Source organism: Corynebacterium pyruviciproducens ATCC BAA-1742 (assembly GCF_000411375.1).
In the GTDB taxonomy this organism is placed as follows: domain Bacteria; phylum Actinomycetota; class Actinomycetes; order Mycobacteriales; family Mycobacteriaceae; genus Corynebacterium; species Corynebacterium pyruviciproducens.
The window spans coordinates 614,254-671,924 of the sequence record NZ_KE150447.1 but is presented as its reverse complement, the minus strand read 5'-3'; the positions used below and the strand labels follow the sequence as shown (position 1 = coordinate 671,924).

The following is a 57,671-nucleotide window of genomic DNA, read 5'->3' as shown; positions in this document are numbered from 1 at the left end:
GGCATCGCCATCGGGTTTTACAACCTCACCATCAACATCGCCATCCCCGCCGGGATCGCCTACGCCTCCGGGCTCATGGACTCGAACCTGAGCTACTCGGGGATCCTGTGGATCCTCTTCGCCGTCGCCGTCGCGGGCCTCGTGGTGTACGTGGTCTCCGATGCCATCATGAGGCGGAAGGAAGCCGCATAGGAGGGTTTTTCGGTGGGGTTTTCCTGGGTTTTCCTGGGTTTTCCTGGACTTTCCTGCGAAACCTGGAAAAAGTTGACACAACCGGTTGTAGCATATCTGACCACCTGCTCTTTTGCAGGTGGTCAGACCATATCGGTGTGCAGTTTTGCCTACGCGCTACCAGGCGGGGCCACCACCCCGGAGTTGAGACTGTGGGAAGGGCACCCCACGATTCCACATGGCTTTCAGCTCGTCCAGCCACACCCCCGACGCGTAGGTGTCTTTTGTTATACGAATGAGGTTGATCCCCTCGCTGACAAGCCGGCGTTCGCGGGCGCGCTCCAGGTTGATGGCCCTATCTGCGGTGTTGCCGTAATAGCCGTGGGTTTTGTTCCACCCGTCGTACTCGAGAGCCAACGAGCGTTCCGGGTAGAGGAAGTCGGGGCGACCGATGAATACCATGCGCACGTCATAGATCTCCGTCTGCTGCTGTGGCGGCGGGAAGCCGCCGCGGGACAAGGCTACTTTGACATCGCTTTCCCGCGGACTCTCGGATAGACCGTTGATGAGGCGAAGGGCCTGACGCATCTTAGGCGATCCGTGCTTCCTGTGACGGCGTTTTTCTTCCTCATGAAGCTGCTCAACCGTTGCCAACCCCCGCTTGACCGCGGAGTCGCCAACCCGTACGGCCTCCAGCATCTGGTACCACCTGGCAATATCAGCAACGGTAGCGGCTGGCGATGTGAGCTCCACCTCATAGCCCCTGATAACCCTGTTAATCATGCAGCCTGGTGGCACCGCTCGCCTCAGAAAGTGCGGCGGAACCTGTGGTCTGCCACGCACATCTACGCAGGAGTAGTTGTAACGCAGCGGAAGCTCATACAGCGCCGCAGCGGACACTCCCACCAGCTCGTACCCCGCAATTCCAGCCGCCAGGCAGCGCAGACGGTACTGCTCCGATGGCGGGAGGAGACGAAACTCCGCCGCGTCGTAGTACACGCCGCGGTTCAGCATAACAAGCGTGCCCTGGTTTTTCAGGCGAGTGATCCGCGCGCGCTGCGCGGACGAGAACCCCCGTGTGTGAATTAATCCCCCATGTTCCACGGCTTGATTGTGACACGCGGGGTGTGCCTGCGCAACACCTGGATGGAAAAAGTTGCCTCATCACTTTGTAGCGGGTTTGACCACCTGGGAATATTCAGGTGGTCTGACCATATAAGTGTGGAGTTGTTCCTACGCGCCCTGCCACACGGTGTCGAAGGGGGTCTCGGCGGAGACGCGGGCGACGATGCCGCGGTAGACGAGGTCCTTGGCGGTGGCTACGGCGTCGTAAATTGAGTCGCCCTTGGCCAGCTCGGCGGCGACGGCGGCGGCGAGGGTGCAGCCGGCACCGGATACGCGCTGCTCGCCTACCTTGGGCTTTTCGTAGCGGGTGATCTTCTCGCCGTCCCACAAGACGTCGACGGCGTTCGGGCCGGGAAGCTCGACGCCACCCTTGGCCAGCACGTACTTGACACCCTGGGAACCGATCCTGCGGGCGGCCTCCTCGAGGTCCTCCACGGTTTCGATGGAGTCCATGCCGGAGAGGGTCTTGGACTCGAACACGTTGGGGGTGACGACGGTGGCCAGCGGGAGGATCTTCTCGCACAGGGCGTTGTCGGTGTCGAGGGCGGCGCCCGGTTCTTGGCCCTTGCAGATGAGCACCGGATCAACAAGCACGTTGTCCCACTCGCGCTCGCGCAGGCCGCGGGAGACCACGTCGATGGTGTCGGGGGTGCCAAGCATGCCCACCTTGACCGTCTTCATGGACGGGTGGGCGGCAAGGGCCGCCTCCATCTGCTCTGCGATGATGTCCGCCGACACCGGGTGGAAGCGGTGGCCCCAGTTGTTCTTGGGGTCGAAGCAGACGATGCAGCTGAGCGTGCCGACGCCGTACACGCCGAGCTGCTGGAAGGTTTTCAGGTCTACTTGGAAGCCGGCGCCACCGGTTGCTTCACTACCGGCGACGACGTAGGCGAGTTGTGGTGAAGTCATATATGCAACACTAGATGGGTGAAACTTTTCCGTAAGCAACCCCACCCCGTCTGGCTCGTCGTCGGGCTGGGCAATCCCGGGCCCAGGTACGAGGCCACCCGCCACAACGTGGGCTACATGGTGATCGACGCGCTCGTGGGCGATGCTGCCTGGGAGCCGATCCGCGGGATCCCGGCCCGCTACATTCTTTCAGGCGACGTGGCGTACGTGCGGTCGAACACGTACATGAACGAGTCCGGTGACGCGGTGGGCCCGGTTGCGAAAAAGTGGGGGGTGGATCCGGGCCATGTTGTGGTGATCCACGATGAGCTGGACCTACCCGTCGGAAAGCTCAAACTGAAGGTGGGGGGAAACGAGAACGGTCACAACGGCCTCAAATCCGTGAGTGAGTGGCTCGGGCGAGAGTACGTGCGGGTCAAGGTGGGCGTGGGGCGACCGCAGGGGGTGAGCGTGGTGGAGCACGTTCTCGGCCCGGTGGATGAGGGGACCGACATTGCCGGTGCCGCGGAGGCGGTGCGGGAGATTTGCGCGGAGGGCGTGGTGAAGGCGCAGAATTCCGTCAACGCGAGGAAATGACACGCCCGCGCAGGTACGCGTTTACACTTGAATAAAAACCCCGAGGAAAGGACACCCCCATGGCAGGCTTCTCCGAGGCAGAGCTGGAGGCAATGAAACAGCGGGCCGCAGAGCTCAGGGCGGACGCGGACAGCGGTGTCAAGGGCGCCAAGAAGTACGCGCGGGACGAGCAAGCCCTGGTAGAGGCCATCGACGAGCTGGAGGGGATGGATAAGACCATCGCCGAGCGGATCCACAGCATCGTCATCTCCGAGGCCCCCGAGCTGCACGCGCGCACGTGGTACGGGTTCCCTGCCTACGCCGACGACGAGGGCAACGTCATCCTCTTCTTGCAGCCAACCGCCAAGTTTGGGGCCCGGTACTGCACGCTCGGCTTCAACGACCACGCGCAGCTCGACCAGACCCATATGTGGCCCACCTCGTACGCCATCATCGACGTGAACGACAAGGTGGAGGCCACCGTCCGCGGACTCGTCCGGCGCGCCGTAGGCAAGTAGCCATGGTCGCCGCGCCCGTCGCCCTCGCAGCCCTGGTGGTTGTGCTTTCTTTCGCTTTCCGACGCTCCTTTGGTCGCCGTAGCTCGGCCATCCTCGGTGGGCTCACCGGCGGTGGGTGCATGGCGTGGATCGGCAATACCGGGCCCACTGTGGAACAGACCCGGGACATGCTCATCGCCGCCGTCGCCGTCACCGCGGTATTCCTCGTGGTGGCGGCGGTGACGCACAGGCGCGGCTAGCTCAGCTTGAGCAGCACCTTGGACGACCCGGTGGAGCGGTCGGCGGCCGTGGCGAAGGCGGCGGGCGCCTCGCCAATGGGGAACTCGTGGGTGAGCAGGGGCTCCACGTCGAGCCCGGAGGCCATCGCCTCGAGGGCGTCGGTGACCTCGTCAATGAAGCGGTAGGAGCCGATGTAGGTGATCTCGCGGGTCACAAGTTGGCCCAGTCCGATCGGTGCCGGCTGACCGGGGAGGTTACCCACCTGCACGAGCGTGCCGCCGCGGCGGGTGGCGCGCAGCAGGCCATCGATGGCGGCCGGGGCACCGGAGCAATCGAACACGAGGGGGACATCGTGGGGCAGCTCATCGCGGGTGGGGTTGATGAGGTGATCGGCACCCATGTCGCGGGCGTGGCCGAGGGAGAGATCGGCCAGGTCGCAGGCGTACACCTCGGCGGCCCCGAAGTGCTTGGCGGCACCGATGAGGAACGCGCCGATGGGCCCGCACCCGTTGACAAGAATCGTCTGGCCGGCGATGGGCCCGGTGACGCTCTCCGCGCGGCGGATGCCATGGATGGCAACGCCCAGGGGCTCGGCGGCGGCGGCCGTGCGGGTGGTCACGCCCGCGGCACCGATGACGCCCGCCTGGCCGGTGACGAACTGGAAGAACATAATGAGGACGATGTAACTGGGCCAACCATGGCCCGCAATTGTGGGCTTCACCTCGTCGTAGCCGAAGATCGCCGGCTTGCCCGTGGAGATCGACCAGCGCGCGAGCTCTACCTGGATGAACACCTTGACAAAGGTGGACACGAAGATGAGCCACAACAGCATCATTCCCACCCTTGAGCCGAGCGTGGTGGCGGTGATGAGCTCCCCGGAGCCGACGACCGCGGCCGAGGTGATCATGCCCGGGCCGAGAAACTTGAGCGACTGCTTGAGGCCCGTCGGCGGCTCCTGGATTTTCTCCTTGGTGAGGACGTACGGGTCGTGGCGTACGTCGTCGATGGTGGTCTGCGCGTGCTGCGTGTCCTGCGTATCGGATGCCACAATCGATCCTTTCTGTCTTTCCGCTTCGCGGCGAAGTTGGTATCCCCTCGAAACTAAAAATGATGCTATCAATAGAAATGAGCGGCACGGCCCGTTTTTACTTTGCAAGTTGTGGCAACCGCGGGATGTGTGGCTCGACCGCGGCTTTTATTGTTTGTTCAATACCCGGCTCACCCCCTTCCTACACCCCCGAAACGTAGCTTGGGACGGTTCCCGGCCCGGCCCGTGCCAGGCAAGCAGCCAGCGGCAAGCCGGCGGGAATGCGAGAGCTCACGCGAAGCCCTCAACCGCCACAAAAGCTGCGGTATTTTCTCGCCTTTTGTACACTTGGGGTGACCACGTTGGACTACCCAAGGAGGAGGAAGCAATGCTCCTCGATCTCACCGTTTCCAATTTTCGCTCCATTAACCAGCCGGTTTCTTTCAACCTCGTGCCGGGACGCGAACAGAAAGGCTCGGCGCAACTGCCCTACCTAAAGAAATATCGCCGTAAGGTAAACCCGGTCGCTGCACTTTTTGGCGCGAACGGATCGGGAAAATCAAACATTCTCGCGGCGCTGACTGCTTTTAGAGAGCTCCTCCACCCCTCCTCGCTTCCGGGTACACCACTGAACTACCAACCGTTTCTGCTCGACGACGATTCACGCACCAAGCCGACGGTTTTCGAGGTGTTGTTCTGCTGGAACGAGACGCTGTACGAATACATCATCTCCTACACCAGGGAAGCGATTCACAGTGAACATCTCACGCGGTTAACAAGCCGCAGCGAAGTAACCATTTTCAGCCGCGACGAGTCCCATCTCTTCTTCCATGGGCACCGTATCGACCCCGCTCACCCCTCGGGAATCATCGAGACTCTTCTCGCAACTGCCCCGGCAGCAACGCCGATCCCCACCTACTTTGCCGCCTCATCACCTCGGCTGACCGACGAGGAATCCCGCCGCAAAATCAAGGATCTCACCGCAGTTTTCACGTGGGCCGGCAAAGTGCTCGTGGTGGATACTCGCGCGTCGCGTCGCCTGGACTTCTACCCTTACCGCGAGAACTGGAAGCACATTATTCCGGACATCGATGCCGGCATCGTGGGTGTCATTGAGACGGAGGTCGCCCCCTCGTCGCTACGCCTTTCCCCCGGGCTCTTGACGAAAATCGAGGACGAGCTGCACTCCCGCGACGCTCGGCACGATCTGCCGACCATGGAGATCGAAAATGCCGGTGAACGCTACAAGTTCAGTCTCCACGATGGGCGTATTTCGATACACAGGATCGCCATGGTGCATGAAGGGCACGATGACTTCAACGCACCCCTTAGCTGGGAGAATGAATCCGATGGCACGAAGTCGGCAGCTCGGCTCATCAGCCAAGTCTCGGCACTCGTGCATTCCCGCGAGCCCTTTGTCCTCGCCATTGACGAGTTGGACAAGAGCTTCCATACCGAGCTTTCGCGGGCGCTTCTCGACGGATTCCTCGAAGCGTGCAACCCTGGGCTTCGGTCGCAACTTATTTTCACCACTCACGATCTCATGCTCATGGACCCGCAGCGCCTCCGCAAGGACCAAATCTGGCTGGTGGAAAAGCGCGCGGGTGCCACAACGCTGACGGTCCTCTCCGAATTCGACGGTTTGCGCAGTGACAAGGACATCCGCAAGGCGTACCTCCAAGGTCGGCTCGGCGCGGTTCCCGCGATCTCACCGCTGCCGTTCCAAGCAAAGGGGTGACGAAGTGAACGCACGCCAAAAACTCAACCGGAATCGGAAGCGAGCCAATACCCGCGCCTTGAAGGCACTCTTTGGGATAATCGTCGAGGGCGACACCGAAAAGCGTTATTTCGACCGCTTTCGAGGCGCCAATGTAAAGGTAAAGGTGGTTCCCGGGCGCAGCGCCCCCGATCCTGAGTCGCTCACGGAGCTTGCGGATGACGTGCTGGACGAGTTTAAGCGCAAGGGCGAGATCCGCTCGGGCGACCAAATGTGGATAGTGTCCGACAAGGACACGTACACCGCCGAACAGATCGAGGTGCTATTTTCCTGGGCGGCGAAGCGCAAGGATCGCGGGCTGGGGCTCTCGCTTCCCCAGTTTGAGTACTGGTTGCTTCTTCACTACGAGGACGGCGTAGGCGTACTCACCCAACGAGAATGCTTAAGCCGCCTCCACCACCACAACCCCCATTACCGCAAGAACGACCTCTCTTCTGTGAGCTTCAGTGAGGCCGACATCAACCGGGCCGTACAGCGCGCGCGGCGTTTTCCACCGCTGCCACCCACGTTTAGAGAATTCCTGAATAGTGGGCTAGACAGAAGCGCCTACACGTCGGTTCACGTTCTCGTCGAACGCCTCCTCAAGGAGACTGCTGTAGCCAGCTAAATTTATACTTAGTTTGGTCAGACTTTGCCGATGAAGGGAAGGGCACATGCGCACGGATCTGGTTACGCAAGGCGTCAACCGCCTACTGGATGCCATCATTGCTGGCGAATTCGCGCCCGGCGAAGCCCTTCCCAACGAATCAAACCTGGCCCAGTACCTCGAGGTCTCTCGCCCGACGATGCGCGAGGTAGTACGCACGCTTGCCGAGCGCGGGGTGGTACAGGTTGTCCACGGGCGCGGGACCTTCGTGTGCCCGCAATCCGAGTGGATCGACGTGCAAACCCTCATCTACGCGATTTCGCAGCAGCTGGATAAGCGACAGGTGGGCGCGTACCTCACCCAGCTGCGACGGATGCTCGAGGTGGGCTCGGCGGGAATCGCGGCGGAAAAGATCACCTACGCTGAGCTCGCCGAGGTACAAGAGACGGTGGACACGTACCGCCAGGCCACGGACCCCGAAGAGGTGACGCGGTCCGACGTCGCCTTCCACACGAAGATCCTCGAGGCGACGGGCAACCCCTTCATCAAGGCCGTCATCTTGCCGCTGCAGGACGCGCTGAGCAACTCGCGGCTCATCACCAACTCCTACCCGGACATTCGGGCCCGCGCACTGCACCACCACGAGACCATCCTCCAGGCGCTCTACGATCACGATCCGCAGGCGGCAAAGGACGCGATGCGGGCCCACATGACGCAAACCCTGGAAGACATCAATTCGCACATCCCGGGCTCCCCTACCCCCGTTTCCCCCAACGAGGACTAATTATCTCTCACTAACCCCGGATTTCACCCCCGGGGAAGTGAATTAACCCACTTTTCTTTACTGCAGGTTTATCCATCGCTACGCTCAGACATAAGTCCTCTGAGGTCTGTGGTCTTAGGAATTTTAGGAGGAAAACACATGCCTTACACTCTCGACCAACTCACGGCCGGGTTCCACGAGCCGGTCGCGTTCCCAGCGGCCAAGGTGCCAGCACGCAGCGACGTCCTCATCGTCTTGGATGACGACCCAACCGGCACCCAGTCCGTCGCCGATCTGCCCGTCCTCACCCGGTGGACACCCGATGATCTGGCCTGGGCCTTCGACCAGAACGCGCCTGCGATCTACGTCATGACCAACTCGCGGTCCCTCGCGCCCGCCGATGCCAAGGCGATCAACGAGGAGGTCGCCCACGCTGCGCTCGCCGCCGCCGGGGACAGGAAGCTCACCTTCGTTTCCCGCTCCGATTCAACCCTGCGCGGTCACTTCCCGCTCGAGCCCGACACGCTTGCCGACGTCAGCGGCGCGGCCATCGACGGGTACCTCATCGTCCCAGCATTCGGCGATGCGGGCCGGATCACCGTCGGCGGGATCCACTACGCGGGCAACGCCACCGACGGGTTCGTCCCCACCGCCGAAACCGAGTTCGCTCAGGATGCCACGTTTGGGTACGCCCACTCCAAGCTCTCCGAATGGGTGGAGGAAAAGACCGGCGGCGCCAAGAAGGCTTCCGACGTCATCGTCATCGATTTGAACGACCTGCGCGGCGGCACCGCGCACGAGAAGCTGGAGCAGGCCCACGATAGGCAGGCCATCGCCGTGGACATCGTCACCGAGGATGACCTCCGCCTCCTCGCCGTCGCTTTGAAGAAGGCTGAAGACGCCGGGAAGAAGTTCATCTACCGCGTCGGGCCGCCGTTTGTGCGCGCCGTCATCGGGCAGGACATCCCTGCCGTCGTCACAGCGGACACGCTCGCCGAGGCCGGAGTCACCGACGATCACGTCCAAGGCGGCCTCATCGTTGTCGGTTCGCACGTTCCAACCACCACCCGTCAGCTCAACGCACTCATCCGAGCCGATCAAGCGGTGGTGAAAGAACTCAACGTGCGAACCGTGTTGGACAACCCGGAGGGGTACACGAACCAGCTCGCCGCCGAGATTTCCGAGGCGCTGAAATCCGGCAACGTCATCCTCCACACCTCGCGCGAACTCGTCACAGGCAAGGACAAGGACGATTCGCTGCGGATCGCCCGCACCGTTTCGGAGGCGCTGGTGGGAACCGTGAACAAGGTGGTGCACACCGTCACACCCAAGTTCGTCATCGCCAAGGGTGGCATCACCTCCTCCGACACCGCGTCCAAGGGCCTGGAGATGACCCGCGCCACCGTCGTCGGTCCCATGCAACCCGGCATCATCAGCCTGTGGAAGGCCGAAGACGGCCCGGCCGCAGGCATCCCATACATCGTCTTTGCAGGAAACGTAGGAAACGACGAGTCGCTCGTCGATGTCGTCACCCGCCTGAGCAACAAGTAGCAACAACAAAGGAGAAACATCCATCATGACTAGCACCATTACCGTCATCGGCCTCGGCGCCATGGGGCTACCCATGGCCGAAAACCTCGCCGAGGATTTCACCGTCAACGGCGTGGACATCAACCCCGCACGCCTCGACCTGGCAACGAAGGCGGGCATCACCACCTTCACTGATTCCCGCGCGGCGGTGGCGCAGGCCGACGTGGTCCTCCTCGCCGTGCGCAACCAGGCCCAGCTGGAAGAGGCCCTGTTCGGGCTCAACGGGATCGTCGAAGCGATGAAGGAGGGCGCCACCATCCTGCTCACCTCCACCGTGGGCATCGCCGGCGTGGAAAAGGCCGCCGGCGACCTCGCCGAGCACGGCATCGACATCATCGACGCACCCGTGTCCGGTGGCCCGGTTCGGGCGGGCGAAGGCGACTTGCTCGTTGTCGTGGGCGCGCACCCCGAGGTTGTGGACAAGCGCCGCGACGTGTTGGAGAAGATGGCCGGCAACCTCGTCATCGTGGGCAATAAGCCCGGCGCGGGGCAGGCCATGAAGACCGTCAACCAGCTGCTGTGTGGCGTGCACATCGCCGCCGCCGGTGAGGCCATGGCCCTGGCAGGAAAGCTCGGCCTGGATCAGAAGGCCGCCCTCGATGCGCTCATGAGTGGCGCGGCGGCGAGCTTCATGCTCGGCGATCGTGGGCCGAGAATGCTCCAGGCGTACACCGAGGAGGGGGCCGAGGTGAAGTCGCGTGAGGACATCTTTGTTAAGGACATGGGGATCGTCACCGCGGCGGCCAAGTCTGTCGGTATCGCCGTTCCGGTTGCCGCAGCCGCTGAGCAGCAGTACCTGCAGGGGCTCGCCCGTGGGCTGGCTGCCAAGGATGACTCCACCATCATCACCGTCGTCTCCCCCGACGACCCTAGCGGGGCATAACCATGACAGGTATGGCACTCCTCGGGCTGGGCGTGGCGGCCGTCGCCGTCCTCCTCGTCCTCGTCATCTGGGTGCGGATGCCCGCGTTTGTAGCCCTCCTACTCGTCGCGGTGCTCACCGCGGCGGCCTCCGGGATCCCGCTGACGGACGCGGTGCAGTCCGTGACCAAGGGCGTGGGCGGAACGCTCGGCAACGTGGCCATCGTCGTGGGCCTCGGCGCGATGTTGGGCAAGATCATCGAGGAATCGGGCGGTGCCGAATCCATCGCCCGGTACTTCACCGGCAAGCTCGGGCCGAAGAAGGTCGCGGCTGCTGTGACGATCGCCGCGTTCATCCTCGGCATTCCCGTGTTCTTCGACGTGGGGTTCATTATCCTGGCCCCCATCATCTTCGGTTTCGCCTCGGCGGCGAGGCTCAACCCGCTCAAGATCGGTCTGCCTGTGGCGGCGACCATGCTGACCGTGCACGTCGTGGTCCCGCCACATCCCGGCCCGGTGGCCGTGGCGGAACTGCTCAACGAGGACGTGGGGCTGCTCCTCACCATCTCGCTGCCCATCGCCGCTGTGACCGCCTTGATCGGGTTCCTCATTGCCAAGCGGTTCAACCTCGATCACGTGGTGCGGGGCGAGTCTCCAGCCGAAACCGACGAGGCACGCGTGTTCCCCAACCCGCCCTCGCCGTGGCTGGTCATGGGCCTCATCTTGCTGCCCATCCTCATCATCATGGTGGGCACCACCGGCACGATGGTCACCGCTGAGGGCACCGCGCTGCACACCTTTGTGAAGTTCTTCGGTGCCGCCCCCATCGCCCTGCTCATCGCCGTCATCGTGGCGTGGATCGCCGTGGGACACCAGCAATCGTGGGACAGGGACCACTCTGCCGGGATCCTCGATTCGGCCTTGCCGGCCGTTGCCGTCATCATCTTTGTCACCGGCGCCGGCGGCGGCTTTGCCAACGTGCTTGTGGAGTCCGGGATTGGCACGGTGCTCTCGGACCTGCTCATCTCGTCCGGACTGCCGCTCATCCTCATGGGATTCCTCATGTCGGCCGCGTTGCGCGCCTCGCAGGGATCCGCCACCGTTGCCCTCCTCACCACGGCGGGCCTACTTGCACAACCGATCGCCGATGCTGGCTTAAGCCCCATCGAGGCCACGCTCATCATGGTGGCCATTGGCTTCGGCGGGCTGGGGCTTTCCCACATCAACGATTCAGGGTTCTGGATCGTCACCAAGTACATGGGCCTCACCGTCAAGCAGGGCCTCAAGTACTGGACGACGCTGTCCACCATCTTCGGCGTGGTGGGATTCCTCCTCACGTGGGGCATCTACGCCCTCGTCTGATTCTCCCTTTTCTCGTCCCCCTGCGCACTCGCAGGGGGACATTTTTATTCATGAGCACACCTGTTCTGACCTGCCACGATGTGACGAAGGAGTTCGGCTCAAAGGTGGCGATTGACGGGGTCACTCTCGCTATCGAGCCCGGCGAGGTGGTGGGCTTTGTGGGCCCCAACGGGGCCGGGAAATCGACGACGATCCGGCTCATCATGGGACTCACGCGGCCGACGAGCGGGACGGTGAGCCTCGGGGTGGACCGGTCCGAGATCGGGTACTGCCCCGGCGAGCTGCGTCTCGACGATCAACTCACCGTGGGGCACACCCTGCGCACGTGGGAAGTGCTGCGCGGTGGGGTGGATCCGACGTGGGTGGAGGCCCTGACCTCACGCTTTGGGCTGGACACAAAGCGTCGCGTGCGGGCGCTGTCCACCGGCAACCGCAGAAAGCTCGGGCTTGTGGGCGCGTTTATGGCCCGGCCCTCGTTCCTCGTGTTGGACGAGCCGACCAACGGGCTTGACCCGCTCATGCAGGAGGTGTTCGCCACCACGCTGCGGGAGGCCCTCGATAACGGAGCCACAGTCCTGCTGAGCTCGCATATCCTCGCCGAGGTGCAGCACATCGCCACGCGGGTGGTGGCGCTGCGCGACGGGCGGGTGGTCGCCGACGCCCCGCTTACCTCCTTCACCGCTGTGCGCACCGTTGATGTGCTTGTCGACGCCTCGTCGTCACCCCCGGACTTCACCTCGCTCGAGGGCGCGGACAAGGTTCGCGTGCGGGGCAACAGGGTGACTTTTGAGTGGACGGGTGACCCCAACCTGCTCGTCGACAAGCTAAGAAAGTACCAGCTCACGGCGCTGACGGTGGGGGAACCGGACCTCGAGGCGACGCTGAGGAGTTATTACCGTGCGGTTTAGTCATCTGTTTTTCAGCTCGCTGCAGGTCCAGGCGCGGGCGATCGCCGTGTGGACCGTCTCGGTCATGGTGCTCGCGGCGACGGTGATCGTTTTTTGGCCCATGCTCGACACCGCCGACGCGCTCACGAGCCTCGCCGATTCCCTCCCGCCGGAGGTGGCGGAACCCCTGGGGCTCACCAATTTTGGCACCGCCGCGGGGTATTTGAACGGCGAACTCTTCGCCATGCTGCTGCCGTTCATCGCCGGAATCATGGGCCTGACCAGGGTTTCTAACCAGCTGGCGGACGCGGAAAATGCGGGCCGGGTTGAGATCCTCTACACGCTTCCGGTGCCCCGCTGTGAGATCGCGCTCGCGCGGTGGGCGGCGTGCGTGGCGGGGTGTGCCATGATGTGCGCGACGACGTGGGCCACGGTGGGAATCAGGGTGGCGCTTACGGACATGGACGTGGCCCAGTCCCGCGTGGCGACGGCGTGCGTGGGCCTGTTTCTGCTCGGCCTGTGTCACGCCGGGATCGCCTACCTTGTCTACGGCGCGACGGCCACGCGGGGCCTGGTCACGGGCGTGCCGCTGGTGGTGCTCGTGGTGGGCTACATTGTGTACGCGGTGCTGCCGATGGTGGACGAGCTGTCCGGCTCCCAGCGCTTCTCCCCCCTGGTATTGGACGCTCGGTGAGAGCCCACTAACCGGGGCCTTTAACGCCGGTGGCTGCGTCGCTGTCCTCGCAGTCACCGCCGTGGCGCTGGCCACGGGTTCGGCGTTATTGGCCCGGCGCGATTGCGTGCAGGCGTGACGGCCTGACGGTCCGGTGGCCCGGTGCCACTAGGACGCGGCGACGAAGCTGCTGACGTAGGAGGTGAATGGCTGCTCGTCGGTTTCCCGGCTCGGTGCCGTACGGGGTGTGGCACCTGTGGCCGTGGCGGGGACGCGGGCAAAGGGAAGCAGGTCGCGGGCCGTGACGATGGCCTCGCCGGCGACAACGACCTCGATGGTGGGGTCGAGGTCAAGGATGTGTTGGCGGCACGCACCGCACGGGGCGACCACCTCGCCGTCCTCCATGACGAGGAGCCCCGTCACCCGCCCGTAGGGATCCGCCTCGCGGGCCTGGGCAAGGACGATCGTCTCCGCGCACAGCGGGCCGACGGCGCTGGCTGCAATGATGCGCCCGCTGGACGTGCGCACGCCGGCTGCCGAACCCCCGGCCCGGCAGCGGCGGTTGACCTCGCGCAATAGTTCATTCTTCTCCCAGATTTTCACCCGGATTAGGTTACCGCACCGGCGCGCGAAAATCTATTATTTTCTTACCTTTTATTAAGGTTGCTATTACTTTTGGGCGGAAATGTGCCGTTACGGCCTGCGGTCGCCCGGCGTATTGCGGCGGTTGGCCGGCCCGTGGGGAAGATTCCACCGCCCGCGGGGGAAATCCCACCAGGGCTTGTCCGATTTGGCGAGCCTCCGCCTCTTGCGGGGAAACGGCAGCGCAATGGAGATGTACATTACTTGGCCCACGATGCCCCCCAACCCCAGCGCTCGGTTACCGGCCCGGTTTCAAAGGCGGACCGATCGTACGTGCTCGTGGACCACGTCGTGGTGGGGGCGCTGGCGATGTCCGCCTCAGGCGCAGCACCGGTGCCGGCGCTGCCGTACGAGCGCAGGCTGTGGCGGTGCTCCCCCTCTCCCAACGCGGCCGCGCTGTAACCAGGGGTAGCGTCCTCCGTGCTAGAACCGCTAAACAGGCTAGTGCTGCCGAAGAGCTCCTCCCGGGCCGCATTGAACTCATCCCAAATGGAGCGCGTGCGCTCGGAAAGCTCGGGCAGAGACGGCATGGCGAGTGGCTCCTCGCGCTCGGCGACCGTGGCATCCGCATAGGGCAGCAAATCCCTGGCGGTAACCACCTTCTCCGCGGCGACGATGACACTGAGAGCCAGGTTGTGATCATAGAGCGCCTGGCGGCACGATCCGCACGGGGCGACAATCCGCCCTCCGTCCATCGCGACGATAGCCTCCACCTCGCCGTTCGGTTCTTGGCCCAGAAGCTGCGCGAGGGCCAGGACCTCCGCACACACCCCTCCCACGCTCGTCGCGATGACTACTGTTCCTGCGCTGGAGCGGGCGCCGGCCACCCGCCCGGCACCGCGGCTTTTCTCACGAACCCTGCGCACAAGTTCATGCTTATCCCACGTATTCATACGGATTACCCTAGCTGGAGCGGCGCTAAAAAAAGTGGCGACTCGTTCACTAATTTCTTACTTTTTTCTAAGTTTTTATTTCACCACAGCATTTGCAGGCCAACAGCGTTTTTTCACACCCGGCACGACGACCTTCACCACCCCCGTTACGGGGTACGCTACGCCGCGTTTATGAGACGCACGTGAGAATTGTTCAGTTTCCCCCTGTCATTTCGCCCTGTATTAGAGTGCCTCGGTACCGCTTGGCTAGTCAATTCACCACCCCCAGTGGGGCAACCTGTACACCCGCAGCGGTGCTGCGTGCCATGACCAGGTACCACGAACCAACACGAGGAGCTGCTGTTACCGTGCATCCTGGTCCCCAGGAAACAGACGAAGAAGCCTATAAACCCCAACCCATCGTGGGCCACTACAGCGTGGACGATCCGTCCACCTACGGCCACCACACCTCGAGCCCACCGCGCGTCAACCGCCCCGTGTTGTTCCTCTCCGTGGCCGGCATCGTGGCGCTGACGGCCTGGGCGCTCTTCGCCCGCACCTCCGCCGCCACGGTGCTGCGCACGGTGACCACGTGGATCTCCACCAACCTCGGCTGGTTCTACATCCTCACCGCCACCGCCGCCGTGGTGTTCGTGCTCTTCATCGCCTTTTCCCACACCGGCACGATCAGACTAGGCCCGGATCATTCACGCCCGCAGTTTGGCATTTTCAGTTGGTCGGCGATGCTCTTCGCCGCCGGTATCGGTGTGGATCTCATGTTTTTCTCCGTCGCGGAGCCAGTGACGATGTACTTCAACCCACCGCAAGGGGGCGGGGAAACCAGACAGGCAGCAGAGGATGCCGTCGTGTTCGCCATGTTCCACTACGGCATCACGGGGTGGGCCCTGTACGCGCTCATGGGGATGGCGTTTGGGTACTTCGCTTACCGGCTCAACATGCCGCTGGCGATCAGGAGCGCCCTCTACCCGCTCATAGGCAAGCGGATCCACGGGCCGATCGGGGATTCGGTGGACATCGCCGCCACCCTGGGCACCACCTTCGGCATCGCCGCCTCGCTCGGTATCGGCGTGGTGCAGCTCAATTACGGGCTGAAACTCATGTTTGGCCTGGAGGAAGGCCCCGGCGCGCAGGCGATTCTGGTGATTTTGGCCGTGGGAATCGCCACCCTGTCCGCTGTCAGCGGCGTGGACAAGGGCATCAAGCGGCTGAGCGAAATCAACGTGCTGCTCGCCATCGGGCTCATGGTGTACGTGGTAGTCGCCGGCAAGACGGCGTTCCTTTTTGACGCCATCATCATGAACATCGGCGATTACGTGTCCACGTTCCCCAGCTGGACGATGGACACGTACGCGTTCTCCGATACACCCGAGGCCACCAACCAATGGCTGCAATCGTGGACCCTGTTCTTCTGGGCCTGGTGGGTGGCCTGGGCGCCGTTTGTGGGACTGTTCCTGGCCCGCATTTCCCGCGGCCGCACCCTGCGCCAGTTCGTAGTGGGGACGCTCACCATCCCGTTCCTGTTCATCCTGTTGTGGATGAGCTTCTTTGGTAACTCCGCGCTTGAGCGCATCCGTGGCGGCGACGCCGAATTCGGTGCGATCGCTATGAACGAGCCGCAGCGTGGCTTTTACGAGCTCATCGCGAGCTACCCCGGCGGGACCGTGCTCGTGTTCCTCACCACCATCATCGGCCTTTTGCTCTACATCACCTCCGCCGACTCCGGGGCGCTTGTGCTCAGCAACTTCACGGCCAAGATCACCGACTCACAGCAGGACGGCGCCACGTGGTCGCGCATCCTGTGGAGCGCCATCATCGGCATCCTCACCCTGGTCATGCTGCAAATCGACGGCGTGAGCACCGTGCAATCGGCCACCATCGTCATGGGCCTGCCGTTCACCATCGTCATCTATATGATCATGGCGAGCCTCATGAAGTCGCTGCAACTGGAATCCTTCCAGGACAAGTCTCGCATCATCGCCCTCCACGGCGCGATGAGCGGGCGAACCGGGACGCAATCGTGGCGCACGAGGCTGCGCCGCGCCGTCACCTACCCCGCCACGGACAAGGTGGCCGCCTACGTGGAGAACACGGTGCAGCCCGCCCTGGAGAAGGTCGCCCACGAGCTAGAAAAAGCGGGCCAAACTGTGACCCTCCTGCGCTCCCCCGTCCCCGACTGCCCCATCCCGCAGCTCGACCTCGGCATCGCGCTCGGGGAGGAGAAGGACTTCCGCTTCCAGGTGTACCCCGTGAAGTCGGACGTGCCGTCCTTCGGCGGAAAGAACGCGCCGAGTGACACGTACTACCGCCTCGAGGTATTCGACCTGTCCGGCTCGCTTGGCTACGACGTCTTCGGCTACCCCGAGGAGGCCCTCATCGATAACGTCCTCGACCTGGTCGAGCGGCACTTCGAGTTCATCCACATCCAGTCCGACCTCTCCGGCACCTCCGACCTTTCCGACGGCGCCGAGCCCTACCGGACGTGGACGGACGAGGACTAGGTTTCCCCGCTTGTCGACGGCCCGTCCCCGGCCTGGTTGCGCACGTCACCGTCATGCACGGCGGCTAGCCTAGACCTGAATCCACCGCGTCCCGCGGCCACGCTGCGGACCGTTCGGATCGATACGTGCGGTACCCCTGTTTCGCAGGTGGCGAAGAATCTCGGTGACGTGTTCCCGCGACACACCAAATTGTGCCGCGACGGAACTGGCTTCAAGGCTTTCACCCGATTCCAGTGCGGAGACGATCCATTCCTCCAAACTCACAGCGGTTTTATCGGCATCGATGCCGTTGTATGGGGAGTAGATGCGGGCGACTTTCTCCGACAACACCCACTCTGTTGCGGAGTTTGGAACTTTTTGGATGATCCCGATACGTTCCAGCCACTCGCATGTCTCCTTTACCGAGTACGAGTTCGCCTGCATGACAGTTTCCGCGACGTGCTCTGTCACCAGCGGGTGATCAAAGAGGTACCGCAACACGAGCATGGCGTTGACACTCGCGGTTACATTCACCTGGAAAGCCGTCCGCACCTCGTCCACCGCCTTGATGAATCCGACATCTGGTTTCCCTGCGGCCATGGCAACAGTGAAATCGATCTGGTCTGATTGGGTACGAGGCGGACGTCGGCCCGAATTAAGAAGGGACAGCCAGATGCGATCGAATCCACGAGATTGCTGTTCAACAAGTCCCAACGCCCTCATTCCCGCCATCAGCAGGGGGTTTCTCGGTACAGATCGGGTGGTCAGCAGACGATCCTCTCGTACGCCCTCTGGAAGGGGGCCCGGCGAAACAACGCTCAAATACGACGTCGATTGCTCAATAATGATTGGCCCGTGTATCTCCCAATCACGGTGAACAAAGGCGTTGGTGACAATTTCGTCTACCGCGGTTGCAGGAAACTCTGGGATAGCCACCTCTTGCCCGGAAGGGTAGGTGATTCGGGCAATTTCTGAAGACGAGCGCTCGGAGATGAGCCTCTTCACCTTTCCCATGGCCAAGATGAGAGGATCGTTAAACGTATGAACGATCGGCTCCGCACCAGGCATTTCTCTGTAATAGTGCTCCACCCGGGATTCAGTTTGTGGGCCCGGGCAAAACAGGAGAAACGCAGCGAAGGTTGGCTGCCCGTCGGCAGTAAGAAGGCCCAGGCCTTCAAGGAGAGCAAGGGATGTCTGTGGCGGTTCATAATCGGGCCTTTTTCGCGCGAGCAAAATACGGGCACTCTCGATGGCTAATGGGTCGAGATCCCCCAACGAAATATTCGCCGGAGCCGACGTGCGGTCCGGGTTTCGTCTCCTCCACGAGAGCTCCCGTCGCTGCTCCTCGTTAAGCACCTCACAACTCGAGCCCACTCGACGCTTTGCAGCTCCGTCCGTGCGAGTGTACAAAGCGAGCGCTTCCGGAACCCTAATCCACACCAATGGCACATCGTGAAAGTAGAAGGTGCTGGCATCCACCGTGAGATTGGGCCTGGTACGGTCGAAAATCCTCTTTCTCAACCACTGAATATCGCGACTCGAACCAGTGAATGCCTCTGGACCATGCTTCTTGTCAGCAACCCCGATGATGAGATGCTTTTCTCCACCATCACCATTTGCAAGGCACACAGTCTCGTCGACCAGGATCTCAACGAGTTTGGCATCAGCCGCCCGATGATCCATGTGTACCGCCGGATCTTCTTTCAGTTCCAGGAACTGCCCCTCCACGGAGTCCCCTGTCTGGCCCTCCCATACGGACTCCAGGGCAGCCCGGACAAGCCACGGTAGTTCTTTAAAATCCCTGGTGTCACTTCGAAGAGGCTGGTTCATATCCACAGTGACCACTATACAGAGAATTGTGGGGGAATTGTTTACAACAATTCTCCAACAATTAATCCCCACAATTCCTCACACCCGCAGGTAGAAATTGTTTTGGAATTGTTTTTATCCCCACTTATGCCCCGATTCCCCGTTTTCTAATATAATTTCTTCTGCATACACCCAGGTCGGTATTTTCCGGCCTCCTGGAGAATTGTGGGGGAATTGTTTACAACAATTCACCAACAATTAATCCCCACAATTCCTCACACCCGCAGGTAGAAATTGTTTTGGAATTGTTTAACCCCAGCTACCGCAAGCGGTAACCGGGGCCAGGAAACAAAAAGTTAGTACAGTCCCTCAGCGGCGGAGAGCTCCGTCGCGGGCTGCAGCGGGTTGGCCTCCTCCTCGCCTTCCGGGATGAGACCCTCGCGGGCGTGGTCCTCGATGGAATCGAGGAAGTCCTGCGGCGGGGCGAAGTAGTTGCCGCCGGTGAGGGCCGTGGAGAAATCAAGGATGCGGTCATAGTTGCCGCGAGGCTCACCGATGAACATGCGGCGCAGCATGAGCTCGGTGACGCGCACGTCGGCGGCGTAACTCATGAAGAAGGTGCCCTGCTCACCCGCGGCCGAACCGAAAGCGAGGTTATCGCGGACGATCTCCAGGGAGTTACCCTCAGCGTCCTTGACGCTGTTGAGCGCCACGTGGGAGTTGTGGGGCTTGACGTCCTCGTCGAACTCGATATCGTCAAACTTCGTGCGGCCGATGGCCTTCTCTTGCTCCTCCACGGGCAGCGCATCCCACTTCTTCAGGTCGTGGGTGTACTTCTGCTCGACGATGTAGGAACCGCCAGCCCAGGGGCCCTCGGTAATGAGAGCGGCCTCGGCGGCGTCGTGATCGACGGGCGACTCCGTGCCGTCGACAAAGCCGAGCGGATCGCGGTTATCCATGTACCGGAACGCCTGCACCTCGTCGGCGGCGGCGACAGCGTCGCCGAAAGCATCCATGATGCGACGAGTGAGCTCAAAGCAGCGATCGAACTCGTGGGAGCGAATGTGGAAGAACACGTCACCTGGGGTGGACGGGGCCGTGTACTTATCGCCCACGACCTCGCGGAACGGGTGCAAACCTGCGGGCTTCTCCGTACCGAGGGCGCGATCCCAGAACTCCGCGCCAATGCCCGTCACGCACGTCAGGTTCGCCTCCGGCGCGCGGTAGCCCACTGCGTTGACCAGCCCCGACACGCCGGCCAGCGCGCCGAGGGCGTCTGCTTCCTGGCCCTCCTTAATACAAATGGACAGGAAGATGGCGCTCTTCATCGGTGGCTGCACAATCGCCTGAGCGAGGCGGTTGGCGGCAATAATGGGGTCTACTTGAGCTTGCTCGATCGGATTCATGATACCTATCCTACTCAGCCGCCACCACGGGCTTAGGCTCCACGGCGAGCACCTCGGTGCCGGCAGTAATCTCCCGGCCAGAGACGAATTCCGGCAGCGGGATGATATCGCCCAGCTTCTTGTAGTTGGACACGACGACCGGCGTGGTGACCTCGTAACCCGCAGCCTTGATGGCGTCAATATCAAACTCGCACAACAGGTCTCCCACCTGCACCTCGTCGCCCTTCTTCGCGTGGGCCGTGAAATGTTCCCCGTCGAGGTTGACGGTATCGAAACCGATGTGCATGAGGATTTCCACGTTCTTGCCGTCGGACCCCTGAGTCTTAATGGCGTACGCGTGGCCCGAGGGGAACGTCACCGTCACCTTGCCGGACACCGGCGCACGCAGCTCCCCGACGGTCGGGATAACGGCCACGCCCTTACCGAGCTTGCCCTGGGCAAACATCGGGTCGGAGACCTCCGTCAGATTGATCGCCTCCCCGGTGAGCGGGGAGACCAGGCGAAGCGCGTCCGCTGACGCGGCCGTCGCCGCCGCACCGGCCGTGGCGGAGGAAGCGACTCCAGCGGCGGCCGGATCCGGGGCATCCGGGTCGATCGTACCGTGCTTGGACACGAGGTAGCGGCCGTAAATGAAGGCGGCAACAAAGGCGATGATGAAGGTGATGACGGCGCACACGAGGAACATCGGGATGTCTGTGGCCCGGATGGACACGGCACCGATGAAGCCGGCCGCGCCGAGGGCCACGGCTTTGATCTTGAAAATGGCGATGAGCATACCGCCGATGGAGGCGGCACCCATGCCGATGTAGAACGGCCAGCGCAGGCGCAGGTTCACACCGAAGATGGCCGGCTCGGTGATGCCGAAGACGGCGGAAATACCAGAGGAACCGGCGAGACCCTTGAGCTTCTCGCTCTTGGCGTGGAAGTACACCGCCAGGGCCACCGCACCTTGCGCAATGTTGGCCATGGAGGCCGTCGCAAAGATAAAGGAACCACCTTGCTTGAACAACTCAAGCTCGACCGGCGGGAACGACTGGTGAAGACCAGTGATGACGATGGGCGAGTACACCAAGCCGAAGAGGAAACCACCCACCGGGCCACCGAAATCATAGACGGTCTGGAGACCGGAGATGAGGGCGTCGCCAAGCAGGCGCATGAACGGACCGACGGCGATGAAAGTGATGAAACCAGTGATGAGGAGGGTGAGGACCGGGGTGATAAGGAAGTCAGCGGTGCCCTTGAGCTTAGAGTGGAGGAACTTCTCGATCATCGCGAGAATCCAGGCGACCGCAAGCACAGGCAGGACCGAGCCCTGGTAGCCGGCCTGCGCGACAGAGAGGCCGAAGAGGTCCCAGTACTGCATCGAGCCGTCGTTCATCGCGTTGGCCACCTCGTAGCCGTTGATGAGCGCGGGCGACACCATCGCCATGCCCATGCCGGCACCGAGGTACTCGTTACCACCGAAGCGTTTGGTGGCCGTGAAACCAACAAGGACCGGCAGGAACGCGAACGGCGCCGACGCCAACAGGTTGACCATACCCGACGCGCCCTCGATGGCCGGGAACATCTCTACCAGCGACTTCGGGCCGAAGAGGCCCTCGGCGGTGAGGACGTTGTTGAGGGCCATGAGGAGGCCGCCGCCGACGAGGATCGGGATGAGCGGGACGAAAATATCCGAGAGCACCTTAATGGCCCGGGTAAACCAGTTGCCCTGCTTCGCCGCCACGCCCTTGAGCTCCTCGGTGGAGACGGCGATGTTCTTGCTGGTCATCTTGTCCAGCTCGTCGAAAACAATGTCCACATCGCCCGGGCCGACGATGACCTGGAACATACCGCCCGTCTCGAACGTGCCCTTGAGGTCCGGGTCATTGTCCAGGGCGGGCACGTCCACCTTGTCCATGTCTTTGAGCACCATGCGGACGCGCGTGGCGCAGTGAGCAGCGCCGACGATGTTATCCTCGCCGCCAATGGCAGTGAGCATGCGGCGCGCTACGTCCTTGTGTTCCATCAAACAATCCTTATTTAGTGTGATGTAAATTCCTTTTTTTATTTTCGCCGTTGGAACGGGCTAAAGCAACCCTTAATCCGCGTGGGAAACCGGGTTTAGCTGTGGGGTAGCGGGCATCAGAAGGGCTACCGGGAGAGGGGGTTGGCCGGGCTGGAATGGCCGTGCAAGAAAAAGTTGGCACAACCGGATGAAGCAGACCTGACCAGCTGGGGTTATAGAAGTGGTCGGACCATATCGGTGTGCGGTTTTGCCGGGCGGACCTGGATCCGGCCACGGAAAGGCGGGGCGGTTGCCAAAAGTGGGCACGGAACCAAGTAGCAGATCTGACCAGCTGGGGTTTTAAAACCAGCCGCGGCGTTCAGTGCCCAGTTTTGGCACCGCGCGCGGGCACACACCCGCCCGTTCAAGAAAAAGTTGGCACAACCCGATGTAGCAGAACTAACCATCAGGGATTTTAGAAGTGGTCAGACCATATTGGTGTGCAGTTTTGCCGGGCGGGGCTAGTAGAGCATGGAGGAAAAGGCGACGAGGCCGCCGCCGGCGATGACTTCGAGGGCGCAGGAATCGGCAAGGATGCGGAGGTCGGGGTCGATGCCGTCGGGGAGGTGGGCGGAGCGGGGGGCGTGGCCGTCGTTAACAGTGACGGTGCGGGTGGCGGGGTCCCAGGTAACGGCGGGGTGGCTAGATGTAAGGGGGGCCGAGGTGAGGAATTCCTGGTAGAGCGCGCCTGCGCGAAGCGTGACCCGGCGCGGCACGGTGAGGCAGTGGAGCCAGCCCTCGGCCTCGAAGGTGGAGGCGTCGTCCTTGCCGGGCAGGCCCATCCAGCCGAGCATGAGGGCAGTGCCGTCGGAAAGCTCGATGAGCTGGGGGGCGTAGAACTGGTGGCCGTGGTCGACAGGGGCGGCGTTGCGAATAACGTTGAAAGTTAGACCTTCCAAGGTGCCGAGGACCCACACGCACTCGTCGGAGCCCTCGAACTGGGGGCAGAAAACGGCGAGGTCGTACCACTGGCCGTCGGCGGAATCGCGGAGCCGGATGAGGTTGGGGCACTCCCACATGTAGCTTTCGGCCAGGCGGGGCGAAAGCCCCTCAAAGACGAGGGGCCCGGCGTAGTCCCAGGTGGCGAGGTCGCGGGAGTAGTAGATGACGATGTGGCCGTGGCCGTCGGTGCTTTGGGCGCCGAGCGCCATGCGGTAGCGGCCGTCAGCAAGCTGGATAATTTGAGGGTCGCGGAAGTGGTTGGTGAAACCGGGGGCGGGGGCGTCGATAAGCGGGTTGGAGGGGTCACGACGGAAGGAACCACCAGTGGGGGCGGAAAGATCGGTGACGAAGACGCGGTTCTGGGTGGCGTGGCGGAGGCCGTCGACCTTGAGGTTGCCGGTGTAAAAGAGCTGGATGGAGCCGTCGGGGAGGGTGACGGAGCCACCGGAGTAGACGCCGTTTTTGTCGTAGGGGGCGTCGGGGTAGAGGGCATCGGGCAGGTGGCGCCAGGCGTCGGAGCAGGCTCCTCCGCCCGTAGATAAGGACGTGACCGCGTGGCCCCAGCCCGTGCGCTTGGGCCCGATTCCGTACGCGGGGTCGTGCTGGTAGAACACGTGCAGCTGGTCGCCGAGGAGGGTGACACCGTTCGGGTCATTGAGCCGACCGGTGGGCGCGGTGAGGTGGAAAAGGGGGCGGTAGGTCATGGTTTCAGTGTACGGTGAACCTATGATCACCGTGTACGGCGAAGGCCTCATTGACCTGGTCCCCCAGTCCCCTGCACCGCTCGCCCCGCTGGTCCCAGCCCTCGGCGGTGGCCCCTTCAACGTCGCCCGCGCCTGCGGCCGGCTGGGCTGCACCACCCGGTTTGTCTCCCGTTTATCCTCCGATGGCTTTGGTCAAAAGCTTGTCGACGCCCTGGAGGAGGCCGGCGTAGATACCTCACAGGTTCTGCGCGGCCACCAGCCCACCACACTTGCGGTGACTTCCATCGCCGAGGACGGCTCCGCCTCCTACCAGTTCTACGTGGACGGCACCGCCGACCGTTGTGCCGAACCAGAACCGGCCACCGAAGGTTTTGCGAGCTTTGGCACCGTCTCGCTGGCGCTGGAACCCGCCGCCAGCCGCTACGCCGAGGCCTGCGCCGCCTCTGACAAAAACGGCGTGGTGTGCTGCCTGGACCCCAACATCAGGACCATCTACAACACCCCTGAGCACCGCGAATTCTTGGGCATCATGCTGCCGCACATCACCGTGCTCAAGATGAGCGACGCCGAGGTGGACTTCATGGGCGATGTGAGCGAGGTGCCCGTTGTCATCACCACGTGCGGCGGCGAGGGGATCAGCATCCGGGCCCCGTTTGGTGAACTCACCGTGGCCGCCCCGAAGGTGGAGGTGGCCGACACCATCGGCGCCGGCGACACCGTCATGGCGGCGCTCCTCGCGGAGTTTGAGCGCCTCGACTTAGACCGCGAGAAGTTGTTGGCCCTGGGCGAAGCCGAGTGGTGCGAGATCCTCACCTTTGCGGCCCGCGCCGCTGCCATCACCGTCACGCGCGTCGGTGCGGATACACCGACGCGCGACGAGGTGAAGTAGGCCCTTTATTAGATTTTTTGTGTTACTAAAATCACGTTTCCCCCGGGTGCGGATAGATAGGGCCAGCCTTACAATCAGGGCGCAAGCATCAATCATCCAGCTTTCACCCAGGAGATCATCGTGAGTTCTTTCGCGAAAACCCTCGTCGCCACCACCGTGTCCGCAGTGCTCACCTGCGGACTCTGCGCCCCCGCCGCCAATGCCTCCACTGTGGAGGTCCGCGGCAACGTGTGCACCTTCCACTTCACCGATCGAGAGGTGAAGACCATCAACGCATACGACAGCACCGTGACCGTGAAGGACGGCGCTACCCTCACCCGCGAGCAAGCCCAAACATGGATGGAAAAATACCGGGAGCTCGAAACCGAGTTTTCCGAATCCGTGAACAAGGCTAAGGCCGCTTACCAGGCGGGCGCATTGACGAAGGCCGAGTACGACGAGTTGATGGCCGATGCGCAGAAGGTGCACGATTACGCCCTCGTCAGCAGCCCGGCCGTGGAGGCGTGCGCCACCAACGGTGACGGCACCTACTCCCAGAGCCAAGCCGAGCTTTCCACCGTGGACGGTCACCTCACCGAAGCCGGCATTGGCGTGGTGGCAACCGCCTCCGTCCTCGCCGTGATAGGCATCATCGTCGCAGCCCTCCCCGCCATCAAGCCGATGCTGCCGCCCCAGATCCAGGCAATGCTGCCCTAGGCTAACGCGTCCCAGCACCGCCCGGTAGAAGCGCTCTTAGCTCGCCACACGCGGGTGCTGGGCGCCCCTCGCCCCGAACGTTTCCCGGCCCGCCCGTATTTTCACGGTGCGGGCCGCTGGAGGCCTGGGACAAGTTTTTTACCAAATCCGCCCACCCGTGGCGCACGCCGAACTGCGTGACGTGAGGCCGAATCGGCTTGTCTATGTGAGCAAGGGTGACGGTTCTTGATTGCCCGCCTAACTAATACCAGTGGCCGGTTGACCCGGTGAGGAACACCTCGCCGTCGACGATGCTGCCCGGGTGCGGGGCCGGGGTGGTATCGGCGGGCAAGGCGAGAGTGAGCGGGAAGCCGCAGCTGATTTCCACGCGGTACCACTTCTTGCCGGTGAGCTCGTTGGTGACAAGCTCCACCGTCTCGCACTCGGCATTGAGAATGGCGATGGGGTTGGCGCGGTCGAGCTGGTCGGGGTCTTGGGCGAGCGCAAACAACCAGGGGCTGGTGACAAAACCCGGGCCGAGGTACAGTTCCTGGCCCACGCCCTCGGGCAGGCCCTCCCCCACCTTGACGGGCTCCTGGGTCTTCTTCCACTCCTCGGCAGAATCGAAAACATTCATCTCCACGGCGATGGCGCCGATGAAGTATTCCTCGAGAATAATCTCGGTGGGCGGGTAAAGGGCCGGGTCATCGACGGCGACGAGGAGGCGCGTGAGGGGTTCGTCGTCCTCGGACACAGGCTGCACCTCGGCGAGGCCGGGGGTGAGCCGGGTGACCGTGGCGCGCTGGCCACGGGTGCCGCGCACGGAGTAAAAGTCCGTCTGAACCTCGTCACTGGTGACGAAGAAGCCGAAGTTCGCGCCACTGGGATCGGGGTAGACGCCCCACACGGAAATATCGTTGACGGGGCTCTCCCGCATATCCATGCCCAGGACCTGCGCGGAGTTCATGAGCTCAAAGTTCGTATCCGGATCGGGATCAAGCCCGAGAGATTCTAGGAAAGACGTGGCCATGGGTCCATTGTGGCATAGTCGGCCCGCGCCACCACTGCTCACCACACGTGATGCCGATCATGCCCGTCATCCCCACACGGGTGGAGGCACACGTGAGAAAGGAACCGCCACTATGCGAGCACCGTTAACCTCCTCTACCAAAACGCCGACAACGAGACCCAGCTCACAATCTGGAGCGAGGATGCCACCATCGAGGCGTGGCTCGCCACCGAGCGCGCGCTGGCGCTCAGCCAGGGCGAACTCGGAGTCATCGACCCCGCCGACACCGAGACGATTGCCGCGGCCGCCGTCCTTGACAACATCGACCACGCCGAGCTGTGGAAGGTGGGCAAGAACGTGGGCTACCTCATCCTCGGCCTCGTCTGCCAGATCTCGGCCCACCTCCCCGAGGGCCCCGACGGCCGCGTCCACTACGGCACCACCACCCAGGGCATCATGGACACCAGGCTGGTCCTCCAGATGACCTCCTCCCTGCGGGCCCTCGGTGCGCAGCTCGAGCGCTTTGGAGCCGGGCTTGCCACCAAGGCGGCCCAGTACAAGTTCACCGTCATGGCAGGTCACACCCACGCCCAGCAGGCGGTGCCCACCACGTACGGCGCCACGCTCGCTGCACTTCTCGACGAAGTCCGCCGCCAGCGCGCCCGCCTGCAAGAAACCTACGAACGCATCGGTCTGGTATCACTGTGGGGCGCCGGCGGCACGAACGCGGCCCAGGGCCCCAAGTCCGCCGAGACCCGGAAGCTCGTGGCCGAGAAGCTCGGCCTCAAGGACCCGGTGGTGCCGTGGCACACCAAAAGTTTTGAAGGAATTTTTCATGGATGGTGTAACACTTTTTCATTCACTCGGGATGTAATAAGTGTGAGCCGTTGATTCCTCCAACTCCTTACGCCCCCTTGAAAAAACCAGCAGACCAGGTGACTTTACATACGCCCGATCATCTGGCCATACCCCGAATAGGAGGTCCACAATGAAAAAGCTATCCACGCGCACCGTTGCCGCCGTGCTATCCACCTCGCTCGCCGTTGGAATGTGCGTTCCGGCCGCGAATGCCGCCACCGTGAAGATCACCGACAACAAGTGCTCCATCTCGTTCACCGCCGAAGAATCCAACCGCATCCCCGAAGCCGCTTACGTGGCCAGCGACCCGATCACCTTCAACAAGGCATCGCTTCGGGCGAAGGCCACCGGCGCGGACATCGCTGCACAGCAGGTCGCCCTCAAGAACTTGGACAATAGGCTTGCCGCTCACCGCATCTCCCAGGACAGGTACAACCATTTGGCCAACCCGATCAAGGAGCGCATCGCCGAACTTACCGTGCTGAACCAGGCCTACAACAAGTGCGCACAAGGCAAAGAAGGCGACACCGAGCCCATCCCACAGGACCAATCCCCGGACTCCGCGTTGAGCACCGCCGATGGACACCTCAATGACGCGGGCAAGGCCGTCGTTGCCGTCAGCTCCATTGTGGTAATTCTTGGCCTCATCATCGCGATCCTCCCGCAGCTGAAGCCCCTGCTACCCCCGCAGATCCAGGCCATGCTGCCGTAGGTCCACCCCCTACGCTGTGCCCCGGCGCGCACGGATTTCGCCGTAAATCCCCGGTGGCGTTGGTGAGCATGACGGAAAAAGGAAGAACAACAGGTTACGGGCTCTCAGAAACCGAGGGCCCGTTTTCTGGGTTGACATCGCCTCCAAACCCCGAACCATTTCCGCCACCTAAGACAAGGATGAAAACCGAGTACCTTAGGCATTGCGCACGCACTCCCCCGACCCTAGCTATGTAACCCCCTTTCGCCTTGCTCGAACAGCTTGGATAAATTCACTAGCCTACACTTTTCCCACTTGCCAAAGCCCTAAGGCTCTCCGCTTTTTCTTCGCTCATATATTCGCACCTCCTCGCCGTGCAACTCACTAATTACTATTCTCTTTAGACACATCTAATCCCCACACTGGAGAAGCCCGTGAACACCATCCTGGGTAGAGACCTCGCCGAGTGGACGGCCACATACCCCACGCTGAAAACCCTGCTGAGGTGCGAGGAAACCGCGTGGTTCAACCCGCATGCCACAGCCGCTGCGGAAGGGCTTTCACGCGTGGGGCTTACTCGCGCGGACATCGAGGACGCCCGCGATCGCCTCAAGCGCTGGGCGCCGTACCTGGCGCAGGTGTTCCCCGCCGCGCGGCCCACCGGCGGCATCCTCGAATCGCCGCTTACCTGCGTGCCCAGCTTCAAGGCACAGCTTGAAACCCACTACGGCATCACCATCCCTGGTCAGCTGTGGGCCAAGCTCGATTCTCACCTGCCCATCTCCGGCTCCATCAAGGCCCGTGGCGGCGTGTACGAGGTGCTCAAGCACGCCGAAGACATCGCGCTTGCCGAGGGACTCATCACCATCGAGGACGATTACCGCGCGCTTGACTCGGACGAAGCCCGCGCGCTTTTTAGTAGGTACAAAATCGCCGTGGGATCCACCGGCAACCTGGGACTATCCATCGGCATCATGAGCGCTCAGCTGGGCTTCCAGGCATTTGTCCACATGTCCGCCGACGCCCGCCAGTGGAAGAAGGACAAGCTCCGCGCCCACGGTGTCACCGTTAAAGAGTATGAGTCCGATTACTCCGTCGCCGTTGCAAAGGGCCGCACGCAGGCGGAGTCCGACCCGACGATGTATTTTGTCGACGATGAGAACTCCACCTCCCTGTTCCTCGGCTACGCCGTCGCCGGCGCCCGCCTTGCCGGGCAGTTCACGGCCCTCGACGTCTGCGTCGACGCGGATCACCCGCTCATCGCCTACCTACCGTGCGGTGTTGGCGGTGGCCCCGGTGGCGTGACCTTCGGACTCAAGTCCGTCTTCGGTGATCACGTCCGCTGCGTTTTTGCTGAGCCCACCCACTGCCCCTCGATGTTGCTCGGCGTCATGACCGGTGCGCACGACTCCGTCTGCGTCCAGGACTTCGGCATCGATAACGTCACCGCCGCTGACGGCCTGGCCTGCGGTCGCCCGTCGGCGTTTGTGGGCCGTCGCATGCAACAGCTTATCGACGCCTTCTACACGGTCACCGATGCCGACATGTACCGCTTGGTCGCTTTGCTTGCCCGCATTGAAGACTTGCGCATCGAACCGTCCTCCGCCACCGCCTTTGCCGGCATTAAGCATCTCACCAGCAACAAAGCCCGCGACTACCGGCAGCGCACCGGGCTCACCCGCACCATGCTCGCCCACGCCACCCACCTCGCCTGGGTCACCGGCGGTTCCATGGTGCCAGCCGAGGAAATGGATGGCTACATTGAAAAGGGTAGGTCGCTCCTGTAACAGCCAGGACACGGCGGGATTCAGATAATAGATATGGTTTCAGGGCACGCTTTATCGATCGCCGATAAGGGCACCGTACAGAACATGAACTGCTCCCTCCAGGTCAAAGGAGATAGAACCAGCCTTTCCGTGTCCCCTCAGGTTGAAAACACAACACCCGTAAAAAGAAGGATGCAGCCAGATCTTCCGATCTGACTGCTCTATTTCTGGGGCTATCAGATCATCGCTGCTTGTCGTGCAGCCCCCAGCGCAACGTACTCGCTGGCTTCCGGAACTTCCACCTCAACTCCCAAAATATCAGGAGCCAGCACTCGTACCGCCTCAAGCTTCGCACCACCACCGACCATTTGCACCTTGGTTACCTCAGCACCAGCGGAGCGCATCGCGTCCATCGCCCCACGCATGAGGGAAAGAAGCCCTTCGACCGACGCCCTCGCAACATATGCTGGTCTGCAGTTATCTAGGGTCATTCCGGTGAGGGAGGCCGTAGCATTAGGAAGGTTAGGCGTACGCTCCCCCTCAAAGTACGGGGTAAGCTCGAGGCCCCTCGCAGAATCGACGGACAAGGCAAGTTCACTGAACTGCTGGTAATCCACACCGAGTACCGCTGCCATTGCGTCGATAATGCGAGACGCGTTGAGCGTACAAGCTAGCGGTAACCACTGACCGGTGGCATCAGCAAAACCGGTGATAATTCCTTCCGGATCCACGATCGGCTTGTCCGAGCGAAGCGCCACCACACCGGATGTTCCAAGCGAAAGCATTGCTTCACCCGGTGAAAGCTTTAGTCCGAGGGCCGCACCAGCGTTATCGCCACAGCCTGGTCCAATGGCAATGTGATTCCACCCATGGTCTGCATCTCCATGCCCAATGACCTCCCTTGGTCCAGCCACGCGTGGCAGCTGGATCTTGTGAGCTTCAGCTTCAGATATCCGCAGTGCGCGTGCGAGAAGCGAATAGTCATAGGACTGGTCTGCCGACGGGGTTTTGAAATAGCCAGTTCCGGAGGCATCCGACCGATCCGTTGCCAGGTCTTCCAAACGAGTACTCCCCGAAAACTTCCAGGAGAGCCAGTCGTGTGGAAGGCACACAGCCGCAATCTTGGCAGCGTTGTCCGGTTCATGATCGGCGAGCCACCTTAGCTTTGTGATGGTGATCGACGCCACGGGAACCGAACCCGTACGATACACCCACTCCTTGACACCGAGCCCCTCATCACCGCTACCAAGTTCCTTGACTAGATCTTTACCCGCTTGTGCGGAACGAGTGTCATTCCACAACAGTGCGGGGCGGATGACTTCACCGTTCTTATCTAGGCAGACCATACCGTGTTGTTGTCCACCGAAGGAGATTGCCCGAACATCATCGAGCCCGCTGGCTTCTTCTACGGCCGTCAAAAATGCTTCCCACCAATACGTCGGGTCAACTTCTGTTCCCTGCGGATGACAAGCGCGCCCCTCCCGAACAACCTGTCCGGTAATCGGATCCATGATGACAATCTTGACGGACTGTGTAGAAGAATCCACACCGGCCACGTACGGTTTCATTGTCGGCTCACCTTTCTTCGAATGACAAGAGCTATACGGTTGCTGTGGACTTGCTGGCGCGGTGACGCAGGTACTCCTCGATCTCCTCGAGGGTTCGATTACGCGTTTCAAAGACGTAGAGCTTCACAAACAACACACCAAGTACGCACGCAGCAGCGTAACCGAGGAACAACGTACCGGTACCAAATCCGGTCAGTAGCACTGGGAATGTCAGCGAAACGATAGCATTCGCGGTCCAGTTGATGGTGCTGCCAAGAGAGTTACCCAAGCCGCGGATGTTAAGGGGGAACATCTCGCCGATCATGATCCACATGACCGGACCCCACGTGCCCGAGAAGAACGCGATGTAGATGGTCAACGCGATGGCGCAGATGATGGCTGCCGTGTGAGATTCGCCGGAGGCCTTCATAGCGAAGCTCATGATGGTGAGAGAAACCGCCATGCCAACACCACCGAGAATTAGCATTTCACGTCGACCGATGCGATCCATGTATTTCAATGCAATGGCGGTGACAATGACGTTGAAGATTCCGATTCCGATATGCGCCAAGAGCGCTGCAGAAACTCCGAATCCCACGTCGGTAAAGATGGTCGGTGCGTAGTAAAGCACCGTATTGCACCCCATGACCTGTTGGAAAACTGCCAACCCGAGCGCAGCCACCAATGCGGGACGAACATCACGGCTAAACAGATCCGCCCACCGTCCATGCGCCTTGTGGGCCAGCTCTTGAATTTCTTTGAGTTGAGTATCTGCTTCTGCACTGTCACCCTTGTAAATCTGCACCAGTACGTCTCGTGCATCCGCATCTTGGCCCTTCCTTACGAGGAACCTTGGGCTTTCAGGGAGTACCATCGCACCGAAGAACAAGATTGCAGCGGGTAGCGCTGCCAATCCCAGCATCCAGCGCCAGCCGTGGATGATATCTGCCAGAGCGTAGTTTGAGATGTAGGCGAGCAGGATACCCGTCATCACCATGAGCTGGAAGAGCCCGGAGAGTGCTCCTCGCTTGTGGGCGGGTGCTAATTCAGAAAGATAGGTTGGAATCAGTGACGATGCTATGCCCACTCCGATTCCGAGGATGACACGAGAGACGAGCAACGTGACAAGCCCCATCGCTAACCCAGATCCCAGCGCACCGATGAAGAAGACGATCGATGCTGCAAGGAGCAGCCTTTTTCGACCTACGCGGTCGGACAGTGGCCCGATGACGATCGAGCCGAGCACGGCACCGAGGAGCACCGAGCTGACCACCCATCCTTGTCCCCATTCGGCGAGATTGAGCTCGTCTTGGATAAAAAGGATAGCGCCGGAAATGACGCCGGTATCGTAGCCAAAGAGGAGGCCACCGAGGGAGCCGAATAGGTAGATCAGCCCCATCGACATCTTCTTGTTCATCGTTACACTCCCTACGTGTTACTTGCTCGCCAGAGCGTTGACAATGTAGTTGTTGATGGTGACCTTGACGGTCTCCATGTGATCAGAGCGGGTAGCGGCGATGAGCTCGGACTGCGGGATATCCAGCGAGTGCTCCTCGAAGGTAGCGAGTGTCGCCTTCTCGTTTCCGACTTCCTTGCCGATTCCCTCGCCGAACGAGCTGTAGCGATCGGCGACGAGATTCTCGATGTACTTGTCCTCGTGCATCTTGGCTGCCACGATGAGGCCTGCGGCGAAGGCATCCATGCCGGCGATGTGCGCGCGGAAGAGGTCTTCCTCGGTGAAGGACGTACGACGCGGCTTGGAATCGAAGTTGAGGCCGCCGCGCGGGCCGATGCTGCCCTCGGCGAGAACCTCCCACATGACAGAGGTGGTCTCGTAAAGGTCGACCGGGAACTGATCGACGTCCCAGCCGATGAGCTTGTCGCCCTGGTTGGCGTCGATGGAGCCGAGCATGCCGGCGTCGCGGGCGACGCGGATCTCGTGCTGGAAGGTGTGGCCTGCGAGGTTGGCGTGGTTGCCCTCAAGGTTGAGCTTGAAGTCCTTGTCCAGGCCGTACGTCTGGAGGAACGCGATCGTGGTGGCCGCGTCGAAATCGTACTGGTGGGTGGTGGGCTCCTTCGGCTTCGGCTCGATGAGGAACTGGGCATCGAAACCGATCTCGTTGGCGTAATCCTTGCCCATGCGGAAGAAGCGAGCCAGGTGCTCCTGCTCCTTCTTCATGTCCGTGTTCCACAGGTTCTCGTAGCCCTCGCGGCCGCCCCAGAACACGTAGTTCTCAGCACCGAGGCGCTTGCCCACCTCGAGGCTGTGCTTGAGCTGTGCTGCGGAGTAGGAGAAGATCTCCGCGAACGGGGAGCTTGCGGCACCGGCGAGGAAGCGCGGGTTGTTGAAGAGATTGCACGTGTTCCACAGCAGCTTGATGCCGGTGTCCTTCTGGTACTCCTCGATGCGATCGACAACCTTGTCGAGGTTGGCGTTGGACTCGCGGAGCGTATCGCCCTCGGGGGCGACGTCACGATCGTGGAAGCAGAAGTACTCGACGCCGAGCTTCTGATAGAACTCGAACGCGTACTCCACCTTGGCCAGCGCGAGGTCCATCGGATCGGTGATGTGGTCGTAGGGGCGGATCGCGGTGCCGGAGCCGAACGGGTCGACGAGGCGGGCGTCGAAGGAGTGCCAGTACGCCACCGCGAAGCGGAGCCACTCGCTCATTTTCTTTCCGGCCACGACCTTGTCCGGCTGGTAGTAGTGGAAGCCGAGATCCTGCGTGACATCCTCGTTGCCGACGAACGGGATCTTTTCTACGTTCCAAAGGTCACCCATGACTGTTCCTTTCGGGAGGGCCGTCGCACTCTCTTCCGGGCGACAGCGTTTAGTTTGTTTACTTTCCTTACTAAGTATGGCTATAGGTGACCTCGAAAGTAAATACCATTAACTAAGTACCCCCTAGTTCGGGGGTAATTTGGACACATTCCCCACATTCTTCGTGTCACTAGACACGCACTGATGTGACTAGAGCCACTCTCCCGGGTCATCGAAGACCGGACGCAGTGTGAGCCTCCCCGCCCCCAGCACGCTCGCCTCCGACGGCGCCTGCGAGGATTCTATGGCCACCTCATCCACCTCGTGGATGAGCGCCCGCCCCCGCAACGTCTCATACAGTGACTCCTCAATGTGTGGCAGCAGATCGACGAGGTATCCCGCCAGGACCACCTTGTTCACGTCGATGACGTTGAGCGCGTTGGACAGCGCGATCCCCAAAAGTTCGCCGAGTTCAGCCGCAATATCATCCGCATCGGACCGCTTGAACAGCACCGAAATTGCCTCCGTGATATGCGTGGACTTAGACACCCCGGCGCGCTCCTGCAGAGCCCGCCTACTGAGGTACGCCTCGATGCAGCCATTCCTCCCACAGCGACACAGTGGCCCGTGGCGATCCACAACAGTATGCCCGATCTCGCCGGCCCAGCCGTTTATTCCGCCATAGACCTCGCCATCAAGGACTACTGCTCCGCCAATACCAGTGGCGGCGCTAACAAAGAGGAACGATTCGCCCGGATGCTGTTCCACCTCGTACAACACCGCCAGCTGGTTATCGTTAGACGCCGGGATCGGCTCGCTCGCGCCGAGCTCCAACCGCAGGTCACGCAGGAATGGCACGTCGAACCACTGGAGGATCGGGGCAGAGAGGATGGATTCCGGGTCCATCGACCGGCGTCCAGGGATGGACACGCACATCCCCAGGAACCGTGTGGGCCCCGCGCCGTGCGCACTGCATTCCGCTTCCGCTGCCACACGCAGGCGCTTCACCAGCTGCGCCGATTCCCGTACGACCTCGCGGTAGTCCGAGTTGGGCACGTCGAGACCAAACTCGTCTCGTGCGATGACGTTGCCGTTCAGCCCGACAGCCACGGCGCGGACGCGTTTCCACATGATCTCCAAACCGATGCCGAAGCAGGCGTAATTGTCCAGCGCCAGCGGAATCTTCGGGCGCCCCGTCGCCCCGGACACCGCCTCCCCCTCCACTGCGAGACCACCTTTAACCAGTTCGTCGACTAGCTTGGACACCGTCGGCTTGGTTAGCCCACTCGCTGCGGCCAAGTCCGCGCGCGAGACCGGTTCCGTCGCCGAGCCAATGAGGGCAAAAATCCTCGCCAGGTTGCGTCGTCGCAGGTTTCCAGGTTGCACAGCTTCCTCAGCTCTCCTTACACATCAAACATCACTTATCACGCTACCGAAAACACGACCCAAAAGGTAAACAAACTAAACTAAGTGTGTTGACGTGGGGTAATACATAGATAGGAAAACGACGACTTGCTAATGGGAAGCGAGCAATCGGTATTAATACCTCATCCCCCGCCCATCCCCCGCGTGTTATCAAGCCAAGTAACGACCGCCGAGAAACCCCAACCCTGCTACCCAACGCGGAATCCGCGCACAACAAGGCCCTGCACGCTACACATACGTGCAGGACCAAGTACCCCAGCCCTAGGGTAGAAGCGCAGCGAGCTGCGCCGGCAGAATGTTCTTCAACTGCGGCACGATCGCAGCGATGAGACCGACAATCGCCAGCGTCGCCCCAGAGGCGATGAGCCCAACCCCCACGTTGTTCGGCTCACCGTCCGCGGTGCTGAGAGCTGCAGTCTCGGTCTTCCCACCGCCCGCTTCCCTTACACACTTATCCAGCTGGGGCAGAGCTTCTTCGCTATACACTTTTATCAAGGCCGAGATCGGCTCGATCTCCCAGAAATACGCCTCGTCAGTGATATCGCCGTTGCGCCGCATTCTGCCGAAGGTGCCAAGCTGCTGCTTCCAGCCATGAACCGATGTTGTATAGGCAACCACAGCAGCCGGCAAATCTGCCTTGCGCACTGTCCGCTTTTTTCGTTCATAGATTTCCGCAGGTTCTTCTCTGAAACGGAAATATTCTCATTTTCTCCTGAGCGGATCTGGATGGTGCACACGGAGTCGTCCGCAGCGGTAGTCTCCGCGCTAGCCACTGGGGTGAAAAGAGTGCCAACAACGTCGAGACTTGCAGTGAAAGAAACCGCCACCTTCCTTTTACTCATTGTTATTCCTTTATTGTTTGAGTGCTATGAGGAACTTGCCCCTCACTTTTTTCGTCGCATGGACCTCTGCCACTGGAAATGGCCCTGCGGATTGTGCAGCCACCTTATGGTCACCCCCTTCTCCCCTGCCACGAGGCAATAAACAAAAAGCGCGCACCACCTTTTGTGATGCGCGCTTTTTAGCAAGGAGAGCTAGTTCGATCCGAGCTCCCACCAGTAGACATCGGTTAGCTCCGCGTCGGCACCGATGGCGTGGGCGGTGGCTACCGTGTCCGCGTTTTCTTCCGGGGAGAACACGAAGGAGGAAATGGTGGAGGAGCAATCGTTGATGAAAACCTCGATGGAGCTGACGTCGCGAACAATCCGCAGGTGGACGGTGTCGCCCTCGACTGGGGGCGGCGCGGTAGCCGGGTGCCGCGGCGCAGGAAGACCGTGCCGGCCAGCGAATCGTAGCCGACGGTGGCAAAAGGCGTTCCGGTGAACGTCGAGAAGCACAGTTCAACAGCCTGCGCAACGGAGGTGAGGAGGGTGACCTCCAGCTTGAAGGGGGACCGTACCCAACTCGTGGGACGCGCCCCGCAGCTGCGCGAGCTCGAGGATCGGGGTGGTGGTGAGCTCCAACTCGGCGTTGAGCCCAAGGTCGCGTGGCAGCGCCAGTTGCCCGGACCAACCCCATTCCTGGCTCTCGATGGGGTGGGAGAAATCGCCCATCCAGGCGAAAGGCGTCACCCGCCCATCAAGCACGAGCGTCTGACCGGCGTAGAAGTTGTGGCCAAAATCGGACTGGCGGTAGGGCTTTTCCACCTCAAATTCGGTGCCGGTGCTCCAATTTCCCACAACGTAGCCCATGTTGTGGCCGTTGCGACCGGAGTAGCCGCGCCGGTGGGGCTTGTGAGTCTACGGCGGCACCGCGCGATACGAGCCCGTGCTCCCCTATTTGGTGGAGCCCGTCATGAACACCTCGCCGTGGACGATGGTGCCCGGCCGGGGGCGCGGGAATGTGGACGCCGGAAGCGCGAGCGTCACCGGGAGCCCGCAATCGACGCTCACCTTGTACCACGGCTTACCCGTGAGTTCATTGCGCGCCACCTCCGCCGCCTCCACCCTCCCGGTAAGGGTGGCTTCGGAGGTCAGTTCTTTCTGCGTCACCTCTCCCCGCAAAAGCGGCCTGAGCCAGCGGCTCTCCAGTGCGCGCACGTCCACCCCCGCACCGACACTGCCAGCTGGTGCGTGCTCCTTCGCCCAGCTCTCCACCGAGGGATACACGGTGACATCCGCGGCAAACGCCCCCAGGAAGTAGCGCAGACACCACCGCGGCTTGGCGGCCATCCCCACGATGAACTGCGGGTACAGTTGCGGATCGGTGACGTTAGCAAGCACCCGCTTAATGATGGCACCGTGGAGATCGACGACGCGCACGCACACGAGCCCCGGCGCGAGCTGCCACACATGCGCCGACACCGATTTCGTGTTCCCTGCCAGGGCGAAGCTCTTGGCCTTGAGGCCCGTCCCCGTTTCGATATAGCTTATCGACGCGCCGGAAGCATCCTCATACTCCTCCACGCGGTTGAACCCTAGTTCCAGCTCCACAACACGAACCCCGGCCACATCTGACAGCCGGTCGCTGGGGTCCGCCGGTTCCTCGAACCCTGCGGAAGCTAAAAATTTTAGGTCCATAGGTGCCATTCTCGCACAATGTTCATCAAAGTATGACATCGCCTACCTACCCCCGCGATACACCCTCGCACCCATGTAGTCTCGCCCCAGAAACTGTGGCCTCACCGTTACGGCGCGAGCGCTACGAGCGGCACCACCCACACACCGTCGGCGCGCCGAAACGCGGGACCCGTGGGCACGATGACGAGGAGTGCCGCCGCCTCCGGCACGACTTTGGCGGCCGCCGCCTTGAGATGAGCTGCGGCACCATCAATCGCATGATGGGAGAGCTTAACTTCAAAGCCCAACCACCGGCCGTCGCAAAGCTCAACAACCGCATCGATTTCCTCGCGCCCCTTTGTGTCCCACCGTAACCAGGACTTTTCTAGCCCCGAATGGAGAAATCCACTACTCAGGTCTGGAGAAATCCACTGCTGAGGTGTGGATAAATCCACACCCGAGGTGTAAAAAAACTCCACTACTATGCCATGCACACTAGCGAATGCAACCCACAGTATCTCCCCGCGCGAGGCCATCCCGGCCCTACCTCAGCCACGTGCCGGAGGTGCCCGTCATGAACACCTCGCCGTCGATGACACCCCCGATCTTCGGCTTGGGGTCCGCAGTGGCGGGCATCGCCACCATGACCGGCACGCCGCAATCGGCCGCCACCTTGTACCACGGCCTGCCGGTAAGCGCGTTCTGCACCACCTCGACGCTTTCCACCACCCCCTTGAACAGGGCATTCGACCCCGCATCCGCCGGTGCCAGGTGACCCTCGAGAAGCGGAACGAGAAGAGGGGAAGCGATGAACTTTGGTCCGATGAGGAGCTCGTCGGGAATGGAGGGATCGTCAACATCTTTAAGGTAGGTGTCCTCCTTGCGCACGGGTGTCTGGTCGGCAGCCCACTGCCCTACCGTGTCGTACGCGCGGACCTCGGAGGCGATCGCCCCCAGCTGGAACGAGGTGGAACGCACCGGCCGCCCCACCGCACGCAGGGGGTACTGCGGGTAGAGATGCGGATCGTCGACACTGAGGAGGAGCCGGACACGGGCGTTGGCTCCTTTGCCCGCGTGGGTGGCTCCTTTGCCCGCGTGGGTGGCTCCTTTGCCCGCGTGGGTGGCGTTTACGCCACCCACGTCCGCGCAGGCCAGCCCCGGCGCGACCTGCCACACGTGCGCCTGCACCGGGGTCGCCCCGTACACCGCGAAGCTTTCGGTTGTGAGCCCCGCCAGCGTCTGCATGAAGCTTATCGACGCCCCCGAGGCGTCCACATACGCCGATACCCAGGCGAAATCGCCTGCCTGCTCCACCGTCCTTACCTCCGCGTCCGCAGCCAACCGGTAAGTCTGCTCCGCCGAGGCGTAGAACCCCATGGATTCCAAGAATTCAAGCTCCATACCGCTCATTGTGGCACATGCGGGGGCGTGGGAACAGGTTTTATAGACACCACCGGCAGATACCTCTCCCTTCCCTGCGCCCTCAACGGACCCTCGGAACTAGCGCTTCGCGGTGAATCCGGCGCGCACGGCGTCACCCTCCTGCCCTACTTCGAAGAGGAGCGCACCCCCAACCGACCCGACGCCACCGGCGTTTTCCGGCGGCTGACCACCGACACCACCCGCGAAGACATTGCCCGCGCCACAGTCGAGGGAATTCTCTGCTCCATGCAGGATGCCGTGGTGCCCCTTGAAAACACAACCTTGCAGTAAACGGAACGCGTCCTCCTCATCGGCGGCGACACCAAGAGCAAAACCATCCGCCACATCGCCCCCGCCATCTTCGGCGTCGACGTCCTCGTGCCCGAACCCGGCGAATACGTCGCCATGGGCGCCGCCCGCCAGGCCGCCTGCGTGCTCTCCGGCCAGGCCCTCCCGCCCGCCTGGGCCACCGCCGGCACCCCGCGCCACTACACCGCCGAACCCGACCACGACACCGTCGCCCACTACGAGGAGCTGCGGGATCTGACCGAGGGGTGGTAGGGGGCGATGCTCGCAAGGCGATGCCTGGGGAAATGAAAAGCCACGAAGGCAGCCAACACGACTCAGCCCGCTTAAGGCAACTAAACCCGGCAACCAAAGCTCATAAAAAGTCCCGCCACCACCCTACGTGATGACGAGACCAATAACGATGCTGACTAGCTAGCGTGGACGGCGCTCACAACCAACACCATCGCCGTCCCGATCCAGGTGAGAACCGTATCCCGGATCGCTCCTATGGATCGGGCGACCCAAATCATTCCACACCGCGCGGCAATTCGGATAAGTCGAATGCTGAACCGCTGAGGCCGGCGCCGGGGGCGCGGGGGCAGGTGCAGGTGGAGCAGGCGCGGGCGCAGGTGCCGGTGGGGCCGGTTCCGGCGCGGGTGCGGGCTCTGGGGCCGGTGGAGCAGGTGCAGGTGGCTCAGGCAGCGGTGGCGGACCAGGGATGATCCCCGGAAGCGGGTTCGGAATCAGATGCTGCTGGATTGCCCAAAAAGCGCCACCAAGAATCGCGGCGATCCCCACGATTGAGCTCACCACTGAAATCGCGATGATCGCATCTTCGCTTAGTTCTTCCGGTTGTTCGGAATCCGTCGCCTCCCGATCAACGTACTGGGACACGGACGGGGTTTCAGCATCGTCCCCCGCATGAGAATCGGCCACTTCCGCAGCCGTCGCCGGGTTTATCGCTCCTGCAACCATGGCTGCGGAGACTGCTATCGGTAGAATACGCATACGTCTATTCTATTTTTTGCGTTGCTAATAAAAGCCGATTTACTCTCCTCCCATTGTGATTCGCACCATAGCCGGAATTTCCCCACGGCAGAATCCTTACTCGTTACTCCGTCGCAGGATCTATGGCAACATTCTTCCAGCAGTAAGAACACACCCCGTGGGGCTAAGACCTTTTTGGCATCCACAAGACGTTTTCAACCTCAAAGTTAATGTTGCCAGGTGATCTCTACCCTTTCTCCTCCAAGCCACAAGACGAGATGCTAGCTCCCTTTCGTGGAAAATCTTCTCACTACCTTTAATCTCGGCATAGAGGTCATACAAATGGGTTGACTGTCTATAAGAAATCGTCACGGGCAACGTCACCAAGCGACCGTCAATTATTTCGTTTTAGATTTGTGTTGCCGCCGATAGTATTCTTCCCGACTTTCTAGCGACAGATCGGAGAACGTCACGAGCGAGTGTGCCACTAAGAAAAACTAAAAGAACTCCGCCAGGAAAGGCCGCAACCATATGTCCCCCGATGCCAGGCTGGGTAATAATTTTCCTTTACCATTGTTGCAACACACCTAAAATACCGATAATTGGCGACGACACCGGTGCGGTCAATTCCCCCCAAGATTCAGGAAGCAATCATTTATAAGTCTGTCTTCGAAGAACTTGCAAGCCCCTCAAGGGTGTGACAATCAGTCTGGCTACTATACCCACGACACCAGTAGTTGCCAATACGTTTCAGCAAAGAAGAATCCCCCGCCTTCAAATCTGCCACTTGATAAGGAGACTATATCTAAATTTGGAAATCCTTCCAAAAATCGCTAAAGCATTTGTTTCGCTCATCGATGCAACCTCGACACAATATCTCTTAATCAGCCCCTCCCCTTCGGAATACCGCTACGCAAGCATGGCTTTAGAAAAGGCAAAGGACTTCGACATCTAGTAGACCACCAAAACGCGCATTTTGAGAGCAGTTGCAGTGCAGCTATCCCGAAGAAGAGCAAAGAACTGAACACGAATTGAATTTCCTCTGAGCATAACTTTGGAGAATTCGCTTCTCCAAGCAGTAGAAATAGAGCATTTCACTCGAACGAGTAGTGCCACTACACGCAATACACGGCTATAAAACGAGATTGTCACAGTGAGACACAATTCACATTGAGAATGGCGCCTTTTCTATTGACAATTTTTTCTCACGGTAATAAATTTTTTACTTGTAATACTCGGTTCAAACCTTTTATGGATAAACATCCGACCAAGGTTTTAGGCTTGGACCGAAGTTTGTCTACATAACAAGGAGGTCACATGATCACCTCGACAGCAGGACTCGTGACCGTGCTTATCCTCGCGATTCTTCTCATCGTATTTCTCATTGTTACGTTGAAAATGCACGGCTCGTTAGCCCTCACCATCGCAGCCGTAGCAGTTGCACTCGTCACAGGAGTAAGCCTCGGGGACGTGGGCGATCTTTTGGAAAAAGGCGTCGGCGGAACCCTTGGTTTTCTGGTTCTCGTCATTGGTCTAGGAGCCGTACTTGGAAAGATGCTTGAAGTTTCCGGCGGTGCGGAACGACTCGCAACGTCGATGCTTAACACTTTCGGCACAAAACGAGCCCCCATCGTCATGTCCTTGCTAGGACTAATCGCCGGTATTCCGGTGTTCGTCGAGGTCGGATTCGTCCTTCTCGTCCCGCTAGTCTTCGTAGTCGCTCGCAAGGCTGGAATGAGCAGGCTTCGCATCGGTGTCCCGCTCATCGTTTCACTTATGTGTGTGCACTGCCTTATCCCTCCACACCCCGCCGCGACCGCTATTTCAAAGACCTTAGGTGCAGACATCGGCCAGGTCATTATGCTTGGTTTGATTGTCGCGATTCCAACCTCTCTCATCGGCGGTCCGCTGTTCATGCGATTCGCAGATGCTCGGCTGGCTATGGAAGAAGTCGGTGCTCTCGGTAGCGCCACAACGGTGAAAGAGGGGGTTTCGAACCGAACGGGTGGTGGCGATGCTTCCGTCGCATATGCTGCCGTGACGGGCACTGAAATCGATGATGATTCCAGTGCGATCGAAAATCAAGCAAGTAAACTTCCCGGATTTGGTATTACTCTGTTCACCATTTTGCTGCCCCTCTTGCTTATGGTTGGAAAGACGATTGCGGCAGGAGCCTTTGATGAAGAGAACGGAGTCCGCAGAATCTTCGAGCTCATCGGCCACCCCATCATTGCCCTCTTGATCTCCGTATTCTTCGCATATTGGTCTCTCGGTCTTCGCTATGGCGCCAACCTCAACCGCCTTTCTGAGATTACCGATTCCAGTTTCGCTCCCATCGGCGGCGTGCTTCTTATCATCGGCGCTGGCGGAGCCTTCAACGCTGTACTTATGGAATCCGGCGTTGCTCCGGCACTCGCTGACGCACTCGGCGGGCTTCCTGTCAGCCCAATCATCATCGCCTGGCTTATCGCGTTGGTCCTCCACTTCGCTGTGGGATCCGCAACAGTCGCAATGATCTCTGCTGCTGGGATCGTTCTACCCATGCTTGCAGCCAATCCCGACCTCAACCCCGCCGTGCTCGTTCTGGCTGTCGGCGCTGGTGCCATGGGTCTCACACACGTCACCGACTCGTTGTTCTGGCTCTACAAGGAATACATGGATATCTCAGTAGGAACAGCACTGAAGACACTGACGGTTGGGACCACAATCGCTTCAGTTGTTGCACTCATCTGCGTACTTCTCGTACACACCGTCGTGTAGATCTCCCGTCCAACTCATTTCAAGAAAGAAGGAATAACCATGAATCAGGTACTAGGCAAGGACATTTCCACGTGGGTTGAGGAATTCCCTAAAATCGCCACATTACTCAAGCAGGAGGAGACGGATTGGTTTAATCCCGGCATCAAGACTGCCAAAGAGGGGCTAGAAGCCGTCGGACTCACCGATGCCGACATCGAGGACGCCCGTGACCGCTTAAAGAGGTGGGCACCTTACCTCGCTCAAGTCTTTCCCGCAGCCCAACGAACCGGTGGGATCTTGGAATCCCCTGTAGCATGCGTTCCGAATTTCCAAGAAAAACTCGAAGAGCATTACGGAAAGAAGCTCCCGGGACAGCTGTGGGCGAAACTTGATTCACACCTTCCTATTTCCGGGTCCATCAAGGCACGCGGCGGGGTCTATGAGGTCCTTAAACACGCCGAGGAAATCGCACTCGAAGCAGGCCTCATCACTCTCGAAAGCGACTATCGCGATCTCGATACAGAGGAGGCTCGGAGCCTCTTCAGCAAGTACAAAGTCGCCGTCGGTTCCACGGGCAACCTCGGGCTGTCGATCGGAATTATGAGCGCCCAACTGGGATTCCAGGCATTCGTACACATGTCGTCTGATGCCCGCCAATGGAAGAAGGACAAGCTCCGCTCCCACGGGGTGACTGTGGTTGAATACGAATCCGACTACTCTGTTGCCGTTGCTGAGGGGCGGAAGCAATCGGAGTCTGATCCGACGATGTACTTCGTTGATGATGAAAACTCCACATCTCTTTTCCTCGGTTACGCTGTATCTGGTGCTCGTCTAGCAGGACAATTCAAGGCATACGATGTGAGGATCGACGCTGACCACCCGCTTATTGCTTACCTGCCCTGTGGTGTAGGAGGTGGCCCCGGTGGTGTGGCCTTTGGTTTGAAGTCCGTCTTTGGCGATAACGTCCATTGCATCTTCGCTGAGCCGACCCACTGCCCATCCATGATGCTTGGTGTCATGACAAACGAACACGACAACGTGTCGGTTCAAGACTTTGGGATCGATAACATCACTGCTGCTGACGGCTTGGCCTGTGGGAGACCATCCGCATTCGTCGGAAAGCACATGCAATACCTCATCGACGGCTACTACACCGTCGATGACGATGAGATGTACCGTCTTGTTGCGATGCTTGCAGATAGCGAGGACCTCCGAATCGAGCCTTCCTCAGCGACTGCCTTCGCGGGTATGGCTCACATCTTCAGTGAAAGTTCGAAGGACTACAGGAAGCGTCTCGGGCTTTCCGACGAGATCTTGGCTCATGCTACGCATCTCGGTTGGGTAACTGGTGGCAGCATGGTCCCCAAGGAAGAAATGGATAGCTACATCGCTAAGGGACACTCCCTCCTGTAGGTTTACTTAATCAAAACCTTCTGCCGAAATAGGAAAAGTACCTGTGTAGGCGATAGGATTACTTCTATCGCCTACACAACTGGTGTTTACAGGGAAAACTTGCAAAGCTGATAAAAAATCAGCCCCTTGTCCCACACATGCGATAAAGAAGGCGATGGCTCGCGCTGAAAGGATCTCACATGAACGGTAACAACGAGGAGCCGATTCCGCCGATCTCCGATTCGGACTACGTTGCCTCCCTCAAACCAATCGTTGATTTCCTTGGCGTGGCTTTGGGACCAACCGTCGAGATTGTGCTGCACGACGTGACAACTTTGGATGCGTCCGTCATCGCTATCGCAAACGGCCACGTATCCGGCCGCGAAATTGGATCACCGGCAACAGATCTGTTGCTGAGAATCCTTCGCTCGGGCGAAGCTGAACAGCGTGACTACATCACCGGATACACTGCACTCAGCTCCACCGGAACTTCAAATTTACGGTCTTCAACCTATTTCATTCGTCGCGAAAAAAGAATCGTGGGCGCACTGTGTATTAACGCCGATCAGACCCTCCTCAGGTCCCTCGAATCCCTGACCAACAGAATCAGCGCTTCCTACTTCACAACCGATGCCAGTCAGCCCAAAGACGAGGAAGATAAACCCGAGGTTCTTTCCACATCAATTGCCGATATAACAAGCTCTGCAATCCATTCCGCACTTGCTACACGCAGTGTTGATGTAGTCCACTATTCCACTGAAGACCGGCTTGCCGTAGTAAAGCTCCTCGACGACGACGGTTATTTCCAGCTCAAAGGCTCCGTCGCTGACCTTGCCAACGCCCTTGAAATATCCGAACCATCTATTTACAGGTATCTGCGGCAGGTTCGGGGGCAAAACTAGAGGTTAGACTATCGTCTTGCCCTCTGGTCTTGCCTATCCCTTTCGCTTGCTCTCCTGCGAGTAGTCCCCGGTTTACAACAAGACCAAGAGCGAAACACTTTTGACCATCTGATCACCACTGTTTAAGTCATCTCGCGAGTAGTTTCTTTCTAATAATTAGTTACGGTACCCGCTAATAAATTAACGCTGGCCATCAGCACAGATCGTTACTCACAGATACACCACACTAGCGGACACAACCCAAGACCTTCAACAATCGGCCATTACCGATAGGCAGATCTTTCTTCCGAACATAGTTAGAATCGGTTTTGAGTCGGCAGTTCTAGACGGCTCGCTTAAGTCTCTGCTGCGTCAACTGGTTTGAAAGGTTCAACCATGGGATTCTTCGATTTCTTTCGAAAACTCTGGAGTAGCGAGCCAGAGAATGACACCTCGAATCCTGTCACAAGCCTCAAAAGGCCGGAAATATCTGCACCGAGTAAGCCGCCGGTTCGAATTGATCAAGTCAGTCAATATTTTCTCCGCTTGCTGCAGCGCAACGAGCTTGTAGAGGTAACTTTCACCGACCCCAGCTTTGTTAAAATCCCGAAGTCGGAACTGAAGACTGCCACGTTAGACGATGAGACCACTAGGCAACTTTTCCGGTTAGGGAATAAACCTCTGAGTGAACAGCCCAAGGACCAGCCCCCTCAACCGCTTAACCTCATAATTTCCGCAGTTACATTGTTGAATGGCTCTGGCAAGGGGAAAGGTCTTGTACTTCTAGCAGGCGAGCTTACCCACGAAGGAAAACTAAGTTTTGAACTCGATCCCGGAGTCAATCCTTGGATTCCGTCCGAGCGTTTGAGCACCCCCAATGGGATCGATCATCCTGTTATGGTGGGCGACCTGTCTCGGTTTGGATCTTTCACCGTCGGAGATTATTTCCCGCGGTTAGCGCAGCTAGTTAACCCATTGAAGGAGCTCACGCTGGCAGAGGAAATGTTCACGTGCGTGTCAGAGTCGGACCTCAATTCCTTCAAGACAAGAGTCGAAAGTGATAATCCGGGTTACGCCGTGGACGTGGACCACTATTATGTACTCCCCGCCACGAGGATTGTTGCCAGTCGCGCCATCCAGGATCTCTATTCACACCTAACCAGCGCGGACAAGTCAGCACTTTATACTCGCATGATCCGCGGATGGGAACATTCCAGAATTCACGCCGTAGAGCTTTCTTCACCTGCTGTTTTCTTAAAATCTGCCCAACGATCCTGTGGCAATATGAGCGATGGATTTCCGCTGACACGGTCGCAGCGCACTGCACTTCATGCCACGATCCAAAGTGGCGATGGAGAGGTCACCGCTGTCAGTGGTCCACCTGGGACGGGGAAAACGACGCTTCTCCAAGCGGTGGTAGCGAATCTCATCACTCGACATGCATTAGAGGGAATTGCTCCACCTGTAATCGTAGGGACCTCCACCAATAACCAGGCTGTAACAAATATCATTGAATCTTTCGCTTCAGTAACTAAGACGGATTTTGGGCCCCTTGACCATCGGTGGTTACCTACTGACGGTTCAGATGACGCTCCGCTCCAAGGACTCGCTGTGTTTTGTCCTTCTCAGGCACGGCTCAAGAGTGCACGAAGGAAATATTTGGTGGAGACGACGGCCAAAGCTCACACCTACACCACGTATTCAGATCCCGCATATATCGCTACGGCTACGGATTACTACCTAACACGCGCCAGGATATTCTTCCCAACTGCAGCGACGGTGACAGATTCCCGATCGCAGCTGCGCGCGTCGCTCATTCAAGTCGATCGCATTCGCGTCGCCCTCCTCAACGCTATGGCCGAAAGCCCCCACAACGACGTGAATCGGATGCTCCAATTAAATGCTGCGCGGCTGAAGAAGTTTCCATTCTTTAAGGACGACCAGCGAATAGATGAAATTGCGTCATGCAGCACCCTCGCAGAACTCGATGAGCTACTCGACGTTACCGTCCGCTACGTGGAATTTTGGCTTGCGGTCCACTATTTCGAGGCGGAATGGCTAGAACTCGGTGAGAGTAAGTGGTTTATTCATGAAGAAGACCGCTGGAAGAACGACCGTTTGGTGATGAACCAATACTGGGAGCAAGCGCCGTTAATTACACCGTGTTTTGTGATGACGTGCTACCAAGTCCCCAGGTATTTCCGTCTGTTCACTCCTGGTGACTCGCCGAATGATTATGATTTCCGCCGGATAGATCTGCTCATTGTTGACGAGGCTGGCCAAGTTGATAGCCCAGTCGGGTTGGCAAACTTCAGCCTTGCCAAGCGTGCTTTGGTTGTTGGCGATGAAAAGCAGCTCTCGCCTGTGTGGTCCCTCGACGAGGAAAACGATCGTGCTGAAGCTAATGGGTTTGGTATCTCAGAAGAGGCTTGGCGTACTCAGCTCAAACCACGAGGTCTTACTGGCTCACACCCTTCGAGTCTCATGAGAGTGGCATCGGCGGCTTCCAAGTACGCTTACGGTAACCCGGGGAAAGAACACAATGGGCTTTTTCTCTCGGAGCACTTTCGCTGCCACCCACAAATCATCGGTTACTGCAACGAATTGCTTTACGACGGTCTGCTAGAGCCCAAGCGTTCCCCGGAAAATTCTAAGCTCGCAGGCATTTCTGAGCCTGTTGTCTTTCAGGACGTTCCAGGTTCTGCGGATTCGCGATCGGGTTCGAGCCGAAAAAACGAAACAGAGGCCGTGTCCATTTCCCGCTGGATCTTAGACAATTTCAACAAGTATTTTGAGATTTACAACGAGCAAGAAGACGATCCCAACAAGAAGGTGCCTGCGGACAAAATCATTGCAGTCGTTACGCCGTTTTCCGCGCAGGCAAGGCTCATCAAGAAAGTCCTCAAAAGAGAGGCACTCTTACGAAACGACGGCGACCTACCTGATCAGATCTGGAAGAAGATTACCGTCGGCACCGCACATGTCTTGCAAGGTGCGGAACGGCCCATTGTCTTGTTTTCCCCCACTTATGGCGAGAACAGCCCCAGATCAAGCTTCATTGATTCCAACCTCGAACTCATCAACGTCGCGGTCTCTCGAGCTAAAGACATGTTTATGGTTTTCGGTGCGATTAATCGGTGGGATACCGGCGCTGCGTTCGAAGTCATGTCGAAGTACGCCACAAGACAATCCGAATTACCTGATGTGCAAGAGCCGTCGCTCGTGCCCGAAGTTGAGGAAGATTCAGTCGACGTTGAGCCTCCCACAGAGCTGCAAGCTCCTGATCAGCCTGTCCCACCAATCTCAGTATCCACATTGATCAAACGTTGGCGGGAAGAGGGCGTTCTTACAGCCAGAGATAGTTCGCTCACCGCCAAGGACTTAAACAAACGTCTCCATGTCGCAGGCATACTCGCTGGAAACCCCGGGGCCTGGGTCCCAACTGCAGTAGGCAAGTCCGTGGGAGTAGTTGAGGATCCCGGAGTGGACAAATACGGGCGCCACTACGTTGCAATCAAATACACGGAAGGAGCTCAGGAACTCCTGAAAAACCTCTACTTGCGAGGAGAACTCTAGCCACCGCGCGCACGTGCCTCCGAAGATCCTGCCTCACATCAAACAACATAATTACCCCTCCGCTACTCTTAAATCATGATTACGGGCTCCTTGAAAAACCAGGTGGACAGGATTTGGGACACCTTCTGGGCTGGCGGCATCGCCAACCCGATTACGGTGGTAGAACAGTTCACCTACCTGCTGTTTCTCAAACATCTGGATAAGCAGCAGGATGAGATTGAGAAGTGGCACCTTCTTGGCCAGGACGGCGAGGATATCTTCCCTGCCGACGCGACCGAAGCCGGTGTGCCGCTCCGCTGGCGCGACCTGTTAGCCCTCAAGGATAAGAAGCGCGTGGAGGCATTCGAGGAGCATGTTTTCCCCTTCCTCACCGCTCAGGAGGATTACCCGTACAAGAGTCCCTTTGGCAATTTCCTCAAGCGCGCCCAGTTCCAGATCGATAATCCTGCCACCCTGGCAAGCGTCATGCAGCGTATCGACGATCTTGAGTTCACCAACAAGGACATGCTCGGTGACCTGTACGAGTACGTGCTGTCCAAGCTGGCAACTCAGGGCACGAACGGCCAGTTCCGCACGCCCACGCACATCATCGATCTCATGGTAAAGCTCATTCAGCCAAAGCCAACGGAGAAAATCATCGATCCTGCCGCCGGTACCGCAGGCTTCCTCGTGGGTGCCAACGAGTGGATCAAGGATCACCACAAGTCCGATCTCCGCGATGAGCGCATCCGTAACAAGTTCAAAAAAGAGGGCCTCACCGGCCACGATTCCGATGCCACCATGGTGCGTCTCGCGGCGATGAACCTCTTCCTGCACGGCTTTGATAACCCAAACATTTCTTACCAGGATTCCCTACAGCCCCTGGAGAACACCCCTACCGGCGTTTTCGACGTTGTCCTTGCCAACCCACCGTTCTCCGGCAGCGTGGACGCGAACTCCATTGATCAGGAGCTCACCACCCTTTTCACCACCAAGAAGACGGAACTCCTCTTTGTCGTTCGCTTCCTTACGCTGCTTCGTCTCGGCGGCCGCGCTGCGGTCATCGTCCCGGAGGGTGTCCTGTTTTCCAGCACCAAGGCCCACAAGGCGTTGCGGAAGGAGCTCGTTGATCACCAAAGCCTCGATGCCGTGATCAAGCTTCCTTCCGGCACGTTCAAGCCCTACTCCGGTGTGTCCACCGCCATCCTGTGTTTCACCCGCGCCGACGATGCCGCGACGGATTCTGTCTGGTTCTACGAGGTGCGCGCCGATGGGTACTCCCTCGACGATAAACGCACCCCTCTCCTGGACGAGAACCTCCTCGGTCCCTCCCCCACGGTCCGTCCCAAGGACCCCACTGTGGTCAATGACTCCCCCGATCCTGCCCAGCTTTCCGACGATCAGTTGTTAAAGAACAATCTTCCCGACGTTACGGCTCGCTTCCCGCACCGCCACGACACGGAGAAGGATCGCACCCGCACCGATCAGTCATTCACCGTCCCCGCCGACGAGATTCGCGACAACGATTACGACCTCTCCATGAACCGTTACAAGGAGATCGTCCTCGACCAGGAAGACACCCGCGACCCCCTCGACATTTTCGAAGAAATCAAACAACTCGACGAAGAAATCACGAAAGGACTAGCGAAGCTTGAAGAAATGCTCACTGACGAGGAACAAGGAGGTGATAAGAAATGACAAAAAAACAATGGCCGAAAGTGAAACTTGGCGAAGTATGCGAGATTAACCCGAGGCTTCGCAGGACATTACCAGATTATTCCATCGTATCGTTTGTCCCCATGAGTAGCATCAGCGAACAAGGAGGTCTATTGCAGACCGAAGCTCGTCCATTTGTGGATGTCAAAAAGGGGTATAGCCTCTTTGAAAGAGACTCCGTGTTAGTTGCGAAAATCACTCCCTGCTTTGAGAATATGAAAACCGCGATCGCAGCGATTGACACGGCAATCGGAGCAGGGTCTACCGAGTTCCATGTATTTGAGCCTCAAACGAAATTGCTTCCGAGCTACCTGCACAGCTTTCTCCGTCAACCGTATATATTTCACGAAGGCACAAAATGCATGACAGGTAGCTCGGGTCACCGGCGTGTGCCAGAATGGTTCTTTCGAAACTTAGAGATCCCCCTCCCTCCGCTCGAGGAGCAGCGGAGGATAGCCGAAATGCTCGATGCCACGTCACGGATGATCGAAACTACGAAGACGGTGGAAGACAATTTAGAAAACTTCGCTAAAGCAGCATATTCTGAGTTTTTTTCTGGATTTGAATCGCCCGAAGTCTTGCTGACGGAGGTAGGAAAGTCTAAAGATGCAATTAAATGCGGGCCTTTCGGCACCCAGTTAAAACAAGCTGACTTTCAAACACAAGGGGTTCCCCTAATAGGAATCAAGAGCGTAAATTCTCGGTTCGAACTGTCTCCGTGGGAGTTTCTCGCACGAGAGAAAGCTGAACAGCTAGCATCCTACGATGTACGGCATGGGGATATTCTAATGACACGCAAAGGGACAATTGGAAATTGCTCTCTCTACCCGCGTTCCTTACCACATGGGATAATGCATTCAGACCTTCTGAGAATCCGAGTTGATAACCCTCACATTAACCCGGTGTTTTTGCTACATCAATTGCACTACGATCACTGCATCCAAAGTCAGATTCGGAAACTTAGTCCTGGAGCTGTAATGCCTGGAATCAATGTTGGTAAGCTCAAAAAACTCAAGATACGAGTTCCACCTATTGAGTTCCAAGAGAGGTTTGCGAAAGTTATCCAAGCCTCCGACCAAACCCGAGCGATTGTCAGAGCAAAGCTTAAGGCACTCATCGAGCTCCAGTCCTCCCTCTCCTCCCGCGCTTTTAGTGCAGAACTCTAATCACCGACTCGCTTAGAAAACGCAATCAAGATTGACACCCACCGCAACATTCCCGAAAACCGAAAGGGGGAACGTCGACAAGCGAAGGCGTGCGAAAACGCGTTCGCAAGTGAGCCCGCGAGGGGGTTTACCCCGGGTAATGTACGTAGAAGATCCGTCAATGTTGAAATCACCGCATGGAGAACCGCATGAGTGCCACAATCGCCCACACGAACTTCGCCTTCGCCGTGGATGCGTTCGGGGAGCTCGGCGTGGACGCGATCCGGGTGGAGCGCAACGCGCTGGGCAATCCAGCGATGGCAACAATGTTCGCGCGCCCCATCCTCGAACGACTGGTCAGGCACATCTGGCGGCTCCGCAAAATCGGTGACTTCCACGGCAGGAAACTCATCGATCTGCTTACCGACCCCCGGTTTGAGGCGTATACCACCGAGCAGATACGCGCCAAACTGCACGCCATCCGCCTTGCCGGAAATGATGCCTCCCACGGGGCGAGGCGCATCACCCCGGAGCAGGCGGTGCGCGTTACCCAACAGCTTTTCGACGTCCTAGTCTGGGCCGTCGCCACCCACTCCCCGCACCCCGAACTCCAACCAACCACACCATTCAACAACGACTACCTGCGCCCACCGGCGGGCACACCCGCGCCCAAGCGCGCCTCCGACGCGGAGGTGAAAAAGCTTGCGGAGGAACTTGCCGGCAAGGACCGAGAGCTGGAGGGGAAAGACAAGGAGCTCGCCGAGCAGGCGCTGCTGCTGAGCAAGGCAGAGCAGGAAAAGCAGGACCAGGCGGAGGCGCACGCCCGCGAGCGCGCACGGTTTGAGGCCAAGCAAACCAGGTCCGCCGAGGAACAGGCGGCGCTGACCAAGAAGCTGGAGGAGGAGATCGCCAAGCTCCGCGAGGAGCTGGTTGCCCAGCAGGCGAGGCTCGCCGTGCCACAGAAGCAGGTGCTGCCGCCCACCGTCAGCGAGGCGCAGACCCGCAAGGACCTCATCGATCCGCAGCTGGAGCGCGCGGGGTTCGCGTTCGGTTCCAGCATCCTCGTGGAATACCCCGTCACGGGGATGCCACTGTCCGCAGAAAACCACACCGGCCAGGGGTACGTGGACTACGTTCTCGTGGGGCCGGACGGACGCAAGCTCGCTCTGGTGGAGGCGAAGAAATCCGCGCAGAGCATGAACGCCGGGGCGGAGCAGGCGCGGCTGTATGCCGATTGCCTCGAGCGCGAAACCGGGCTTCGTCCCGTCATTTTCCTCACCAACGGCTACCACATCCAGCTCATCGACGATGCCGCGAGCCTCCCGGGCACGGGACGCGGCTACGGTGCCCGCGAGGTGGAGGGCTTCCCCACCGCCGATCAGCTGCGCACCATGATTGCCCGGCGCGCTGGCCGTTTGCCACTAGCTAGCGAGCCCGTCGACGCGGCCATAGCTGGACGCGATTACCAGCTGGAGATGATCAGGAACGTCACCGAGGCCTTCGACTCCGAGGGCCGCAGGCGGGCTCTGTTGGTGATGGCCACCGGAACGGGTAAGACCCGTGTGGCGATGGCGCTGGCCAAGCTGCTGCGTGGTGCCCAGTGGGTAGGCCGGGTGCTGTTCCTCGCCGACCGGAAGGCACTGGTTGCCCAGGCGTGCGACGCGTTCAAGATCAGTTACCCCGAGTGCGCGCCGGTCAACCTGCTGGAAGACGCAGACGAGGTGGGCGAGGTGTACTTCTCTACCTACCAGACGATGATGGGCCTCATCAGCGACGACGGGACATCGGAGGCGAAGTTCCGCCCCTTCGACTTTGACCTCATCATCATCGACGAGGCCCACCGCTCCATCTACTACCGGTTCCGACGCATCCTCGAGTACTTCGATTCCTACGTGGTAGGACTCACCGCCACGCCGAAGGCCGATATCCACCACGACACATTCGCCCTGTTCCACATCGATGGCAGGGAGCCCACCGGCAACTACTCCCTCGAAGCGGCCATCAAGGACGGGTACCTCGTCCCGCCGGTCCCGTTCAAGCAAGACTCCCTCTTCCTGCGAGCCGGAGTGAGCTACGACGACCTCTCCCCTGAACAAAAGGTGGCCTGGGACAACCAGGATTGGGGCACCGACGAAGACGGTGACGCGCTGCCGCCGCCCGATGGGGTCTCCCCCACTGAGATCAACCGGATCCTCTACAACCGCGACACTATCCGTAAGGTGGTGGGCAACCTCATCGAATGTGGCCACAAGGTTGACGGTGACAGGTTGGGTAAGACGATCATCTTCGCTCGCACCCAGCACCACGCCGATCTCATACTCGAAGAGATCAACAAACACTTTCCGGCCTTTGGCGGCGACGGCGCCGCAGTGATCACGCACTCCACACGGTATGCGGAAGCGGCCATCAAACGATTCAAGAAGATCGACGGCGATCTCCGCATCGCGATCAGCGTGGACATGCTCGACACCGGCATCGACGTGCCCGAGGTGGTCAACCTCGTGTTTTTCAAACCCGTGTACTCCCCCACCAAGTTCTGGCAGATGGTAGGCCGCGGCACACGGCTTAGCCCGAACCTCTTCGGCCCGGGGCGCGACAAGGAAAACTTCTACATCTTTGACTACTGCGGCAACGTGGAGATGTTCAGCGACAAGCCCGTTACCGACCCCGCAGGCACCCGCCAGGCGACGCTCTCGGAACGGTTGTTTGTTGCTCGCGCGCAGCTCATCAGGCTTCTCGACGAATCGGAAACCAGTCCTGCGCATTCTCAGTTGCGCGACGGCCTTGCCACTAAGCTCCACGAGCTGGTGTGCAGCGTCCCCGAGGGCCACGTACTGGTGCGTCCGAGCGACAGGCCCGTCATCCACTCCTATTACTCGGATTCAGCGTGGGAGTACCTTTCCGCCGACGACGTCACCCAACTCGCCGAGCACGTCGCCCATCTGCCGTTTACCGCCACCGTGAAGGAAAAACCCTCCGCCAAGCAGATCGACCTCCTCGTGTTGCAGCTACAGCTCGCACTCCTTGAAGAGGATGCCTCCTTTGCGGGGAACAAGCAGAAGCTCTCCACCACCGCCGGCGACTTGCTCGCCGTGGACCTCGCCCCCGTGCAAAAGCACGCCGCTGTACTTGAACAGGTGGCGGACCCCGCGTGGTGGGACGGCATCACCCTCGAAGACCTCGACATCGCCCGCGTAGTCATCCGCGAGCTCGCGGAATTCATACCCAAGGGCGAACGCAACTTTGTGGACATCGATTTTGAAGACACCTTCGGTGAGCTCGAGCAAACCGAGCTCAGCCCCGTCCACGCCTCCACCTTCATCGGCGAATCCCGCGCCGAGGCCCGGCTCAAGGAATTCCTCGCCAGCCACGCCCAATCCACCGCCATGCAGAAACTACGCACCGCCAGGCCACTGACCGCGGAAGACATGAAAGCACTGGAAATGCTGCTCGCCGAAGCAGGCGAAGAAACCGTAGAGCAGGTGCGCAGGAGCATCCCCGGCAGCGACAACCTGGGGCTCTTCATCCGCCGCCTGGTGGGACTTGACGCCGAAGCAGTTCGCGCAGAATTCGCGGGCTTCCTCGATGGAACTAACCTCACCGCCAACCAAATCGGCTTCATGCGCGAACTCGTCAGCCACATCGTTGAACAGGGTAGCGTGCACATTGGGGACTTGAGCGCCCCACCACTGGACGCCTACTCCGTCCTCGATCTCTTCGAGCCCGCCCAGATCATCGAGATCCACACGCACATTGATCGGATAAACGCGACGGCGGAGGTGAGCTAGCTTTCTTAGAGTAGTCCAGGTTTGTAGGCCTTGTAAGGTACACCGGCTCACTCTGAGTCCTTGGTTTCTGCCCAAAACGGAACATACCGCAGAGAGCGAACCCCAACCTTAGAATCAAATTCCATAATCATTCCGGCTTCTTTGGCATCCCTCAAGAGCCTGCTGGCCTTAGATTTTGCAGATTCCGAGAGCTGGAAACGTCGCCTAACACTTTGGTTATTGGTATCCACATGCATCACGTAATTGAGGCAAGCGTGTTGGTACACAGCAGCAACTCTTTCCTCCAAGTTCATGTGAGAGAGATCGCGGTGGCCGAACACGGTCACCTTCGTGTAACCGGAATCAGTCTCGGTTTTTGATGGTGGAAGGGCATACTCTTCCAGAGCACTAGTGATTTTGTCCCATCCGCTTCCTTTCTCTTCAACGATACTGCCTCGCCTCAAGGCATCTGCTAACTTGGGATTTCGAGTCTTAGACGGAGTATCTATGAACCGCAACGGATCCACAAGTGGCTTCCCCGGATTCAAGAATTCCACTCGGTCACTAAAAATTTCCACCATCAGTGCTGTGGACCTCTCTAGAAGATCTTGATGCATGATGGCGTTTGCAAGTAATTCTCGGATTACGATTGTTGGCACTAATTGATGATTGGTTCTTAGACCGGTATCTTCGATAACCTCTCGAGCAGGCAAGGCATCGACAATATACCGAACTAGCTGTTCAAACTCGGGGACGTACCCGCCCTGTTGGGTGCGCTCCCTGATCGTATTCAGTCGCCCAGTGCCCTCGTAAACGATCACGCGGCAAGCCCTCCGCTTTAAGTCGGGGAAATGACTCAGATCGTTGGCATATACGAGCGCTCCCAGGTTTGTGATCGACCATTTCTTCTCTACGCTCTTTGTCACAAGCCGTGCTGCTTCAAGATGCTTTAGAATCCCATCTCGACCGTCTGGTAAGGAAATCTCGGTCTTCCTAAAATACTCCGGGTAATTTAGCAGACTCAAAACTTCATTTTCGTCCAAAAAGCTCTTTGCTAGTTCTTCCTCAAAACTGTAAGAATCGAGGACCCTGAATAATTGCTTCTCCAATTCAGGCTGGTCACTCAAGGCCTTCAGCTGACTCCCTACACGCACGAAGCCTTGCTTTTTGAACTTCACAGGTAACCGAGATGCTGCAGCAACCCGTAGAAGCACTACTCGATGACCATCGACTATTTCTCGCTGAAACCTGAAATCTACTCCAGGTGAAATCATTCGCTTTAACCAAGGAATAAGGTCCTCATTCCCCTTTTTTTCCGTCCAAGGATCGAAGGACGTACCAACTAGGCTATGATCCGTATCCCGAATGCCCCAGACCATAAACGCAGTTGGTTCTCCGCTTAGAACGGCAGAATTGCTAAGTCCAGAAATATATTCGGCAAGTCGGACTGGTTCAAACCAGCTCTCTTTAAACTCAATCCACTCTTTTTCAGCAGGGAGTTTTCGCAGTCGCCCTATTAGTTCTACAAATTCCTTCGGCTCAAGTTTCTCAGTCATCTAATACCACCCATTTTTGCGCTTTCCGCTATCACCGATCAATCCTAACCGAATTGTAAGGAAGCAAAGTCTATTCCCTCCGCTACTGCAACAAACTTTGCCCAGTTCAAAGCACAAATCCACACAAATACCGCCGAAAATCCACCACCTACTGCAACAAA

50 protein-coding genes and 1 pseudogene (1 of these 51 running past the window's edge) are annotated in these 57,671 nt (G+C 59.5%); 27 read left to right on the top strand and 24 right to left on the bottom strand.

Annotation, left to right across the window (positions count from 1 at the left end; translation table 11 throughout):
* On the top strand, window positions 1-192 hold the end of the coding sequence (locus tag HMPREF1219_RS09350; RefSeq protein ID WP_016458678.1) for an MFS transporter. Its footprint begins 1,155 nt before the window's first position; only the last 192 of its 1,347 coding nucleotides appear in the window; its start codon lies off the left edge, out of view; it ends in the stop codon at window positions 190-192.
* Between the two features lie 156 nt (window positions 193-348).
* On the opposite strand, the gene HMPREF1219_RS09345 is transcribed toward HMPREF1219_RS09350, so the two are convergent.
* Together HMPREF1219_RS09345 and HMPREF1219_RS09340 are read right to left on the bottom strand one after the other, a co-directional pair.
* A complete protein-coding gene (locus tag HMPREF1219_RS09345) occupies window positions 349-1,185 on the bottom strand; it encodes a hypothetical protein (protein ID WP_016458677.1) in 837 nt (278 codons plus the stop codon).
* Window positions 1,186-1,404: 219 nt separating this feature from the next.
* Complete coding sequence (locus HMPREF1219_RS09340; RefSeq protein ID WP_016458676.1) at window positions 1,405-2,205, bottom strand: PfkB family carbohydrate kinase; 801 nt, start codon at window positions 2,203-2,205, stop codon at window positions 1,405-1,407.
* Between the two features lie 18 nt (window positions 2,206-2,223).
* Between HMPREF1219_RS09340 and pth the strand changes: the two genes are divergently transcribed.
* Genes pth through HMPREF1219_RS09325 form a run of 3 tightly spaced genes read left to right on the top strand, consistent with a single transcriptional unit; the run spans window position 2,224 to window position 3,517 of the window.
* Window positions 2,224-2,781, top strand: a complete 558-nt coding sequence (gene pth / locus HMPREF1219_RS09335; RefSeq protein ID WP_016458675.1) for an aminoacyl-tRNA hydrolase — start codon at window positions 2,224-2,226, stop codon at window positions 2,779-2,781.
* A gap of 59 nt (window positions 2,782-2,840) precedes the next feature.
* Complete coding sequence (locus HMPREF1219_RS09330; RefSeq protein WP_016458674.1) at window positions 2,841-3,278, top strand: hypothetical protein; 438 nt, start codon at window positions 2,841-2,843, stop codon at window positions 3,276-3,278.
* Between the two features lie 2 nt (window positions 3,279-3,280).
* The gene (locus HMPREF1219_RS09325; protein WP_016458673.1) at window positions 3,281-3,517 is read left to right on the top strand and encodes a hypothetical protein; all 237 of its coding nucleotides are present in this window, start codon (window positions 3,281-3,283) and stop codon (window positions 3,515-3,517) included.
* Here HMPREF1219_RS09325 and HMPREF1219_RS12325 read toward each other — a convergent pair.
* On the bottom strand, window positions 3,514-4,545 hold the full coding sequence (locus HMPREF1219_RS12325; protein ID WP_016458672.1) for an Nramp family divalent metal transporter: 1,032 nt from the start codon (window positions 4,543-4,545) through the stop codon (window positions 3,514-3,516). The two genes, HMPREF1219_RS09325 and HMPREF1219_RS12325, sit on opposite strands and share 4 nt — an antisense overlap.
* Before the next feature lie 367 nt (window positions 4,546-4,912).
* Between HMPREF1219_RS12325 and HMPREF1219_RS09315 the strand changes: the two genes are divergently transcribed.
* The 8 genes from HMPREF1219_RS09315 (at window position 4,913) to HMPREF1219_RS09280 (ending at window position 13,044) form a co-directional block, all read left to right on the top strand.
* Window positions 4,913-6,262: an AAA family ATPase gene (locus tag HMPREF1219_RS09315; protein WP_016458671.1), complete on the top strand. Its 1,350-nt coding sequence runs from the start codon at window positions 4,913-4,915 to the stop codon at window positions 6,260-6,262.
* Window positions 6,263-6,266: 4 nt separating this feature from the next.
* Window positions 6,267-6,908, top strand: coding sequence for an RloB family protein (locus HMPREF1219_RS09310; RefSeq protein ID WP_016458670.1), 642 nt, complete (start codon window positions 6,267-6,269; stop codon window positions 6,906-6,908).
* Window positions 6,909-6,954: 46 nt separating this feature from the next.
* Complete coding sequence (locus HMPREF1219_RS09305; RefSeq protein ID WP_016458669.1) at window positions 6,955-7,671, top strand: FadR/GntR family transcriptional regulator; 717 nt, start codon at window positions 6,955-6,957, stop codon at window positions 7,669-7,671.
* A gap of 138 nt (window positions 7,672-7,809) precedes the next feature.
* The gene (locus tag HMPREF1219_RS09300) at window positions 7,810-9,201 is read left to right on the top strand and encodes a four-carbon acid sugar kinase family protein (protein ID WP_016458668.1); all 1,392 of its coding nucleotides are present in this window, start codon (window positions 7,810-7,812) and stop codon (window positions 9,199-9,201) included.
* A 25-nt stretch (window positions 9,202-9,226) separates the two neighbouring features.
* On the top strand, window positions 9,227-10,123 hold the full coding sequence (locus HMPREF1219_RS09295; RefSeq protein WP_016458667.1) for an NAD(P)-dependent oxidoreductase: 897 nt from the start codon (window positions 9,227-9,229) through the stop codon (window positions 10,121-10,123).
* 2 nt (window positions 10,124-10,125) lie between these two features.
* Window positions 10,126-11,463: a GntP family transporter gene (locus HMPREF1219_RS09290; RefSeq protein ID WP_016458666.1), complete on the top strand. Its 1,338-nt coding sequence runs from the start codon at window positions 10,126-10,128 to the stop codon at window positions 11,461-11,463.
* Window positions 11,464-11,513: 50 nt separating this feature from the next.
* A complete protein-coding gene (locus HMPREF1219_RS09285; RefSeq protein ID WP_016458665.1) occupies window positions 11,514-12,371 on the top strand; it encodes an ABC transporter ATP-binding protein in 858 nt (285 codons plus the stop codon).
* Window positions 12,361-13,044 carry a hypothetical protein gene (locus HMPREF1219_RS09280; RefSeq protein ID WP_016458664.1) on the top strand — a complete coding sequence of 228 codons (684 nt, stop codon included), beginning with the start codon at window positions 12,361-12,363 and terminating at the stop codon, window positions 13,042-13,044. Before HMPREF1219_RS09285 ends, HMPREF1219_RS09280 begins: the two co-directional genes overlap by 11 nt.
* 147 nt (window positions 13,045-13,191) lie before the next feature.
* On the opposite strand, the gene HMPREF1219_RS09275 is transcribed toward HMPREF1219_RS09280, so the two are convergent.
* The 3 genes from HMPREF1219_RS09275 to HMPREF1219_RS12320 form a co-directional block, all read right to left on the bottom strand.
* Window positions 13,192-13,626 carry a cytidine/deoxycytidylate deaminase family protein gene (locus HMPREF1219_RS09275; protein ID WP_016458663.1) on the bottom strand — a complete coding sequence of 145 codons (435 nt, stop codon included), beginning with the start codon at window positions 13,624-13,626 and terminating at the stop codon, window positions 13,192-13,194.
* A gap of 90 nt (window positions 13,627-13,716) precedes the next feature.
* Window positions 13,717-13,866 carry a hypothetical protein gene (locus HMPREF1219_RS12880; protein ID WP_016458662.1) on the bottom strand — a complete coding sequence of 50 codons (150 nt, stop codon included), beginning with the start codon at window positions 13,864-13,866 and terminating at the stop codon, window positions 13,717-13,719.
* The gene (locus HMPREF1219_RS12320; RefSeq protein ID WP_016458661.1) at window positions 13,866-14,558 is read right to left on the bottom strand and encodes a cytidine deaminase; all 693 of its coding nucleotides are present in this window, start codon (window positions 14,556-14,558) and stop codon (window positions 13,866-13,868) included. Before HMPREF1219_RS12320 ends, HMPREF1219_RS12880 begins: the two co-directional genes overlap by 1 nt.
* Window positions 14,559-14,905: 347 nt before the next feature.
* On the opposite strand from HMPREF1219_RS12320, the gene betT reads away from it, so the two are divergent.
* The gene (gene betT / locus HMPREF1219_RS09265) at window positions 14,906-17,056 is read left to right on the top strand and encodes a choline BCCT transporter BetT (protein WP_016458660.1); all 2,151 of its coding nucleotides are present in this window, start codon (window positions 14,906-14,908) and stop codon (window positions 17,054-17,056) included.
* Window positions 17,057-17,125: 69 nt separating this feature from the next.
* Here betT and HMPREF1219_RS09260 read toward each other — a convergent pair whose 3' ends face one another.
* From HMPREF1219_RS09260 to HMPREF1219_RS09245, 4 genes are all read right to left on the bottom strand, one after another.
* On the bottom strand, window positions 17,126-18,865 hold the full coding sequence (locus HMPREF1219_RS09260) for an ATP-binding protein (protein ID WP_245554454.1): 1,740 nt from the start codon (window positions 18,863-18,865) through the stop codon (window positions 17,126-17,128).
* A 335-nt stretch (window positions 18,866-19,200) separates the two neighbouring features.
* The gene (locus HMPREF1219_RS09255) at window positions 19,201-20,250 is read right to left on the bottom strand and encodes a Dyp-type peroxidase (RefSeq protein ID WP_016458658.1); all 1,050 of its coding nucleotides are present in this window, start codon (window positions 20,248-20,250) and stop codon (window positions 19,201-19,203) included.
* 10 nt (window positions 20,251-20,260) lie between these two features.
* Window positions 20,261-22,258: a sucrose-specific PTS transporter subunit IIBC gene (locus HMPREF1219_RS09250; protein WP_016458657.1), complete on the bottom strand. Its 1,998-nt coding sequence runs from the start codon at window positions 22,256-22,258 to the stop codon at window positions 20,261-20,263.
* A 500-nt stretch (window positions 22,259-22,758) separates the two neighbouring features.
* Window positions 22,759-23,943, bottom strand: a complete 1,185-nt coding sequence (locus HMPREF1219_RS09245) for a glycoside hydrolase family 32 protein (protein WP_016458656.1) — start codon at window positions 23,941-23,943, stop codon at window positions 22,759-22,761.
* 22 nt (window positions 23,944-23,965) lie between these two features.
* Between HMPREF1219_RS09245 and HMPREF1219_RS09240 the strand changes: the two genes are divergently transcribed.
* Together HMPREF1219_RS09240 and HMPREF1219_RS12315 are read left to right on the top strand one after the other, a co-directional pair.
* A complete protein-coding gene (locus HMPREF1219_RS09240) occupies window positions 23,966-24,832 on the top strand; it encodes a carbohydrate kinase family protein (RefSeq protein WP_016458655.1) in 867 nt (288 codons plus the stop codon).
* Between the two features lie 120 nt (window positions 24,833-24,952).
* Window positions 24,953-25,528 (top strand): hypothetical protein, encoded by a 576-nt coding sequence (locus HMPREF1219_RS12315; protein ID WP_016458654.1) that lies wholly within the window; start codon window positions 24,953-24,955, stop codon window positions 25,526-25,528.
* Window positions 25,529-25,769: 241 nt separating this feature from the next.
* On the opposite strand, the gene HMPREF1219_RS09230 is transcribed toward HMPREF1219_RS12315, so the two are convergent.
* On the bottom strand, window positions 25,770-26,537 hold the full coding sequence (locus tag HMPREF1219_RS09230; RefSeq protein WP_016458653.1) for a hypothetical protein: 768 nt from the start codon (window positions 26,535-26,537) through the stop codon (window positions 25,770-25,772).
* A gap of 66 nt (window positions 26,538-26,603) precedes the next feature.
* A complete protein-coding gene (locus HMPREF1219_RS13075) occupies window positions 26,604-26,846 on the bottom strand; it encodes a hypothetical protein (RefSeq protein WP_156823285.1) in 243 nt (80 codons plus the stop codon).
* Window positions 26,847-26,873: 27 nt separating this feature from the next.
* Between HMPREF1219_RS13075 and HMPREF1219_RS09225 the strand changes: the two genes are divergently transcribed.
* From HMPREF1219_RS09225 to HMPREF1219_RS09215, 3 genes are all read left to right on the top strand, one after another.
* Complete coding sequence (locus HMPREF1219_RS09225) at window positions 26,874-27,407, top strand: lyase family protein (protein ID WP_016458652.1); 534 nt, start codon at window positions 26,874-26,876, stop codon at window positions 27,405-27,407.
* Between the two features lie 97 nt (window positions 27,408-27,504).
* Complete coding sequence (locus HMPREF1219_RS09220) at window positions 27,505-28,086, top strand: hypothetical protein (protein WP_016458651.1); 582 nt, start codon at window positions 27,505-27,507, stop codon at window positions 28,084-28,086.
* 413 nt (window positions 28,087-28,499) lie between these two features.
* Window positions 28,500-29,852: a D-serine ammonia-lyase gene (locus HMPREF1219_RS09215; protein ID WP_016458650.1), complete on the top strand. Its 1,353-nt coding sequence runs from the start codon at window positions 28,500-28,502 to the stop codon at window positions 29,850-29,852.
* A 215-nt stretch (window positions 29,853-30,067) separates the two neighbouring features.
* Here HMPREF1219_RS09215 and HMPREF1219_RS09210 read toward each other — a convergent pair whose 3' ends face one another.
* From HMPREF1219_RS09210 to HMPREF1219_RS09165, 10 genes and pseudogenes are all read right to left on the bottom strand, one after another.
* On the bottom strand, window positions 30,068-31,399 hold the full coding sequence (locus HMPREF1219_RS09210; protein ID WP_016458649.1) for a xylulokinase: 1,332 nt from the start codon (window positions 31,397-31,399) through the stop codon (window positions 30,068-30,070).
* A 31-nt stretch (window positions 31,400-31,430) separates the two neighbouring features.
* Window positions 31,431-32,795: a sugar porter family MFS transporter gene (locus HMPREF1219_RS09205; RefSeq protein ID WP_016458648.1), complete on the bottom strand. Its 1,365-nt coding sequence runs from the start codon at window positions 32,793-32,795 to the stop codon at window positions 31,431-31,433.
* An 18-nt stretch (window positions 32,796-32,813) separates the two neighbouring features.
* Window positions 32,814-34,160, bottom strand: a complete 1,347-nt coding sequence (gene xylA / locus HMPREF1219_RS09200) for a xylose isomerase (RefSeq protein WP_016458647.1) — start codon at window positions 34,158-34,160, stop codon at window positions 32,814-32,816.
* A gap of 189 nt (window positions 34,161-34,349) precedes the next feature.
* The gene (locus tag HMPREF1219_RS09195) at window positions 34,350-35,525 is read right to left on the bottom strand and encodes an ROK family transcriptional regulator (RefSeq protein WP_016458646.1); all 1,176 of its coding nucleotides are present in this window, start codon (window positions 35,523-35,525) and stop codon (window positions 34,350-34,352) included.
* A 300-nt stretch (window positions 35,526-35,825) separates the two neighbouring features.
* Window positions 35,826-36,209 (bottom strand): hypothetical protein, encoded by a 384-nt coding sequence (locus HMPREF1219_RS09190; RefSeq protein WP_016458645.1) that lies wholly within the window; start codon window positions 36,207-36,209, stop codon window positions 35,826-35,828.
* A 389-nt stretch (window positions 36,210-36,598) separates the two neighbouring features.
* Complete coding sequence (locus tag HMPREF1219_RS09185; protein WP_016458644.1) at window positions 36,599-36,901, bottom strand: GH32 C-terminal domain-containing protein; 303 nt, start codon at window positions 36,899-36,901, stop codon at window positions 36,599-36,601.
* Window positions 36,902-36,904: 3 nt separating this feature from the next.
* A pseudogene (locus HMPREF1219_RS09180) lies at window positions 36,905-37,264 on the bottom strand (hypothetical protein); the annotation flags it as partial.
* Between the two features lie 75 nt (window positions 37,265-37,339).
* Window positions 37,340-38,083 carry a hypothetical protein gene (locus tag HMPREF1219_RS09175; RefSeq protein ID WP_016458642.1) on the bottom strand — a complete coding sequence of 248 codons (744 nt, stop codon included), beginning with the start codon at window positions 38,081-38,083 and terminating at the stop codon, window positions 37,340-37,342.
* Window positions 38,084-38,190: 107 nt separating this feature from the next.
* Window positions 38,191-38,517 carry a DUF4143 domain-containing protein gene (locus HMPREF1219_RS12630; RefSeq protein WP_245554443.1) on the bottom strand — a complete coding sequence of 109 codons (327 nt, stop codon included), beginning with the start codon at window positions 38,515-38,517 and terminating at the stop codon, window positions 38,191-38,193.
* A gap of 88 nt (window positions 38,518-38,605) precedes the next feature.
* Complete coding sequence (locus HMPREF1219_RS09165) at window positions 38,606-39,463, bottom strand: hypothetical protein (protein WP_245554442.1); 858 nt, start codon at window positions 39,461-39,463, stop codon at window positions 38,606-38,608.
* 27 nt (window positions 39,464-39,490) lie between these two features.
* On the opposite strand from HMPREF1219_RS09165, the gene HMPREF1219_RS13265 reads away from it, so the two are divergent.
* Complete coding sequence (locus HMPREF1219_RS13265; protein WP_016458639.1) at window positions 39,491-39,775, top strand: FGGY-family carbohydrate kinase; 285 nt, start codon at window positions 39,491-39,493, stop codon at window positions 39,773-39,775.
* An 87-nt stretch (window positions 39,776-39,862) separates the two neighbouring features.
* Window positions 39,863-40,045, top strand: coding sequence for a hypothetical protein (locus HMPREF1219_RS13260; RefSeq protein ID WP_016458638.1), 183 nt, complete (start codon window positions 39,863-39,865; stop codon window positions 40,043-40,045).
* Between the two features lie 159 nt (window positions 40,046-40,204).
* On the opposite strand, the gene HMPREF1219_RS12620 is transcribed toward HMPREF1219_RS13260, so the two are convergent.
* On the bottom strand, window positions 40,205-40,780 hold the full coding sequence (locus tag HMPREF1219_RS12620; RefSeq protein WP_016458637.1) for an excalibur calcium-binding domain-containing protein: 576 nt from the start codon (window positions 40,778-40,780) through the stop codon (window positions 40,205-40,207).
* A 1,296-nt stretch (window positions 40,781-42,076) separates the two neighbouring features.
* Between HMPREF1219_RS12620 and HMPREF1219_RS09155 the strand changes: the two genes are divergently transcribed.
* From HMPREF1219_RS09155 to HMPREF1219_RS09125, 7 genes are all read left to right on the top strand, one after another.
* Entirely contained in the window at window positions 42,077-43,519 is a 1,443-nt protein-coding gene (locus HMPREF1219_RS09155) for a GntT/GntP/DsdX family permease (RefSeq protein ID WP_016458636.1), read from the top strand.
* Window positions 43,520-43,558: 39 nt separating this feature from the next.
* On the top strand, window positions 43,559-44,911 hold the full coding sequence (locus HMPREF1219_RS09150; RefSeq protein ID WP_016458635.1) for a D-serine ammonia-lyase: 1,353 nt from the start codon (window positions 43,559-43,561) through the stop codon (window positions 44,909-44,911).
* Between the two features lie 179 nt (window positions 44,912-45,090).
* Complete coding sequence (locus tag HMPREF1219_RS09145; protein WP_016458634.1) at window positions 45,091-45,792, top strand: helix-turn-helix transcriptional regulator; 702 nt, start codon at window positions 45,091-45,093, stop codon at window positions 45,790-45,792.
* 375 nt (window positions 45,793-46,167) lie between these two features.
* The gene (locus HMPREF1219_RS09140; RefSeq protein ID WP_016458633.1) at window positions 46,168-49,347 is read left to right on the top strand and encodes an AAA domain-containing protein; all 3,180 of its coding nucleotides are present in this window, start codon (window positions 46,168-46,170) and stop codon (window positions 49,345-49,347) included.
* Between the two features lie 75 nt (window positions 49,348-49,422).
* Window positions 49,423-51,024 carry a class I SAM-dependent DNA methyltransferase gene (locus tag HMPREF1219_RS09135; protein WP_016458632.1) on the top strand — a complete coding sequence of 534 codons (1,602 nt, stop codon included), beginning with the start codon at window positions 49,423-49,425 and terminating at the stop codon, window positions 51,022-51,024.
* Window positions 51,021-52,208 carry a restriction endonuclease subunit S gene (locus HMPREF1219_RS09130; protein ID WP_016458631.1) on the top strand — a complete coding sequence of 396 codons (1,188 nt, stop codon included), beginning with the start codon at window positions 51,021-51,023 and terminating at the stop codon, window positions 52,206-52,208. The genes HMPREF1219_RS09135 and HMPREF1219_RS09130 overlap by 4 nt, the downstream gene beginning before the upstream one ends.
* 176 nt (window positions 52,209-52,384) lie before the next feature.
* Window positions 52,385-55,975: a DEAD/DEAH box helicase family protein gene (locus HMPREF1219_RS09125; protein WP_040427522.1), complete on the top strand. Its 3,591-nt coding sequence runs from the start codon at window positions 52,385-52,387 to the stop codon at window positions 55,973-55,975.
* Window positions 55,976-56,022: 47 nt separating this feature from the next.
* Here the strand turns inward: HMPREF1219_RS09125 and HMPREF1219_RS09120 are convergent, their stop codons facing one another.
* A complete protein-coding gene (locus HMPREF1219_RS09120; RefSeq protein WP_016458629.1) occupies window positions 56,023-57,510 on the bottom strand; it encodes an ATP-binding protein in 1,488 nt (495 codons plus the stop codon).
* Window positions 57,511-57,671: the final 161 nt, after the last annotated feature.

Bases quoted from the DNA above. Each gene is read 5' to 3' on its own strand.
- HMPREF1219_RS09345 (WP_016458677.1), bottom strand. From the start codon at position 1,185: ATGCTGAACCGCGGCGTGTACTACGACGCGGCGGAGTTTCGTCTCCTC.
- HMPREF1219_RS09340 (WP_016458676.1), bottom strand. From the start codon at position 2,205: ATGACTTCACCACAACTCGCCTACGTCGTCGCCGGTAGTGAAGCAACC.
- HMPREF1219_RS09330 (WP_016458674.1), top strand. From the start codon at position 2,841: ATGGCAGGCTTCTCCGAGGCAGAGCTGGAGGCAATGAAACAGCGGGCC.
- HMPREF1219_RS09325 (WP_016458673.1), top strand. From the start codon at position 3,281: ATGGTCGCCGCGCCCGTCGCCCTCGCAGCCCTGGTGGTTGTGCTTTCT.
- HMPREF1219_RS09315 (WP_016458671.1), top strand. From the start codon at position 4,913: ATGCTCCTCGATCTCACCGTTTCCAATTTTCGCTCCATTAACCAGCCG.
- HMPREF1219_RS09305 (WP_016458669.1), top strand. From the start codon at position 6,955: ATGCGCACGGATCTGGTTACGCAAGGCGTCAACCGCCTACTGGATGCC.
- HMPREF1219_RS09300 (WP_016458668.1), top strand. From the start codon at position 7,810: ATGCCTTACACTCTCGACCAACTCACGGCCGGGTTCCACGAGCCGGTC.
- HMPREF1219_RS09295 (WP_016458667.1), top strand. From the start codon at position 9,227: ATGACTAGCACCATTACCGTCATCGGCCTCGGCGCCATGGGGCTACCC.
- HMPREF1219_RS09290 (WP_016458666.1), top strand. From the start codon at position 10,126: ATGACAGGTATGGCACTCCTCGGGCTGGGCGTGGCGGCCGTCGCCGTC.
- HMPREF1219_RS09285 (WP_016458665.1), top strand. From the start codon at position 11,514: ATGAGCACACCTGTTCTGACCTGCCACGATGTGACGAAGGAGTTCGGC.
- HMPREF1219_RS12880 (WP_016458662.1), bottom strand. From the start codon at position 13,866: ATGTACATCTCCATTGCGCTGCCGTTTCCCCGCAAGAGGCGGAGGCTC.
- HMPREF1219_RS12320 (WP_016458661.1), bottom strand. From the start codon at position 14,558: ATGAATACGTGGGATAAGCATGAACTTGTGCGCAGGGTTCGTGAGAAA.
- HMPREF1219_RS09260 (WP_245554454.1), bottom strand. From the start codon at position 18,865: ATGAACCAGCCTCTTCGAAGTGACACCAGGGATTTTAAAGAACTACCG.
- HMPREF1219_RS09255 (WP_016458658.1), bottom strand. From the start codon at position 20,250: ATGAATCCGATCGAGCAAGCTCAAGTAGACCCCATTATTGCCGCCAAC.
- HMPREF1219_RS09250 (WP_016458657.1), bottom strand. From the start codon at position 22,258: ATGGAACACAAGGACGTAGCGCGCCGCATGCTCACTGCCATTGGCGGC.
- HMPREF1219_RS09245 (WP_016458656.1), bottom strand. From the start codon at position 23,943: ATGACCTACCGCCCCCTTTTCCACCTCACCGCGCCCACCGGTCGGCTC.
- HMPREF1219_RS09240 (WP_016458655.1), top strand. From the start codon at position 23,966: ATGATCACCGTGTACGGCGAAGGCCTCATTGACCTGGTCCCCCAGTCC.
- HMPREF1219_RS09230 (WP_016458653.1), bottom strand. From the start codon at position 26,537: ATGGCCACGTCTTTCCTAGAATCTCTCGGGCTTGATCCCGATCCGGAT.
- HMPREF1219_RS09220 (WP_016458651.1), top strand. From the start codon at position 27,505: ATGAAAAAGCTATCCACGCGCACCGTTGCCGCCGTGCTATCCACCTCG.
- HMPREF1219_RS09210 (WP_016458649.1), bottom strand. From the start codon at position 31,399: ATGAAACCGTACGTGGCCGGTGTGGATTCTTCTACACAGTCCGTCAAG.
- HMPREF1219_RS09205 (WP_016458648.1), bottom strand. From the start codon at position 32,795: ATGAACAAGAAGATGTCGATGGGGCTGATCTACCTATTCGGCTCCCTC.
- xylA (WP_016458647.1), bottom strand. From the start codon at position 34,160: ATGGGTGACCTTTGGAACGTAGAAAAGATCCCGTTCGTCGGCAACGAG.
- HMPREF1219_RS09175 (WP_016458642.1), bottom strand. From the start codon at position 38,083: ATGGACCTAAAATTTTTAGCTTCCGCAGGGTTCGAGGAACCGGCGGAC.
- HMPREF1219_RS09165 (WP_245554442.1), bottom strand. From the start codon at position 39,463: ATGGAGCTTGAATTCTTGGAATCCATGGGGTTCTACGCCTCGGCGGAG.
- HMPREF1219_RS12620 (WP_016458637.1), bottom strand. From the start codon at position 40,780: ATGCGTATTCTACCGATAGCAGTCTCCGCAGCCATGGTTGCAGGAGCG.
- HMPREF1219_RS09155 (WP_016458636.1), top strand. From the start codon at position 42,077: ATGATCACCTCGACAGCAGGACTCGTGACCGTGCTTATCCTCGCGATT.
- HMPREF1219_RS09150 (WP_016458635.1), top strand. From the start codon at position 43,559: ATGAATCAGGTACTAGGCAAGGACATTTCCACGTGGGTTGAGGAATTC.
- HMPREF1219_RS09145 (WP_016458634.1), top strand. From the start codon at position 45,091: ATGAACGGTAACAACGAGGAGCCGATTCCGCCGATCTCCGATTCGGAC.
- HMPREF1219_RS09140 (WP_016458633.1), top strand. From the start codon at position 46,168: ATGGGATTCTTCGATTTCTTTCGAAAACTCTGGAGTAGCGAGCCAGAG.
- HMPREF1219_RS09135 (WP_016458632.1), top strand. From the start codon at position 49,423: ATGATTACGGGCTCCTTGAAAAACCAGGTGGACAGGATTTGGGACACC.
- HMPREF1219_RS09130 (WP_016458631.1), top strand. From the start codon at position 51,021: ATGACAAAAAAACAATGGCCGAAAGTGAAACTTGGCGAAGTATGCGAG.
- HMPREF1219_RS09125 (WP_040427522.1), top strand. From the start codon at position 52,385: ATGGAGAACCGCATGAGTGCCACAATCGCCCACACGAACTTCGCCTTC.
- HMPREF1219_RS09120 (WP_016458629.1), bottom strand. From the start codon at position 57,510: ATGACTGAGAAACTTGAGCCGAAGGAATTTGTAGAACTAATAGGGCGA.